We start from the raw sequence: 57,671 nt of genomic DNA, 5'->3' as shown, positions 1-57,671 counted from the left end.
CCTCACCCAATAACGGGAAATGAAGGTTGCAGGTGCGATCGCTCTTTCTCCTGACTAATGCTAATGACTGCTTTCGGAGTCCACTATCAACTGTCAATTGTCAACTGACTTTCATTCATGCCGCGTACCATCAGGCATCACCGCACCCTTTAAATTCGCCCCTGCCAAATTAGTATCCAACAGCCAAGCATTTCTCAGATTAGCACCCTTCAAATTAGCACCTTCCAGATTAGCCATCCACAGATTAGCACCCTCCAAATTAGCACCCTCCAAGTCAGCATTTACCAGAAAACTACCTTTCATAAAAGCATCTTTTAACTTAGCCTTTTTTAAATTACTCCCTCCAAAATAAGCATCCTCTAAAAACGCATTTTCTAGATTGCTTCCCTCCAAATTTGCCCCTGCCAAATTGCTGCTTATCAGGTAAACCCCAGCCAAATTTCCCTGTTTCAAGTTAGCGTTTACCAAATGCGCGCTCCACAAATTGGCATCTTTCAGATTGGCTTTTTTTAAATTGACGCCTTCCAGAAAAACTTCGCTCAAATTCGCCCCGGAAAGATTGCAACCTTGACATTCCCTCGCTGTCAGCAATTGCCGGACTTGATCCTTGACTGACGAACGGTTCGCTGCGAAAATTATTAAACCTGTAGTTGCTAAGGCAATAATACTAAAAGTTGCCAGCCCGATCGCACTTACAATCTTCCTTTGTCCCGCGCCTCGAAACATCCGCTTGCAGTCCCCTAAAAATATTTCGATAATTGTTCGTATTTATAACCTCGTTCCTTCCTTCGCCTGCCTTTATGAAAAAAAAGTTAAAATTTAAATTCCTGACGATCGCCCTGATCTCCATCCTAGCAACAATCGGTGTCGGGTGCGATCGCCTTTTCAAAAAACCCTTTCAACTTCCCGCCTCAGCAAAACAAGAACCCTGGCCAATTCAAACAGGCCTCCGAACAGCCATCCTTCGCGACAACATACCAACAGTCAACCGCGTAGTTTTAGTACCAGACGAAGCCACATTTTTAGCAGCAATCCAAAAATGGAATCTCAAAGGAAACTGGCCTATTCTCATCGAAGACAAAAAATATGCGCCCATGTTTTTGCAGCGCTTTAAACCCGAAGAAATAGTCCGTTTGCCAAGCATCAAACAGCAACTGCCACAAAATCAAAAACTCCAGCAATTAATGCTCAACAGCGCAGCAGCAGCCTGGAATGCTACCGATACTCAAACCTTAAAAGCAAAATGGAAGCAACTCGGCTGGGAACCCCCAGGAGTAGTAATCACAGCAGAAAATGATCCCGCACGCTCAGCAGCAGTTGCCTTAGCAGCCGCTCACGGCCAACCTTTAGTATTTCTAGAAGGCAACTTCGGCAAACCCAACGATACCCTCAATAACACACCGTGGAAAAATCTGCAACTAGCAGTTACAAAAGCCGTCGAATCAACCGGATATTTTTACTCTCAACTCGCAGACCCGATCGACACAATAACCATTGTACGCCAACTAGCAGTCAAATATCAATCTCCTGAAAAACCAGACGAACAACTAGCCGTTACCGACGGTTTGGGAAGACACCCCAACGGCGAACGCTGGGCCGCTGTCGGCTGGATTTATGGCTCCGAGGTACGATCGATCTATCAAGCCATGTGTGCCATATTTCTCGATACCGAAACAGCCATGCTTTATGACAGTTACCCCAAGGAAGGAAATTGGGCAAAATATGAAATGGAGGAAGCAGCTAGCGGACTAAAAAGCATAGGTTTAAATGTCGAAGTAGTGCAGAAACCCGAATCTAGCCTGGAAAAGTGGCGGAGTTTAGCCTCAAAACCGTGGACATTTGACTTAATATTAATGAATTCTAAAGGCTATCCAAAATCATTCCAAGTCGGCAACGGCGACGCTTCAGTTGAAGACATACCAAAACTCCAATTTCCCGCAGCAATCCAAATGATCCACAGTTGGTCAGCAGCCGCCCCAGATGACAACAACACCGTTGCCGGAAGGTGGCTAGAAAATGGTGCTTACGCATATATTGGCAGCGTCAACGAACCTTTTTTATCTGCATTTATTCCACCTAAATTAATGGTCGATCGCCTAAAGCGAGGAGCACCCTTTTTAATCGCAGCACGCCAGCTAGAATCCCCACCCTGGAAAGTCGCCACCATCGGCGATCCGCTAATGTCGATCGCCAAACCCAGACCAAGAATCCCGCCCACTCAACAACCGAGGTGATATTATCCGCGATGGAGGGATTTAAAATTGGAACTTTGAGATTGGTGGTTGTAAGGTAAAATCTCCAATCGCCAATTCTTTAATTTGAAAGTTGTTTTTCACTGAGTTATATGATATGACCCGTTCACTGATGCGATCAACCTAACCACCAAAACTATAAATATAGTTAATTAGCATTATCGCCAGAGTATATCTAAGTTTGAATGTAACTTAGCATACAATCACGCCAAATCCGCCGCTCCTCAGAATCAGTCATTCCACCCCAGCGGCCCGCCCAAAAAATTTACCCTAAAATACGCCTTAATTAAGTTGTCAATTCCCCTAAAATCACTCAAAATGAAAATAAGAAATAAATTGTAATATTATATAACTTCTCACCGAAGAATTAACCGCTAAATGAGAGCCATCCCTCCTGTGGATCTGCCGCCACCCGGGCCAACCGCAGCAACTCCCCAAGCCTCCCGACTAAGCCCGCTATTCAACCGCCTGCACCCCAGCCCAGAAACCCTCCTGCTCATCCTCTCCCTAGTCATCGGGGGAGTTACGGGCGCAGGCGTCGTCACATTTCACTACCTCATCCACTTCATCCACAGCCTGATGCTGGAAGACTTCATGGGTGCGATCGCGTCGAAAGGCTCTTGGACGCTAGCCTGCATTCCCACCCTCGGCGGAGTCATCATCGGGCTGATGCGGTGGCGGTTTCGGGACTTTGGCCCGAATATGTCTTCCTTAATTGCAGCCACCCGCGGCCTGCAAGAACTCTCCCCCCTCAAACCCATCACCAAAATGGTGGCCGCCTCAGTTTCCCTCGGCACCGGCGCCTCCCTCGGCCCGGAAGCCCCCAGCGTCGAAATCGGCGCCAACTTTGGAATGCTGCTGGCTCAAGTCTTACAGCTCTCCCCAGAAAGGCAGCGCTTGCTCCTGGGCGCCGGAGCTGCTGCAGGTTTATCCGCTGGGTTTAACTCTCCCATCGCCGGAGTCTTCTTTGCCTTAGAAGTCGTGCTCGGCAGCACCTTCGCTACTTCGTCAGTCAGCGTTGTCTTGCTCTCCGCCGTAGTTTCCGCGCTCATCGCTCAAATCTGCTTGGGATCTCAGCCAGCCTTTTCTTTGCCAGTCTACGATGTCCGCAGCCCCCTAGAACTGCCTCTGTACATGGGATTGGGACTTTTGGCGAGCGGAGTGTCTCTAGCCTACACAGAAGCAATTCAATTAGCCGAGGGCTGTTTTCAAGGAAAAGTCCGAGGATTTGCTTGGCTCGGACGACTGCCCCGGCCGCTTCACCCGATCATCGGCGGGGCCTGTGTCGGCTTAGTCGCCCTACAATTGCCTCAAATTTTGGGTGTCGGCTACGAAACAGTCCAAGCAATGCTCCAAGATGTTAAATTTTCCTTGCCTTTGCTGCTGCTGCTGTTGTTTGTCAAACTGGCGATGACCGCAATCAGCCTCGGCAGCGGTTTAGTGGGCGGAATCTTCGCTCCGGCGATGTTTTTGGGAGCTTCCCTGGGTTCGGCTTACGGCCTCTTTTTGGAAATGCTGCCGGCAATGAGCGATCGAGTTGCCGGTCCTGCCGCCTACGCAATGGTGGGCATGGCCGCCGTGCTCGCCGGCAGCGCCCGAGCACCGCTGACTGCCATCCTGTTGATGTTTGAATTAACCCGCGATTATCGGATTGTCTTGCCTTTGATGGCAGCAGTCGGATTGAGCGTTTGGCTGGTGGAGTGGGTAAACCGCCGATCGACAGCCCACAGCCTCAACCTTCAGCAAATGGGCGTAGACGTGGCTCTCAATACACCGATCAAAGCCAGAGAACAGTTGCAGGATTGGGAAGATGTTCTGGGCGATCGTATCGTCACAGAGTTGATTTCTTGCCAGCTTCCCACCGACGGCGAACACAGTATCGAGGAGCCAGTGCTGGCTATGGCTCACTCACATTTACCAGAAGATGTCAAGCCTTTGCCTGAAACAAAATCAGCAGTCTGATAAAGTTCGATTCCGGTTGCTTCCTCACCAAACTAATAGTCGAAAAGCACCCATCTCACAACCATGATATTTATCAACCCAAAAACGGATTATGCCTTCAAAAAAATCTTCGGTTCCTCAGAAAGCAAAGAGATTCTAATTAGCTTTCTCAACGCCTTAATTTATGAAGGCAATTCCACCATCCAAGACTTAGAAATTATCAATCCAAATCTCCCCCCAAAACTAGAAGGCTTAAAAGATAGTTATCTGGATGTGAAAGCCAAACTGAGCGACGGCACTTTAGTAATTATTGAAATGCAAGTGCTCAACGTCCAGTCTTTTGGCAAGCGAGTTTTGTACAATGCAGCAAAAACTTATGCTTTTCAATTGGAAGCAGCACAAGGATATCGATTGCTGAAGCCAGTGATTGCTTTGACAATTACGGATTTTGAAATGTTTGCTAACAGCGAAGAATGGATTTCGAGATTTGTGTACAAAGAAGTAAATAAAAACTTTACGTATCCCGAGAACGATCTGGATTTAGTGTTTGTAGAGTTGCCGAAGTTTACCAAAGGAGAGGAGCAACTGGAAACTTTAGCAGATAAATGGATTTATTTCATGAAAAATGCCAGAAGTTTGACAGCGGTTCCAGAAACAATGGATAGGATACCAGAAATCCATCAAGCTTTTGATATTGCAAATCAAGCCAAGTTAAGCCGGGAGGAAGTGGAAGATTTGGACAGAAGAGAACAGTTTATTTATGACCAACAGGGGGCGATTATTAAGGCTGTTCAGGAAGGCATAGAACAAGGCATAGAACAAGGCATAGAACAAGGAAAGCGAGAAGAGAAGTTGGCGATCGCCCGACAATTACTTTCACAGCTAGATAATGCCACGATCGCCCAAGTTACGGGGCTTAGCGTTGAGGATGTGCAGAATTTGCGCTCGACCAATTCATAGTTGAAAGTGGGCGATCGTACCTTGAGCCGATCGCCCACCCTCAACCCCTCGACATCGCAGACAGTGGCGCTACCCTCAAATCTGCTCTAAAATAATCAAAAATTATAAACAACAAGCCCAGAGGCGCTGAGGTGACTCCTAACGAGGGAACGGCAAACAGCAAAAGTCAGAAAATACCCGGCAAAACCCCCTTGGGTTCTAGTTACTACAGCTTGTTAGGGCTGCATCCTTCTGCATCGCCGATCGAAATTCGGCGATCGTACCGGGAACTGAGCAAACTCTACCATCCCGATACCACCGAGCTGCCACCCTCCGTCGCCACCGCCAAATTTCAGCAGCTCAATAACGCCTACGCCACCCTCAGCAACCCAGAACGTCGCCTCGCCTACGACCTCAAAATAGGCTATTCTCGTCTGAACGTGATTCAGTCGCCCCCAGGCTTCAATACTCCGGTTTCGGGATCTGGCAAAAAAACTTCCAACTCCGCTTACCTAGATCCCACGGATCGACCCCTTTCCCCCGGAGAAATGTTCGCTCTGTTTATCATGGGAGCTAGCTTAATCGGATGTTTGGTACTGGCGATCGCGATCGGCTTAATTCGTGGCAATTAAAGCCTCAAATCCCAAATCTCTAATCTCAAATCGGAAATCCTCAATCTAAAATCTAAAATCTAAAATCCCATGACTCTTCCTTCCGCTGACACTCCTTTGTACAACCATCCACTCCCGGAAATCGAGCAGTGGCTAAAAAGCCGAGGCTGCCAGCAAGATCGGCGAGAACTCCACTGCTGGCAGATCGAGCAACTTACATGGAAAGCAGAACTCTCCCTCGATATCGACCAACTCACCGTCCGCTACATCGATGCTGGAGCCGACGGCCAAGATATTCAGCGAGCATTCAAATACTCGCTCTCACGTCAGGACATTGAAGCGGCCGTTTTCTCCGGCCCCTAATTTGATTTTAGATTTTAGATTTTAGATTTTAGATTTTAGATTTGTCCTCCCATCTCACATCTAAAATCGTTATGTGGAGCAGGAGATGAGTGAAATTGGTATGAGATTTTAGATGGGAAATCCAGGTAAAAAGCATCAACCCTGCAAACATTTACATGGGATTGCGATCGTCCGGGTCGCTCTATTGTGCTGTGCAGGACGCTCGCAGGTGGGGTAAAAACATTTTTTACTTTTATGGAGATGCTCCCTCAGAATCCACACCTACTGGGAAACTGAAAAATCAACCAAAAAATCTAAAATCTAAAATCCAAAATCCAAAATCGTTACACTTTGCCAAATCGGCGGCTGCGCTTCTGATAATCAGACAAAGCGCGGTGAAACTCCGATCGATCAAAATCCGGCCACAGCGTCTCAGTAATGTAAATTTCCGAATAAGCCATTTGCCATAGTAAAAAGTTGCTCAACCGCATTTCCCCACTCGTCCGGATTAGTAAATCCGGGTCACAAACATCAGCAGTATACAAATAGCGTTTAAATAAAACCTCATCAATCTCCTCCGGCTGCAACTTGCCCTCTTTCACCTGAGTGGCGATCGCCCGACAAGCTTGTACAATCTCCTGACGCCCCCCGTAATTCGTCGCCACAGTAAACAAAATCCCCTGATTGTGCTGAGTTGCCGTCACAGAACGCTCGATTTGCGCCTGCAAAGACTTCGGCAAAGCCTGCAAATTCCCCATAAATTGAATTTGCACGTCCTCGTCCACCATCTCCCGCAATTCTTGCCGCAGCTTACCCTCAAACAAACTCATTAAAAAATCCACTTCCCCGGCAGGCCGCCCCCAATTCTCCGTCGAAAAAGCATAGGCCGTTAAAGCTGGAATCCCCCAATCTTTGCAGCAGCGCAGCAGTTCCTTCAGAGTGCTAGCTCCTCGGCGGTGCCCCGCAATCCGCGGCAACCCCTTCTTCTGAGCCCAGCGCCCGTTCCCGTCCATAATCACTGCTATGTGCTTAGGCAGTAGTTCCTGTTGCAGATCCTCCGGCAACTTTTCCAAGCAAATTCCTTGACTCATGGTTTCTCCCGATTACCCGACTAACGGCGCAGTATCCGTTTTAATAGCGTCACTCCCTTCAATCCTATCTGGCGTCCGAGATTGCCGATCGGAATTGGAGCCACAGCTCTTTCTCCCTCGGACGGAAACAGCTTTGCTTCCAGCAATTCCTTAAGTTTGTTGCTAGTCAAAGGTCGATTTAAAAGTCCCATCTGGGCTAAAGAAATAGAACCCGTTTCCTCGGACACCACCACGCACAGGCAAGCTTGCACCCGTTCCGTAATCCCCATTGCCGCCCGGTGGCGGGTTCCCAACTGCCGCGACGCAGTGCGATCGGACAAAGGCAAAATTACCCCCGCCGACACGATCCGCGAACCTCGAATCAAAACAGCTCCGTCATGCAGCAAAGTTTGCGGCTGAAAGATAGTCTGCAACAATTCTTTAGAAACTTCAGCATTTAGCTTTAATCCCGGCACAGAAAAATCTCGATCATCGATCGGAGAATCTGTTTCTATAATTAGTAAAGCGCCCGTGCGGTTTTGCGAAAGTTCTTTTACTGCGTCCACAATTTCATCTATTACGCTGTCCGGTTCGGGATTGGGTCGGCGATCGCGTCCAAACAGTTGCCGAAATTCCCCCCGACCCAATTGTTCCAGAAATCGGCGAAACTCCGACTGCAATATTACCGCCATTGCCACAGCAGAACCCGTCACCAAGCTGTTGAGGGCAACGTGCAACAGCCTCAAGCCAGCCCAGTTGCTCACCGCCGCCGCCAGCATCAAAATAATAAATCCCCGTACCATCCACAGCGTTCTGCGCTCGCCAACAATGACGAGCACCAAATACGCAAGGGCAAAAACCAGTCCAATATCGATCCCTTGAATCAATAAGGACTGAACCAGGGCCAAGTCAAAGCCAAATTGTTGATTGTTCATGGTTCATCGAACGCTACCGCCTGTGAACCGCGAACCGTGATGCACTCGAACCCGTGAACCATGAACAGTTGTTATAAGGAATACGCTGAAAATCCCCGTGTTTTTAGACCGGGGAGTGTCAATCCAATCGTGTGACTGAACAAGGCAAAAGTTAAAAGTGAAAAGGTAATCATCACTAAGTAAACATGGATTATCTTTCTTTTAACTTTTAACTTTTAACTTCTAAGTTTTTACTTTTGAGCTCCGAGTCGTTCAGGAAGGCGGTCAAGCCTTAGCAAATCCTGGTAAGTTTCCCGCTGTATAATCGTGTTAACTTCCCCATTTCTCACTAAAACCGCTGCCGGTCTGGGTACTCGGTTATAGTTAGAAGCCATGCTGTAATTGTATGCTCCCGTAGCCGTCACCACGAGGACATCTCCAGGCTTACACTCTGGCAACTTAGCATCTTTAATCAGAATATCGCCTGATTCGCAGTGTTTGCCAGCAACTGTCACTGTTTCCGTTAAGGGAGCAGACATTTGGTTGGCTGCGAGAACTCGATAAACTGATTGGTAGGTAATGGGACGCGGATTGTCCGACATACCTCCATCCACAGCTAGATACGTCCGCATTTCCGGAATGACTTTTTGAGAGCCAACAGTATAAGCAGTGACACAGGCTGTACCGACGAGCGATCGACCCGGTTCGCAAAGCAATTTTGGTAATGGCAATTGCTGCCGCTCGCAAGCTGCTACCACTGCGGAGCAAATTGTACGAGCCCAATCTTCTATGCTGGGAGGATCGTCCGCTTCAGTATAGCGAATGCCCAACCCGCCACCAATATTAATTTCTGTCGCTGGTAAACCATAACTCTGTGCTTTTGTCAAGGCCTGAATTATGACTTCAGCTAAATCGTCATGGGGTTGCAGTTCAAAAATCTGAGAGCCGATGTGAGCGTGTACTCCCACGCAAAATAACGACGATTGTTGGCTGATGAATTCAAAAACTCGATCGAGGGAATTGGGATCGAAGCCAAATTTACTGTCGATTTGACCCGTTTGAATGTACTCGTGGGTGTGACACTCAATTCCAGGAGTAAACCGCACCATAACTCGTGTCGGCCCGCCTGTCTTGCTGCTGACACCCAATTTTCCCAACTCTGCTAGAGTCTCCAAATCAAGCCAATTGTCGGCTACGGTAACGCAGCCGCTTTCGACAGCGAGCTGGATTTCCTCGCGGGATTTGTTGTTCCCGTGAAAGTAGATTTTGTCGGGATTCACACCAGCTTGTAGTGCTGTGTGGATTTCTCCTGCAGATACCACATCTATCCCTAAACCTTCCGAAGCGGCGATCGCGCAAACCGCCAAACAACTCCAAGCTTTAGAAGCATAGAGCACTTGAGATTCGCCCGGATAGTACCTTTTAAAAGCATCTCGGTACTGGCTGCTTGTGGCCCGCAGCGTTTCTTCATCTAAAATGTACAGTGGCGAGCCAAATTGCTCCACCAAAGCTGTCACCTCGCAGCCTCCGATTTCCAACCGATCGCGACTGTTAACACTGGCTGTCAGCGGTAAAAGTTCTTGATTGGGCGATCGATTTTGCAGGGCCGGCTTCGACTCAGACAGATACTTAAGTCCCGATTCGACCCCGAAAGATTGAGTTGATACCATCGCGCAATAACTATCCTAGGTTATTAGTCAGCAGTCATTAATCAGCAGTCAGCAGTCGGCAGTCATTAATCAGCAGTCATTGGTCGTTGGCACTAGACTAATGTCTGGAGACTTGTGAGTCATGACTCAAAACTAGCAACAAACAGCTAATCGCTACTGTGTTTTCCAGTGTACAATTTACAGCCGTGCGTTTTCTACAAATTAAACATCTCGCCGCCGAAGACCTCAACAGTGCAGTCGAACTCGATCGCCTCTGTTTTGGCGGACTGTGGACTTTAGAAGGTTATGGGCGTGAGTTAGGCAGTCCTAACAGCGATTTACTGGGTTTGTGGGCATCGGAAACAGATGTCTGCAAATCAGAAAGATTCGACAGCGAACTGAAGTCGATCGAGCCGAACACCATTCTCAACTCAAAACCGATCAGTGTTGAGAGATGCTCGCCAGCAACTCCGAACTCAAAACTTACCCCAACCCTGATCGGCTTGGGGTGCCTGTGGGCAATTTTAGAAGAAGCTCATATTACAATTTTGGCAATTCATCCTAGCTTTCAAGGTCAGGGTTTAGGACAAGCTCTACTTTGGGATTTACTAAAAAAGGCTCACTATAGACAATTAGAACGGGCAACCTTAGAAGTACGGGAATCTAATTTAGCCGCATTTTCTCTTTACCAAAAATTTGGGTTTAAAGAGGCAGGACGGCGGAAACGGTACTACGAAGACACCGGAGAAGATGCTCTGGTAATGTGGCGCAGCGGCATAGAGAAAACAGAATTTCTGCAATATTTAGCGGTTGAGAAAGTGCAAATTTGCGATCGGCTGCGTCAGAAAAACTGGCATTTGGCGATCGATATTTTTGAGTTTTGAATGTAATTTATTGCGCGTTTAATTTATATTAACAAATAATTTTACTCCATATCAATTTAGTTCAAAATCCTCAGAGGGAATCAACCTCAGCATGGGAAGAAACATCTACCTGCCCGGCCATACTTACCGCTTTGCTTCGCGCTTCGATAATTTGACCTATCTCGCGCCCCAAGCTTGGTTGACGTTCAATCATCGTATTTACAGCATCTGAGTAGATGACAAGAACTTGCAAATCGTCAACGGCGACGATTGATACCGGACTCGGTTCCCCACTAAACAGCGCCATCTCGCCAAAAAACTCACCGCGCAAGATAGTCATTACCTCCAACTCCATGCCCAACTTGTTCGTGACTGTGACCTTAGCCTGACCCGCAATGATAATGTACAAAGCATTACCAGGCTCGCCCTGCCGGATGACTTTCTCACCCGCACCAAACTTCTGTAAAATAGTTCCCTTAGTTAAGTCATCTAAATTTTTCCCTTCTCTAGCTAAAGGCATAAATCCGGGAATTGAGTGCAGGCTTTGGGCTAACTTACTTGAAGCGCTATCTGCCTTATCAGCAGCTTCCACAGCATACTCGTATCGGTAGCGATATAGCGTTAGGTTGTTTCGCTGCGCTGCGTACCAAACTCGCGTCATAAATCGATCGAGTATCTGCTCCATATCCTCAAAGTTTTCGATAAAAAACTCCACCTCATAGATAATTGCCGTCTCATCATAGGATGTAGTTTTGCTCTCGGGTTCGGGTTCAGCTAATATTCCCTGTGTAGCCAAAGCTGTACTTAGTAGTACCTGCTTCACGAGGTTAGGGGGGCTATCGTAGGAAAAGCCAATATTGATGCGTTGGTTGTAAATGCGTTCTGGTTGGCTGTAATTATGAATTATTTCTTTTCCAACGAATTGATGGGGAACGATAATCACCTGTCGCTGGAGAGTTAGGAGGCGAACAGAGCGCCAATTGATATCAACTACCTGGCCTTCGATATCTCCAATTCGCAACCAATCACCCACGCTGAAGGGGCGTTCCAGAAGCAGCGCAATGCCAGACATGATGCTGCCCAATGTGTCCTGAAGCGCCAAACCGATCACGATCGAGCTAACGCCCAATCCCGTAGCAAGACCCGCCAAATCTGCACCCCACACCACCGCCAGTACGATCGCGCTTCCCACAAGCACCAAAAACAACCTAGAAAGGTCGATCAGCAGTTTGGGCATCCGTCCCCGCCATGTATTTGCCTCAGCTTCTTCAAACAAAATCACATTAAACAGCGAGAGAGAGGCGTAGATAACAGATATCCAAAACAGCGTTGCGACGAGCTTTGCAAAATTCCCGTCAACGTCAAGCCTCACGACATTCCTAATTAAAACCATCAGCATTAAGACGGGCAGGACGAGGTTTTTTACAACCCGCAGCGTCGCCGCCAGCGGTCTACCGCGCCTTTGTAGATGATAAATAACCTCTCCTAGTAAAACGACCAGGAATGGAAACCCTAATCCGACAATTACCGCCCAGGCTTGCCAGTCGTTTGAAAAGCTTAAATTACTCATAAACATCTTCCTCTCGAACACTTACGGTCAGCTTAGAATTTTTGATTTGCCAAGCCACTAGCTTTTCTTTTCCAGGTTCTTGAATTTCACCAACCAGCTCAAAATCGTAGAGATCGTGCAGGCGCGAGCAGATGTCTTGAGAAACTAAGATCGATCCGGGCGGACAAGCCGACTTCAACCTATTGGCAATATTTACAGTATTGCCCCAAACGTCGTAAAGCAATTTATTTTTACCAATCACGCCCGCAACCACATCTCCTGAATTGATGCCGAGCCGCAGGTCTAGATGCAAGTCTTTTTCATAACTAAATCGGCGGACAAACGACAGCATTTCCAAAGCAAAATCTACTGTGCGTTTGTCATGATCCAGACGCGGCACACCAATCCCGCATACAGCCATGTAACCGTCACCAATAGTTTTAATCTTCTCTAAACCGTATTTTTCTGTCATTTCATCGAAGGCTGTTACCAGTTCATTAAGCAAGCCAACAACCTCTTGAGGGGACATTGATTGAGTGAGCTTGGTGAATTGGTGGAGGTCGGAAAACAAGACCGAGACATTAGAAACCTGCTCGGCAATTTCTCGCTCGCCCTGTTTGAGGCGTTTGGCGATCGCCGGACTAAATATATTTAAGACTAATGCTTCATTTTCGCGATTTTTCTGTTCGATTAGTTGAGTTTCGGCACGAAGGCTGCCTATCGTTTGGTTAAATGACTTAGCTAAGTCTCCAAATTCATCTTGCGAACCAGATTTGACAACCGCGTCAAATTCTCCAGATCCCACCTGACGAGCGCTTTTGATTAAAGTATTGATGGGTTTGACAAAAATTGAGGTCAGCCAGATGGCAACCAGCGTGATTAGCGCGATGATTATAGTAGCTCCAATCACAACTTTTTTTTCAAACGAGTGAATTGAGGCATAGGCTTCAGAAACATCAATCTCCGCCAAGATAACCCACCTCAATCCATCAATTTCTACTGGAGCATAAGAACTCAAAACAGGAATATTACGATAATCGTCGATCGCCTGCGTGCCCTGTTTCCCAAACAAAGCTTCCTTCACTCCTTTTGTTTGCACTTCTTGTAGGAGGATTGTAGTATTAAATTCTTTGATTTTCTTGACAGTCTTTTCATCAGTGCCGATCGAGCGTAGAGTTTTTGCATGACCTTCTGGGTCTTCAATCTGGAAACGAGACGCAGAGCGCATTAAATAATCCGACCCCACCAGATAAGTTTCTCCTGAATCGCCCAGACCATTTTGTTTCCAGTTTTTGTTGCCAGTCATCACATTGTTAATTTTGTCAACCGGAAGCTGGAACGCCAAAATACCAATGAATTGGGAGTCGTTAAAGATTGGGGCAGCGATAAAAGCCGCAGGCGCACCGTAGGAAGGGGTGTAGGGCTTAAAATCTACTAATTTCACATAGCTCGTTCCATTTGCTTGTCGGGCGGCGGCGACTGCGGATGCTAAGTTAGTCTCGTTGTAGGGGCCGTTGGTGAAGTTTGTGGTAAAATCTGCTTCTTTAAAAACCGTGTAGATAACAGTTCCTTCGGGATCTATCAAAAACATATCGTAGTAACCGTATTTTTCAACTATATTGCGAAAAATTGGGTGGTAGCGGGCGTGAGCGCGGCTGTAAGCGCTGGCGTCCCCTGGATTGTCAAGGAGAAGTTTTTTGCCAACGGGGTTGGGGTTAGCAGCGATGTAGTGGTACTGCAAGTAACGGGCCGCAGTTGTTTTTGGTGTGTAGGATGCGGGAACCGGCGAACCCTGGTTAGTTCGCGTTAGTTTAGTTAGAAATTGTGTGCGGTAGTAGGTATCAATTTTTTTGTCAAAATCCGCTGGTATTGTTGATTCTTCAAGTTGGCGGTAGGCTGTCTTGAAATCTTGCATGGCACCGACGACTGTCAGGTCTTCGCTTAAGGTTTGGCTATGGTGGTAAAGGTTTTCAAAATAATCTTGGATTTGATAAGTCTTGGCAGCCCGAAGGCTGGTTAAGTGGCTGAAGACTTTTTCGGTCAGAATAGATTTCCCGCTGCTAGAGCATATATACGTGCTCGCAAGCATAGCGCAAAGGCTGACTACCAGCAACATGACTATGAGTTTTGTTTTTATACTTAAATGCTTAAGTAATTGCATAGGTAATTCCTAATATTATTTGCTTGATTTCTATCATTGCCCTATTTTTTTCCTTTGTTTAAGAATTAGCATTCAAGGGTAATTTCTCACTATTGTGGCGAGCACATTTCAGTAAGCTAAAGCTTTTCTCCTCAAGGAATCGTCACCCTTTTTGTAGAAAAGCATAGCTCAAAGTTATAAAAAAGTTGGCATCAATTTATTTATTTGTGGACCCATCTTCCAGAGACTTATACTTTGATCCATCAGGCATAACAGCGCCTTCGAGCAAAGCACCACTCAGGTCAGAAATGCTAACTTTAGCACCTTTGAGATTTGCACCACTTAGGTAGGCCCTCTTCAGGTTAGCACCACTCAAACTAGCATTCGTCAAATTGACGCCGCTCATATTTGCGTTACTCAAGTCCGCACAAATTAAATTAGCGCCACTGAGGTTGGCACTACTGAAATTAACCTGACTTAATCGAGCAAAACTCAGGTTGGCATGACTGAGAGTAGCGCCACTCAATTTAGCATTATTGAGGTTAGCATTATTGAGGTTAGCGTGGCTCAGATTAGCATTACTGAGGTCGGATTCAATCAATTTGGTGTCACTGAGATTTGCCCGGGAGAGATTAATATCTATTAACTCTGCACCAATAGCATCCAAACCTCTAAGAGAAACACCATCCTCATTCAAATCTTGGAGTGCCAGAACTCTTGCATAGCTAACTTTTACGCCGTGTGCTGCATCAACTATACTCCAAGCTTGGTAATGAAATTGCTTCCGGCGATCGGGCGCTTCCTTAATGAATAAAATTAAAGCAACGACCATACTAAGAGCATCAACACTCTGCAAAACCTCTCCAATCAGAGAATTATCATCCGCCGCCACATAAATTATGATGAACAGAACTGCTGAAACACTAGCCACTAACCACGCCGGTTGTGTCCAAAAAGTATCAATGAATTTTTCTAAAATTCCTTTGAGAGCTTCACCCAATTGCTGAACGAATGATAGACCCTGAAATTGCTGATAACTATCAGTTATTTTCGAGAGCGTTTTTTGAATAATTCCACCATCCCACTGAATTGATACTAAAGGCTTTTTCTCTTCCTCGGTTGGTGGCGCGATCGGCTTAGATTCCTTCAGTAATTGTGTCTGTGATTCTTTTGGCTGATGGTGGGTGACATCTTTTTTATCTGCGACAACATTTGGTGAAGAATCTGCACCTGCGCCTTTTAACATCAAACCTGTAATTGCTCTGTAGGCATCTGTCCAGGCCAGCTTGACTTCGGGAGTCCAATCTTCTTGGAGAGACTGCTCAAAAGCCATCAGCAGTGCGTCTCCAACTGGCCCATAATATTTGGGAATTACCCCATAGCCGATGTGTCTGCCTCCCAAGGCATTGAGAACAGGCCCTAAAGCTTCTGGAGAGCGGAGATTTTCTACTACCAATACCAAAGCATTTATGAGTTTTTTTTGTTGCTTTTCTAAATCGATATTAGCAAACAGGGGTTTAAATTCAGGGTGAGCTGTGAAGAGGTTTTCGTAGAAGCTAGCGGCAAATTCATCAGCACGAGGTTTAATCTTATCGAAACTGCTTTCGAGTACATCAACGGCTAATTTTGGCGGTGTTTCTGGAACGGGTTCAAGTTCGTGATTAGCTGCTATACTTACCTGTTTATCGGGAATAATCTCTGTTTCTAATTGAACTTCTTCAGGTGTAGTTTCTACACCTGCGCCTTTTAACATCAAAGCAGTAATCGCTCCGTAGGCATCGATCCATGCTTGTTTGACTTCAATAGTCCAATCTTCCTGAAGATACTCCTCAAAGGTGATTAGTAGTGCTTCTCCAACTGCCGGGTAAGAATTGGCGATCGCTCCATAACTGACGTGTCTGCCTCCCAGTGTGTTGAGAACTGGCCCTAAAGCCTCTGGAGAACGAAGATTTTCTACTACCAAAACCAGAGAATTAAGTAGCTTTTTCTGTTGCTTTGCCATCTCGGTATTGGCAAATAGCGGTTTGACTTCTGGATAAAGTTTAAATAGGTTTTCGTAGAAGCTAGCAGCAAATTCATCAGCACGAGGTTTGATTTTTTCAAAACTTTGCTCTAAAATTTCAACATTTAAAGACATATTATTGTTTCTCTCTTGAAAGTTGACTATGCCTTGTCTTTAGACAGGGTTTTTTCACTATCCCGATCTGATGAGTGCTGTTGGTTAAGTGTGTGAAACCTGAGAGTTTATTTCCTGACGCCAAGGCCAGATATTACAAACTTAAATTTTCCAACTCTTGCCGCAGGGTAGCCATAAACTCATCTGCATCGTTGATTCCCATTTCTCCTAAAGCTTTCCACTCTTCACTGGTGTAATCTAAATCTAGCCCCATCACGTCTTGAGTCCAATAGGGCAAATTAGATGGGTTTTCCATTAGGTCACAGGTTATTTTTAAGATTTCTGTTCCGGTCATCTTTTTTCTAGCCTTTGTCGCTAAGCAAAAGGAGAGCAATTTCGCTAAATTACTTTCTGGTGGAATGGCTATTAGAAAAGCCATATTTTGTGCTAGTACAAACTTGTCTAAATTCATTGGATATTTTCCTCTTCCTAGTTTTAAGGTACTCACGCAAGTATTTTTTTGATCTCACTGAAAACCACAGGACTTACATCGTCGAATTTTATTATTCTCAAAGTCTTTGTAGTTAATACAGATAGCCGAAATTCCGTAAGTATTGCACCATCCGCTGCTGCCGAACAGAGAATTTCTATGGAATCAGGCAGTTTTATCAGCCATAAGAGAGCGCTTCCAGCGATCGCGTACCGATAAGGAATAATGGCGTCATGAATACTGCGGTAAGCCCAGTTGGCAAACAGTATAGCTTCTTCATTGACTTCATCCAAGTGAAACATCGAACTTGATACTCTTGCCTCATATTGAATTGTGGTGTCAATCACGCCTTCATGGCAGTCGGCTGTGACATCATGGGCATGAATGAGTTCCCAAGGAATACCCAAGGCATCGCGATCGGGAGACCGATCGGGCAACAACACACGAGGATCGCCAACTTCCTTTGATTCATTGGGTGTAACTGCCAAATGCCCATTATTCCAACCAGTAGCAATGAGGTTTCCATCACGCTTTTTAACTTGGAATGTCTTGCCCACTGCTTCGATGCGCTGACAGACTTCTGGCAACGACTTGAGAGCGATTTTTGCCAGAGACCCTTTCCTCGGTAAATGTAAATAAAAGGGTAGAGTTGGTTTTCGGTTGTGAAATTTCCTAGGTTTTATGCCTTGACTACCCCTAGCCTAAGCAAAGATGTTATGGCTTATTGAGCCAAAGTTTAGATTTGAGCAACATTAAGGTTAGCAACCAACCCATACGTTGATATGTACTCTTCTAATTCCGCTAAATCCACACTGCCATTTTTATCGCTGTCAAGAATGTTGAAAAGATAATCAGTGACGTATTTTCTGACTTCTTCAGAGCTGCGTTCGCCTGTTGTCATGTCTTCGATTAGGCCTAACAACTCCATAATCTCAGTTCGATCGAGCGACTTACTTCCATCCGTATCCAATTGCAGGAAAAGCTTTTTGATATCTTCTGTTACCACTCTCGAAGAACGCAGTGTTTCTCTCAGTATGTCATTGCCAAATGAATTCATGAACAATATCTGTTCGATGAGTGGTATGCAGAAGAACCCCAGCGCTGCCCAAAAAATTGCATATTTTACGGCTTCGGGATTTGCTGTTGCACTAACTCCGATGAAAAGAGCCGCCCAAAGGAAAAAGTTTGGATTCACAAGCAGGATATAAGCATCACGAGCTTCTGCCTTGCTAAGCTTGCCCTTCGTAAATGCTGAGGTTAATACAGCCAAAACGCGCATTAAGACAAACACTAAAGTTGCCAATGCTAGCTGTTGCAGACAGGCGAGGGAGCGGTTCGGATCGGTTGAAGAAAATAGATCCGAAATGAAGGTGGATGGAGTAAACTGAAACCCTGTTGCCAAGGCCATGAATGCGACAGCAAGCACTCCGATGAATTTCCAGTTTTTACTGTGGTGGTTTGATTCCACCGGGGATTTGTCGCGCCAAAACTGGGCGATCGCACCCGGTATTGCCAGACCTAAAATTAGAATGACGCCGAAAAAGATCAGGCTGTCAACGTTAATGGGTAAATTGGCAACCTTCAATGTAGCCAGAAGCGCCAGTGGAGCAACGATTGATAGCGTTCTTGACAATAAAGCCGAGGGATAAAGATTACCGCCCCAAAGCACGGATAAAACTGGGGAAGTAAGGGCTGGGGGAACCATCCAAAACAGCACCCACAAAACTTTGTACAGATCCGCTTCAGTCTGATACAAGAGTCCAGAAAATATTAAAAATAGCCCAACTGCCCATCGCACTGCCATCCACCCGTAAACTAGATACTTCACAGTAGAGGTTACTTTGCGTTTACTCGCTGCAAAGTCAATGTCTAGGTAGGTATAAAACGTTGAGGCGGCTAGACACGCAACTATTATTGCTCGAAATAGGACTGACGGAATCCCTGCTTCTGAGGTGCTGATTGCCCTTGCTAAGCTTCCCACTAAGAAGGCGACGGCATAGATCAAAATCGCCCACATAATTGAAAGATCGTTAATCTCTTTCCGCACAGAAGCGGCACCACCAGATTCCTTGTCGCGAAACTTGACGAGATCCACACCGCTGAGAGCTTTGCCATTGGGGAGTTTCAGGTGTTTATAAGCTGTTGGCGGTAGACCGCTTAAATAAAGTGCTAGAGGCTCCAATACATATTGGTGGCACACTACTAGAACTGTTTCTCCGCGTTCCAAGTGCGGTACTATTTTGTCTTCGTAGAAACGGGCAGCGCGAGAGTAAACTTGGGCAATCTTTTCGCCAGCCGGGGGTGCTTCGTTGTGCGAGTGCAACATTTCCTCGAACCCTTCGTAGCCCAGGGCTAGACGCAGCAGATTTAGGTTGCGACCCGCAAAAATGCCAAAGGATTTCTCGCTAATTCGATGATCTATCTCAACGGGGGTATTTGGCGACTTTAGTGCTTGACTTTCAGCAAGGGCGATTTCACAGGTTTGCCTAGCGCGTCTCATGTGGGAGACATATACTGCGTCAAACTTTGTACCTTTTTTCTTCAGGTCAACACCTGCACGGCGCGCCTGCAATCGGCCAAATGATGTGAGGTCAACATCCAGGACTCCTGCAAAAATGTTGCGTTCGTTACTGGTACTTTCACCGTGCCGAATAAAGTAGACACGTCCTAGCTGTTCTGCATTGAATTCTTTTGGTGAAGCTGCAGAAGTTGTTGTGGCTGCATCGTGGAATTTACTTGTAACTTTGATCGATCCATTGTCGGTACTTTCTACCTGGTCATCTAAGTTTCTAGTGTTCATTATTTACTTTCACTACGCCTTAAACAGGATTTAGATTCTTTTCCACGATTGAAGTTAGAGACTTTTAAGTCAGACGAGTTAACGACCCAAGCACTCTGCTACGAAAGCAAAGTCTTGAATCATACTGAGTATCATCTGAGCCAAACCCCTGGGAATGTAGTAACACTCACTAATTGATCGGGAGCGATCGCACAACTGACAACATGAAGACTACCAAAATTCCCAACGAATCGGGGGGAAAATTTTAGATGAAGAAAGCCCTGCTCGCTCTCGCCCTCCCAAAGCAACAAATTCTTGAGATGGGCTGTCGCTTAAGGATGAGTTTAGGGGATCGATCGAGAATCTAACTAATAAGTTTTGTACAAAACCCGACCTGTGACTTGGAGAATTATCACTTTTGCACCTGCATGACAGCCAAAAAGATTATGCTAGAATCCATCAATACGCAGTCGTAGGTTGGGCACGGGCCGAGAAGAGCAATCTTCTTGCAGTCTAGGGGAGGTTGTAGGTCAGCCACCATTTGGGTCTTCCCAGTTGAAAGCCACCCTGCAACATGAGCCTGGAATCTGCAACCGCAGCCGAGTGCGGCAGATAGGTTGGGAGTGTCGCGCTAGAATAAGCAGTACGAGTTAACACTCGAACACAAACGCTCGTTGTGCGAGCGTGACCTCGAAACGGGCACATAGCAGCAGGTGATGGGAATAAATCATGTTTGAACGCTTCACAGAAAAAGCAATAAAAGTAATCATGTTGGCCCAGGAAGAAGCTCGCCGCCTGGGTCACAACTTCGTAGGGACAGAACAGATCCTCCTGGGTCTAATCGGTGAAGGAACCGGGGTTGCAGCGAAAGTCCTCAAATCAATGGGCGTCAACCTGAAAGATGCTCGGATTGAAGTGGAAAAAATCATCGGGCGCGGTTCCGGCTTCGTAGCAGTTGAAATACCGTTCACCCCCCGCGCCAAGCGGGTTCTAGAACTATCCCTAGAAGAAGCTCGCCAACTCGGACACAACTATATAGGTACTGAACACCTGCTGCTGGGCCTGATCCGCGAAGGTGAAGGAGTAGCGGCCAGAGTCTTAGAAAACCTGGGAGTAGACTTGTCGAAAGTCCGCACCCAAGTGATTCGGATGCTGGGAGAAACCGCAGAAGTCGCAGCCACTGGCGGCGGCGCTCGCACCAAAACCCCAACCCTGGATGAATTCGGTGCCAACCTGACTCAAATGGCGGTGGATGGAAAACTAGACCCAGTAGTCGGACGCCAAAAAGAAATCGAACGGGTAATCCAAATCCTCGGTCGCCGCACCAAAAATAACCCGGTGCTCATCGGCGAACCCGGAGTCGGTAAAACAGCGATCGCCGAAGGTCTGGCCCAACGCATCGCTAACAACGACATCCCAGATATCCTCGAAGACAAGCGCGTCGTCACCCTCGACATCGGCTTGCTGGTTGCCGGTACGAAATACCGGGGCGAATTTGAAGAACGCCTCAAAAAAATCATGGACGAAATCCGCACTGCGGGTAACGTGATTTTGGTGATTGACGAAGTGCATACTTTGATTGGTGCAGGTGCGGCGGAAGGGGCGATCGACGCAGCCAACATTCTCAAGCCAGCCTTGGCAAGAGGCGAGCTCCAGTGTATCGGTGCTACCACCCTAGACGAGTACCGCAAGCACATCGAGCGCGACGCAGCCCTAGAACGGCGCTTCCAGCCCGTGATGGTGGGCGAACCCACCGTTGACGAGACGATCGAAATTCTCTTCGGTCTGCGAGAACGCTACGAACAGCACCACAAGCTGAAAATCTTGGATACAGCCCTCGAAGCTGCAGCAAAACTCTCTCACAGATACATCTCCGATCGCTTCCTCCCAGACAAAGCAATTGACTTGGTAGACGAAGCTGGTTCTAGAGTTCGCTTGATCAACTCCCAACTGCCCCCCGCAGCCAAAGAACTTGACAAAGAACTCCGCCAAGTCCTCAAAGATAAAGACGAAGCGGTGCGTTCTCAAGACTTTGACAAAGCAGGGGAATTGCGCGATCGAGAAATGACGATCAAAGCCGAAATTCGCGCTATTTCCCAAGCCAAAAAAACCGACTCGGCCCGCACCGGCGAAACCGACCCATCGCCAGTAGTCACCGAAGAAGACATTGCTCAAATAGTGGCAAGCTGGACGGGAGTCCCGGTAAACAAACTGACCGAATCCGAATCCGAAAAGCTGCTGCACATGGAAGATACCTTGCACCAGCGCTTGATCGGTCAGGAAGAAGCAGTGAAAGCCGTTTCCCGCGCCATCCGTCGCGCTCGCGTTGGCTTGAAAAATCCCAATCGCCCGATCGCCAGTTTCATCTTCTCTGGCCCTACCGGGGTCGGCAAAACCGAACTCACCAAAGCCCTTGCCGGCTACTTCTTCGGTTCCGAAGATGCGATGATTCGGCTGGATATGTCCGAGTACATGGAACGGCACACCGTCTCCAAACTCATCGGTTCCCCTCCAGGCTACGTCGGCTACAACGAAGGCGGCCAACTTACAGAAGCAGTCCGCCGCCGTCCTTACACCGTCGTGCTGTTCGACGAAATCGAAAAAGCCCACCCCGATGTCTTCAATATGCTCCTGCAAATATTGGAAGACGGCCGCTTAACAGATGCCAAAGGTCGCACCGTAGACTTCAAAAATACGCTGCTGATTATGACCTCAAACATCGGTTCTAAGGTGATTGAAAAAGGCGGCGGCGGTCTCGGTTTCGAGTTCAGCGACAACCAAGCCGATGCTAATTACAACCGCATTCGTTCTTTGGTTAACGAAGAACTCAAAAACTACTTCCGCCCCGAATTCCTCAACCGACTCGACGAAATTATCGTCTTCCGCCAGTTGAACAAGGAAGAAGTCAAGGAAATTGCGGTCATCATGCTCAAAGAAGTGTTCGGTCGTTTGACAGAACAGGGAATCACCTTGGAAGTGACCGAAAAATTCAAAGAACGGCTGGTAGAAGAAGGCTACAACCCCAGCTACGGAGCCCGACCCCTGCGCCGCGCTATCATGCGCTTGCTGGAAGACAGCTTGGCTGAGGAAATCCTTTCTGGCCGCATCAAAGACGGTGACACCGCTGTTGTGGATGTGGGCGAGGACGGAATTGTTAAGGTGCTGCAAGGTCAAAAGCGGGAATTGCTGCCCCAAGGCGCTGAGTAAGTTTGAGTTGTGCGCGATCGCAAGTAAAGTTGGGAAATAACCAATCTCGTAATCGCAAACAACTCAAAATCCTCACATAAAAAAGGTAGAGAATTTAAATTCTCTGCCTTTTTTATGAGTTAATATCAAGAGGAGAGTTATTGCATAAATCTTTGATTGATAGGGAAACCGCAGGTGCAACGCAGATGCCTTTCAAGATAGTTTAGAAAGGCCTGCACTTCACGTCTAGTAATTAACAGCGACATACTTCAATGGTAAGCTGTACTGCATTTAAATTGTATATTAGGGGCTGGCTCGGGTGTCCACCCAGCTCATTGTTTGATTATTTTTTGAGATGCAATTTAAATGCTGAGCGAGCTTAATCAGATAATTAGTGGCAACTATTTAGCGAGGACTTTCATGACATCTGAAAAAAATAAATTGGGTACACAAGTAGCAGAAAATCCGCCTGAAAGCTGGTGGCAGAAAGTGTGGAAGTCGCAGCGAGAAAATCTTCAGATAGTGATTATTGCTTTGAGTTTAGCAATAGTGATTCGAGCCTTGGTCGCCGAACCGCGCTACATACCCTCAGATTCTATGGTACCCACTTTGCACGTGGGCGATCGCGTCGTAGTCGAAAAAATCTCCTACTACCTCGAACCGCCCAAAACTGGGGACATCGTAGTATTTGCCCCGCCCGAAAAGTTGCAAGAACAAGGCTTTACCCAAGACCAAGCATTCATCAAGCGTGTAATTGGCTTACCGGGTCAAACCGTCGCCGTTAAAAAAGGTTTAGTTTATCTCAACGACAAACCCCTCGTCGAAAAATATATTGCCGAACCTCCTAAATACCAGTGGGGACCTTATCGCGTCCCAGAAAATGAATACTTTGTGATGGGAGACAACCGCAACAACAGCAACGACTCCAGCAGGTGGGGATTTTTACCTAAGCAGAATATCATCGGCCGCGCTGTAGTGCGGTTTTGGCCTCTAGAACGAATCGGGGAAGTTTAAAGTCAGTTGACAGTTGACTGTTGACAGTTGACTGTTGACTGTTGTCATCGCAAGCCCAATGCCCAATGCCCCATTCCCATGCCTTATGCTGTACGGAAATTTCTACTTATTCTTGCGCCTTAAGGGGTAGGGACTTCCTCCGGAAACTGATAAAATAGTAGAAAAAGCAGCGGGATTTCTCGCCTAGATCAAAATTACTAGAATATTAAAAAATTAGGAAAGCTATGGGATTTTTTGATTCAGAAATTGTTCAGCAAGAAGCCAAACTGTTGTTTGAAGACTATCAATCTCTCATCAAACTAGGTGGCAATTACGGCAAATTCGATCGCGAAGGCAAGAAAATGTTCATCGCTCAGATGGAATCGATGATGGAGCGCTACCGTATTTTTATGAAGCGCTTTGAGCTGTCTGAGGACTTCATGGCTCAGATGACTGTAGAGCAGTTGAAAACACAGCTCAATCAATTTGGCATCACGCCCCAGCAGATGTTTGAGCAAATGAACTCAACGCTGGAGCGGATGAAATCTGAGCTGGAAAAACAATCCTAGTGTCAGAAGGAAGAAGGAAGTTCGGCAACGGATTGTGTAACGGATGTAACGGATGTCAGGAAGAAGGAAGAAGGAAGATGAAACAAGTAAGGGTAATTTTCAACTACTGCCTACTGCCTACTACCTACTGCCTAATAACTGATAATTAAGGCCGCTCAAAAGATGAAGCAGGTTTGAAACTTTCTGCGGGAACTCCCTGCAAAGCTTGGCTCATAAAATCGCGCCAAACAGGGGCGACAATAGTACCGCCAGTAGCACCGTAGCTCATCGGTCTATAATTGTCGTTGCCCATCCAAACAGCCACCGACAACTGCGGCACGTAACCCACAAACCAGATATCCCGTTCTGAGGAAGTTGTACCAGTTTTCCCAGCAGCCGGCCGCCCAAGTTGGGCCGCCCTTGCCGTTCCGTTGCTAATTACCCCTTGCAGGGCGCTGTTGACAGATGCGGCCGCCCATGAATTGAGAACTAATTTGGGTTTGGGGGTATTGTCGAGCAAGACGTTGCCGCTGCTGTCAGTAACTTGCACGATAAACGTGGTGTCAGAATGCCAGCCGTTGTTCGCGAAGGTAGCAAAAGCTCCGGCCATTTCTAAAGGAGTGAGGTCAACGGCACCCAAGGGCAAAGAAATCACCGGTTCCATCGGACTTCTGATGCCTAGCACGCGGCAAATCTCAATCACTTTATTCAATCCGACTTCTTGGCCAAGCTTGACGGCGGGAATGTTGAGAGATACTTCCAAAGCTCTGCGGATGCTGACGGCACCGGAGAAGCCGCCACCGTAGTTTTGAGGGTAGTAGTAGCCGTCGCCGTCGCGGTAGCCGACAGGGGAGTCGTATACAACTGAATCGGGGCTGTATTTGCCGCTAGCAAAGGCAGCGTAGTAGATAAAAGGCTTAAAAGAAGACCCGGGCTGGCGACGTGCTTGAATGGCGCGGTTGAACTGACTCTTTTCGTAATCGACGCCGCCCACCATTGCTTTGACGAAGTGGGTGCGGGGATCGACGGCGGCTAGGGCAATTTGACCTTCCTCGCGATCGTAAAACAGGCCTTGGTAGTAAAGGCGATTGTGCCACGCTTTGACGGTTTCTTCGGCTATGCGCTGCATTTTGAGGTCGATCGTGGTTTGAACGCGCATTCCTCCCTTAACCACGGCATCTCGCCCGAAACGCCTTGTCAGTTCCTGGACTACGGCTTGTGTTACGTAAGGAACTTGAGAGCCACCAAAAGAGGTAATTTTGCCTAGCTTAATTTTTTCCTGGCGGGCTGCAGTTTCTTGGGCGGGCGTAATCCATTTGAGATCCTTCATTCGGCCTAAAACGATTGTTTGCCGCTCTTTTGCCAACTTGTAATTGACGAAAGGACTGTATTCTTCAGGGGCCGAAATTAAGCCGGCTAGCATCGCTGCTTCTGCAAGAGTCAAATTACTTGCTGATTTGTTGAAATAGCTTCGAGAGGCTGTCTCTACGCCGTACAAGTTGTGACCTAAGTAGATTTGATTCAGGTATAGTTGCAGAATTTGGTCTTTGTTGAGAATTTGCTCCAAGCGGATAGACATTACCGCTTCAGCTACCTTGCGACTAAATTTTGACTGGGGAGAAAGAAACAAGTTTTTGACTAGCTGCATAGTCATAGTCGAGCCGCCTTCAACGGTTCTACCTTTTTCTAGGTTGACTATGAGAGCTCGGGCTATCCCGCCGGGGTTGATGCCTTTGTGGGTGAAGAAGTTGCTATCTTCGATCGCCAGAACAGCTCGTTTCAGGTTCGGCGAGATTTGGTCAAGGGGTACGACATCCCGGTTGGCTTCGTCGTGGATGCTGGCTAGCGGCTTGCCGTTGATGTCGTAAATGTGGGTAGTTTCTGTGGGAGAGTAGGTTTGTAAGATCCGAACATCTGGCAAGTTGCGGAAGCTGATCGCTAAGCCAACCAGTCCACCAGCGACTACGGAACTGGCAAGCATTGTCATGCTGAGTATGGTTCCGGCGGTCACTTTACTGACTGACTGAACAAACTCGAATACGGGGGCTGAGTTTTCCGTGTTATTGCGGACTGCGTTGGTTGACACGTGGATTTCACTTCCTCACTCGATTTGGGGTTTAAGACTTTTAATTTTAGATGCGAACCCTAGAGACTGTCAGTCGATTCTAGATTTTAGATTTTAGATTTTAGATTGATTCCACAGATGAATCTGAGAGTTTGAACAAGAGTCTAAAATTTCGGGATCTCCACGACTGTTGTCGGGGGCTGGTATCCGTTTTTGGGCGGGGTCAGCTAATGAAAGCCGGTCAGCTTTGGGATTATAGTAGCTTGATAGTTATGTTTTTATGCGTCAACCAGTGAGTGTAACTAATTCTGCTGCACTTTGGCAAAATAATATGATGGACGATCGCTCCCCGATGATAACTCCTAACCTTTCAGCGCTTTACCGCGGCGTCAGCGAGATTTTTCCTGATCGACCTGATTCTAGCAACCCTGACGAAAATCTGGCCCAATTTCTGGCAAAAGTCGATCGACCGTTGCGAGTCAAACTGGGAATCGACGCCACAGGGGCGGACATTCACTTGGGACACAGCATTTGCTTCCGCAAGTTGCGAGCTTTTCAGGATACAGGCCACACGGCGGTACTGGTCATCGGAGATTTTACCGCAAGAATTGGCGATCCGACAGGGAAATCGGAGACGCGCAGCCAGTTGACAGCCGAACAAGTGGCGGAAAATGCCAAGACTTATTTAGACCAAGTGCGTCCGATTCTAGATTTTGAGACGCCCGGACGTTTGGAAATTCGCTATAACTCTGAGTGGTTGTCAAAATTGGACATGGCGAAGATTTTGGAACTGCTAGGCACGATGACGGTGCAGCAGATGCTTGCTAAAGAGGGATTTGATAACAGGATGCAGCAGGAAAATGCGATTTTCCTCCACGAGTTTCTGTATCCAGTCATGCAGGGTTACGATTCAGTAGTCTTGGAAGCGGATGTGGAGTTGGGCGGAACCGACCAAAAGTTTAATATTGCGGTGGGAAGAGATTTGCAGCGGCATTTTGGGATGAAACCGCAGTTTGGTTTGCTGATGCCGATTTTAATCGGGACTGACGGCGTGCAGAAGATGTCGAAGTCTTTGAATAATTATGTCGGTTTGTCGGAAGATCCGCTGACGATGTATTCTAAGTTGGAGAAAATTGCTGATAGTTCGATCGCCCAATATTTTGAACTATTGACAGATTTGCCGCTTGATGAATTGCCCGAAAATCCGCGAGAAAAACAGAAACTTTTGGCTGTGGATGTGGTGCGCCAGTATCGGGGGAAGGAAGCGGCAGAACGCGCACAACAAGATGCAATTGCGCTGGTTAAAGGTGCTGCAGGACAAGCTGATGCTGTGGCGGAGTTTTCTTTGGCAAGTGTGCAGTTTCCGGCTAAGTTGTTTTATATTCTGAGTGCTAGCGGGCTTTGTAAAAGCAGCGGTGATGCGCGGAAGTTGATGCAGGGCGGTGGGGTGAAGTTGGATGGCGATCGGGTTTCGGATGTTAATCTTACTTTTGAATCACCGGCTGATTTATGCGGTAAGGTTTTGCAGGTTGGGAAGAATAAGTTTGTGCGATTGGTGTCTTGAATCTCTTTTTTAACCGCAGATGAATACTGAAGATGAACGCTGATGAACGCTGATAACCGAATTATTGTTGCTTTGGATGTTTCGAGTCAAGAAGAGGCGATCGCACTTCTGGACAAACTCCCGCAAGTATCTTTCTGGAAAGTGGGTTTGGAACTATTTGTGAGTTCCGGATCGGGGATTTTGGAAATTTTAAAACAGCGGGAAAAACAGATTTTTCTCGATTTAAAGTTTCACGATATCCCGAATACTGTCGCTGGTGCTTGTCGGGCTGCTGCTAAGTACAATGTGGATTTATTGACGATCCATTCTACTTGTGGTAAAGATGCTTTGAAAGCGGCACAGTTGGCTTTGACTGAAGGGGCGGCGGCTGTTGATCAACCGACTCCTAAGTTGATTGCAATTACTCTATTGACGAGTTTGAATTCGCGACAGTTGGCTTTTGAGTTGAAAATACCTTTGGAGTTGCCGGAATATGCTTTGCACATGGCATTGTTGGCTAAGGAAACGGGTTTAGCTGGTGCTGTTTGTTCTCCGCAAGAAGTGGAACAGTTAAGAATGAGTTGCGGGGATGATTTTCTGTTAGTTTGTCCCGGTGTGCGTCCGAAATGGGCCGATGGAGGCGATCAAAAGCGATCAATGACTCCGAAGGCTGCTTTGAAAGCTGGTGCGGATTATCTGGTGATTGGGCGGCCAATTACTGCTGCGCCCGATCCAGTGGCGGCTTTTACCCGTATTTGTGAAGAGTTGGGGTAAAAATAGGAATGTGTTTTTTAACCGCAGATGAACGCCGATGAACGCCGATGGAATTTTATCTGCGTTCATCTGTGTTTATCTGCTAACATCTGCGGTTGCAAGTCCGACTGTGGCTGTTAATGTTGTGACAAATCCCGATCGCAGTATAAACGCAAGTCGGTACGGTTTGTTAGCGCGATCGCCCTGTCCGGCTGATTTAGAAACTTTGGTCGATCGTCTGTTGCAAGATTTGCCGAGTTATGCTAATCGCGTAATTGTGCGATCGCACTTTTCTTCTAACAAAAACACACCGTCCGGTTACGCCCTGCCTCAAATAATTTTAGCCGGCCGGCCGGAGTTTGAACCGCTACCTTTAAATTTTGGGGATGCACTTCCTGAAAATGCCAGTCAAGTTTTCATTACTACTTTGGAACGGCAGTATCGCGGGGGACAACGAGTTGAAGTTCAGCAATATCATTGGTTATTTTTCGCTAAAACGGAGAACGGCTGGGAGTTGGCAAAAATCGTTTCTCGGTTTGGTACTGCGGCGAATATTCGTCCTTTATTAAGTCAAGATAGTGCCAGCGAAATTGCTGAGGCTATTCGTTTGTGGTTGCGCGATTGTCATGCAAAAAATAAGTTGTCCGGCAACTAAATTGTATTTTTGTGTGGGCGAGACGCCCACCCCACATGAAATAATTTTTATTGTGGAACAGGCATTTTGCCCGTTCCGGACAGAAAATAATTTTATTGTGGAACAGGCATCTTGCGGTTGGTTGTGGGTTGGGGTCTAATTAACAGTCTTGATTCGAGCGGCTTCATGTCTTTTGTTAGTTCTAGCCCTTGGGTTGGAGTGCCGATGGTTGTAGGACTTATACCTGTGTCATTACTTTTACGTCTTTTTTTAATAACACCTTTTTTTATAATATCTAGTATTATAACTTCCGCTGTTAATAAATCACGAGGTGGAAATAGATAAGTTGGAAATTCCGAAGATGTTTGACCTTCTAAATTAGGAAATACTCAATTCTAAATCAAAGGGTAAACCCTCAAAAGTACATTGTGACCTAAGAATTTATCTTCATGGTGTTCAGTATTTCAGCGTTTCCTTGACTCCGAGTTTGCTTGGCTCAAAGATAGAGACCATTCGACAGAATTTATGGAATACTGTGTAATACTCTTCCCCCCTATCAAGATCGTGCCAAAATCTTTGGCTGTGCATTGCTTCTCTTGCATAATAGCCAAATGTGTACAGTGCAATTTCCTTTTTCATTATACCAGACATAATCATAAAGTAAATCTCTTCTAAAAAGCAGATAAATACCTCTTTTTCCTGTTTTGTGACTGATATGCTACTAGAGCTATCATGCAACAGCTCACAGACTTTCTGGATTGACTCGTTCTCATCGAATCTTTTGCTCATCTCATGAAACTTCTCATATCTACTTATCCTATTGAGTTCTACGAACTCAAGAATGCCTTTCACAAAAGCTAGGATTCCTATTAGTCCACCAATAGCTTCAATAAAGTTGTTCATGATTATATATCAAGTGGGAAGAGATGATAATTATTCCCTATTATACTGCAATACTCCGGACAGTTTTTGGAACGATACTACAAGCTTACGCGGGGCAAGGATCATAAAAAAGTCGAATTCAATGTAAGTCAGGCATGGATCTGACATTGATTTAATTATCCATAGTGGCTCAAAATTAAGCGAGCATAAGCCATTGGGCTATATAAAAACTGTCCCTACTATTGATAGTGATGATCGGCAAAAAAGTCATGGTGGGGTTAACCAGTATTTATACTCATCACAAAAATGACACGCTCCCCATCTTGCGGGCGGGCGAGACGCCCAACCCCTACTCCCCACATGAAATAATTTTTATTGTGGAACAGGCATCTTGCCTGTTCCTGACAGAAAATAATTTTATTGTGGAACAGGCAAAATGCCTGTTCATGAAAGAGGTATCAGAAAATCCACGAATTTTCGGTTGAGGGATTTACCGTGGGGGGGCGGGTTTACGAGAAAGATTATCTGTTTTAGGCAATTATTGTTCGTGAAACCCGCCCATACAAAGCACAAACAAAAAATATTAGAATTGCTCTTTGAATTCATCCAATTTAGCCTTGATAGCCTGCATATCTTGCCACATATACCATTTCGGAGTCTCCGGTTCACGGGATGGATTTCGCAGCAGGTACGACGGGTGAAAAATTGGCATACACAAACGATTTTCCCATTCAATCCATTGACCTCGGATTTTACTAATGGGCCGCTTGTCGCTCAACAAACCTTTGAGGGCTGTTGCACCGGTTAATAAAATAATTTTGGGGTCTAAGATGCGGATTTGTTCGAGCAAGTAAGGTTTGCAAGCTTCGATTTCTTTTGCTGTCGGAGGGCGGTTGTTGGGAGGGCGACATTTGATGACGTTGGCAATGAATACGTCGGTTTCTGCACTCAATCCCACGGATTCTAAAATCTTATCTAACAGTTTGCCCGATCGCCCGACGAAGGGTAATCCGGTTTCGTCTTCGTTTTGTCCGGGCGCTTCTCCCACAATCAAAATTGAGGCTTGAGGATTGCCGCGCCCGATGACGGCGTGAGTGCGGCTGTTGCCCAATTCGCAGCGGTAGCAGCGGTTGCAGTGCTCGCCGATTTGTTCCATATTTTGATAAGTGCCGGGAGGAATGGGAATTTTGGCATTTGCTGGTATTGAGTCTGTTTGGAAAGTGGCACTTTGATTGTTGTCAAAAAGGCTCAGTTGCAAGTCGCTGGACATACATTTTACAATTAGGGAGATTTTTTCGAGTCTAGAGTTTATAGTTTAGATCGGGTTTGGTGATTTGAGATTGGCTAGATGCTTGTGTGCGATGCTGTCGATTCCCTACGGGATAGCTACGCTCGCGCGTACAATCTCCAATTAAGACTGGCACAATCTCCAATTGTTTGGTTGAGCTCGTACAGGCAAAAATATGTTCTCTAACCCGTTTTTTGACGATCGCGCCGATGCAGGCGAAAAACTGGCCGAGGCAGTTGTGGACGAGTTCGGCAAGTTGAGTTTAATGACACAGAAGGCGGTGAAACCGATTGTTTACGCCTTGCCGCGCGGGGGTTTGCCCGTTGCTGTGCCGATTGCGCGTCGCTTGGGCTGTCCTTTGGATGTGGTTGTCGCCAAGAAAATTACTCGCCCAGATAATTTAGAATTGGCGATCGGGGCTGCAACTGCTGACGGTCACGTCCTCTGGGAAAAGCAAAAGCAGCACAATTTACGCTTGCAAAAATCAGCCCTGCCCGTGGCTCAAAATAATGCTCAATCTCTGCTGGCGGATTTGTCTCCTGGACGCCCCAATGTGAGCGCGGCCGGGGCTTTGGCGATTTTGGTAGATGATGGCATTGCTACGGGGATGACGATGGCTGTGGCGGCTAAGGCTTTGGAGTCGCAGCAACCGCTGGCTTTGTGGATTTGCGCGCCTGTCGCCCCGGCAGATTTGATGGGATTTTTGGCCCAGATGGGCGATAAGTTGATCGTTCTGGAGACTCCTCACCCTTTTTACAGTGTTAGTCGCTTTTATGGGCAATTTCCGCAGGTGGAGACGGCGGAGGCTTTAAGGTGTTTGCAGCAACAAACTGAATGGCGATCGTAGGTTAAGCTAGAAGGCTAAATCCAAAAGCTCGATCGCTAAAACATGAGACCTTGGCAATATTGGTTGGACACTTTGATTCTGTCTACTCAGCACAATCCGCCTCGCTTTGTTGAGTTGGTGATGTTGACTTTGGCGATGATGTTGCTGGGGCTGTGGAGTGTAACATTGCAGTGGCAGTATTTAACGCTGTCTTTGAGTTATATAATTGGTTCGTCTTTTTCAATTTTGGTGCGGGAATCCATGGGTCCACGGCCACAATTTCAACTAACTCATCTGACAGCATTGTTGTTATTAATTATCAGTTTTTATAGTTTTGCTGAACTGATTAGATAGTTGATGTTGTTTTTGACGAACCGCGAAGACGGGAAGAACCACAGGCGGGACGCCTGTTCCCCAAAGGAAGAGAAGAGGATAGAAGAGGAGATCGAGAGTTCACCAATAATTAGCCCTCATCCTACATTCTCATTAGATTGATGTAAAATTATGCGGTTGCCGACAGGATCGAAGGCATAGATTTCTAGACCGTGAGAAGCTTTGATAATTTCTCCGCTGGGCGGATAACCTAAAGCCCAAATTCGGGCGATCGCAGTTTCGATATCGCTGACTTCCAAACACAGACTTATGCCTGTTTTTGCTCGATTTGCAAATTCCGATTTGTGGGAATCTTTGGGTTTGAATATGCCGAGTCTTAAGCCTGGGAGTTGAAATTCAGCATAAGTATTGGGAATGTAAGGGTTTGGTTCTATGTCGAGAAATTTTGTGTAAAATTTAACGAGAACTTCCTTATCAAGGTCTGCTAAAGTTACTAGGGCTGCGCTGTATTGGAAACTCATATAAATTGGTAATTGGGAATTAGTAAGGGGCAATTAGTAATATTATAACTTTCTCTCTATTTAAAATCCTCCAATTCGTCCGACTATTTTGATTTTACCTTGTCGAGATCCTTTGAGAATCACAGCTTCGCCGCTTTGCGGTACAATATCAATGATAGCGGTAATATTTACTTGATGAGTTACCAGAATAATCACGCCTTTTGTGTTGCGATTATCAACAATTAATTTGCGAATGGTCGCTGTTTGTCTGGCTTCTTTGCTGCTGTCGCTAAAGAACGAGTTCAATGCTGGGAACGGTTCGACTTTGCCTATATTTATCAGTTTTGCTGTTTCCCAACACCTACACCACTGACTGGATAAAACTCTGGCAACTTTGATGTTGCGGCTGCGAAATTCTGCTCCAATTTGCTTGGCTTGGGTTTGTCCCTGTACTGATAAATTGCGCTGGGTGGAACAGTCACCCAACTTAAAGTTAGCAGGATCTCCCGTACCTGGGGCGATCGCGTGTCGCATTGCTACCACCAACCCTGTCTCATCCCGCTGCAACAATTGCCACCCTGCTTGAGTTTGCGCGTTGGTTGCTGCGTCAGAACTTGCAGTTGCAGTAATTAAGCCGATCGACAATACTAAAGCTAGCGACCGGAAAAACCATTTCCAGTTAAGGTAAATCCGTGCAGCCATTGTTGCAGAAGTTAGGAATTAACTTATCATATTATAATACAACAAATATTGCTCTATGGAACTCACCAATTTTATTGCTCTGTCTGTCATTATTGCCCTCGTGCTGGGGATTGGGTTTGGAACAATGACTTGGGCTTACTTCGGCAAGGGCAGCATTTCTGTACTCTTTAAAGAACCAATTTTAACTTACCCAGAATTTCCCGATACCGACAGCGGCAGTAAAGCTTCCGTTTATTTTCAACAAGGAATTGAGGCTTATCAGTCAGGAAAGTACCGCAAAGCAAAAGATAAATTTACCAGCGCTGTAGAACAAGTTTCAACTTTGGCAGAAGCTTACCACAATCGCGCCTTGGCTTGTGCGAATTTGCGATCGGATGAGGAGGCTGTTGCAGATTTGATCCGTGCCAGCGAATTATACCAACAGCAGGGGGCAGGATTTGCGATCGACACAATTAAACAAAATCTGGCCGCCTTGAAGCAGCGCAAATTAGAAAGAGAAAAACAAAAAGCAGTAGCGACCTAAATTATTATGTTCTGCCGTGAAACTCAACTAACTCACACCTAGAGTTTAGGTCTGAAAAACCCGGTTTCTTGAGTGTAGTTGGGATAAACCGGGTTTGTTTACAGAATTTTTATTAAAGTTGAAAATCAAGATTTAACATTCTCCCATTCAACTAAATTGTTCTGGAATCTTCTATTTGGTCAATTTTAGCAATCATCATTTCTCGGCTAGGTGCCACAACTCGATAATTAGTAATGGGATCGTAAGCTTCCCACTCTTGAGTCACTTCGCTGTCTTGCCACAAAAACCATTCCCGGTAAATTTCGCCGTCATCAATGTCGCCACACAATGGCAGCCAATCATCTCCTCCCAAATTATCAAAATCTCCTCCTACTAAGTCAATCCAAGCTGTAAGGATACAAGAGTCAATAGCATTATTGTTAACAGCAACGGTGTTATATTCAAGAGAAGTTTCGGGAAAACAAAGTGTGGATTTCATAAGCTGTACCTGAATGTTATGTTATTAATTTATAAAAAAATCCTCTAGGTCAGTGACAGCAGAATGCCACTATCCTAACCTCCACAGTTCCCAGCTCGAAAAACCTTGACACCCAAAGCGCTCAAATGCCTCTGCTGTATGACTTGAGACCGCTTTGAGTCGAGTCGCTACAGAGGCTAAATTGAGCCACTTTGCCAACTGGCATAGAAGAAAGCCCGATCGACCAAATATTGCTGGCGAAGGCTCTCGCGCATTGAGGAGCAAAGACAGCGCGACTGCCAATTGTATACTGGCTAAGTTGGCGAGTTTCCGTACAGTTTTTGTGATAAAATTAGCAGCACGCGAACTTTCATATCCACAGCCTCGTTTGGTCAAAAGCTTTGCAACGAGCTTTCCAACGGTGGTGCGATCGCCAGTTTTGATTTATTGTTAATTTTGCCAAGTCTAGATCGACTTTTAGGGAAAAAAATTATGCAAGCAACCAACCAAGAAGGAATTATCAATCTGACAATCCACTATACCAACGGCAAACAGCAACACTTCCAGTTCATTGCGCCAGAGGGAACAGTAGGAGAGCAAGCAACTTTAGGCACTCGCCTGCACAAAATGTTGACAGCAGACCCGATAATTCTCGAATTGGCAGATAAACTGGTAGTTATCCCAGTTCACAACATACAAAGTATTGAAATATCGCCGGTTCCTCCCAAATTGCCAGAGGGTGTCCTTTACCCAATGCGAGAAATCAAGAAATAGCTAAGGTGTTCTGCATCTAAATTAAACTGAAAGGCGGGCAATATGCCCACCCCACGCAAGCTTTTAATAAACAGAAATTTCCCCATTAAATGCGCGAAAACTTATTACAGCTCACAGATGGAAATTACCTAAAAACTTGTCGAGCGCAGGGGACGATATATGTCACATGAGTGAGGGGAATAATTGCAGGTTTCACAGACTTTAACTTACCGAAAAAAATGCTAGAACTCCACTGCCACACTACTTATTCCGACGGCACTCTCACCCCTGCCGAACTCGTAGCCGCCGCCGCGTCTTCGGGGGTTCGCGCCTTGGCTGTCACCGATCACGATACGATGTCGGGTTGGGATGAAGCCTTCGCTGCTGCTGCTTTGTACGGTATCGAAATAGTCCCCGGACTCGAACTCAGCACCGTTCACAACGGCCGTTCGCTGCACATTTTAGGTTTTTATCCCGATGCAAATAAGTTGCGAGTTCCTTTGAACGATCGCCTGGAAGGAAGGTTTCGCCGATCGCAGGAAATGGTCGAAAAATTAGCAGCAATGGGATACGCGATCGAACTGCCAAAAACATCCCCAGGAATGGCACCGGGAAGGCCTCACATTGCCTCTGCACTTGTAAAAGCCGGTCACGCGAAATCATCGCGGGAAGCATTCGATCGCTGGCTGGGAGATGACGGCCCGGCTTATGTGCATTACGAGAAATTCTCGATCGTCGAAGGCATTGATTTACTGAAAAGTTGTGGCGCAGTACCAGTTTGGGCTCACCCTTATTTATTTCGCGGCGGCGGTGTTGAGGAAGTCTTAAAAGAATTAGTAGATGCTGGTTTAATGGGAGTTGAAGTATACCATCCCAGTCACAGTTCTAGCCAAATCCAAAAGTTGAAAGATTGGTGTCTTCATTACGGTTTGCTGGCAACTGGTGGCAGCGATTATCACGGCCCCGATCCGGAAAGGAAAGCAGCAGATAGCACCCAATTAAATATGCTGCATTTGCCGTTAGAATTGCTGGAACCGATTAAGGTTGCTGCGGCGAGTTTGAAATAGTTTTTTAGGACGAATTTTGCCGACTTATACAGTTGTCAAAAAAAATCCTTGGCTTTTTTAGTGACGAGTTTGCCGCAAGTAAATCATCAGCAGAAGACCGAGGTCAAGCAGAATATAAATTAATATGAAGTTAAAGGTAATTGCAGGCGAGTTGATTTTACAATTTTAGTATAGCAACTTGCCAAACGGAGCTTATCATGAGTACAGAAGACAGAGCGAAGGCGATCGGCAAAAATTTAGAAGGCAAAGCTCAGGAAATTTTCGGTAATATTACGGGCAACAGAAAAGACCAGGTTGAAGGCAAAGCCAAACAAGCCGAAGCTGCCGCCCGCCACGCAGCAGAAGATGCTAAAAATGCCGTGAAAAATCTGGCAGATAAAGCCAAAAGGTCGATCGACAAATTGTAGAAACCGCGCTATACCAAATCCTGGCTAATAGAATTCGCTTCATATCAAATCCTTGGCTATCAATAGGGTTTGATATGATTTATTTTTGGAATGTGCATAAACTGGGTGACTCCTGCGATATCTCTTCAAAAGCGCAACGGAGAAGTCCCTATGATTGTTAATTTTACACCGGATTAATTTCGTAGTAAGGACTTCAGTCCTTATCGCATTGCCTTTACGAAAAATTTTTGCTCAATTCTGCATAAAGCCGCCAAAACCTGCGATATCAGAGTATCAACACGCAAAAACTGGACTATGACGAGACATGATACCCCCGTCGAAGCCTTAGCAGGTTTAGTTCCTGTAGCGGCAAGTTTCAACTTGTTGCTTCCACCCACGGGTTGGGAACTCAAACCGATTGCCTTGAGTTTGTTATTGCTGGCACGTTACAGCGCTATTTTCCCTGGGATAATCGAATTATCTCGATGTCATCCAAACGTGCCTGTGAACACCGACGAACAGTTACGCCAACTTCTACAACTCTTGAAAGACTCGCAAGAGGGTAGTAAGGAAAAAGAAAGACTCAAAAATCAATTGTGCCAACTCATTCCCCATTTGCCCGGAATTCGCAAGCATCCTTATCCTAATATTGATTTAGAGGAAATGATGCAGGAAGCTTCTTGCGGTTTTATCAAAACGCTTTCGGCATTTTTGCGGGGAATTGACCTCGACAATCTCGCTGCTGATGTCTTGCGAACCCGAGTGGTTCAGCGGTTCAATAAAACTCTCAAGAACAAAGTCTATGACCAATATCGCCGGATGCAGCAACAGATTTTTACTGTTAGTTTTGATACTCCGATTACGAGCAACCCCGGTGAAGAATTTGAGGCTCAACAACCGATAGACGATACCACAAAAAATGGGATTGAGCAACTCATCGAGAGAGAACAAGCTCACAATAAGCAGCGCATCGGCCGCAAACTATGGCAGTGTATTGAAGACGATCCGACGGGAGAACTGCGAAACAGTTATCCCAATGAAAAAATAGATAAGACTCAGCCAAACACTCCCGAAAATCGTCGCCCTCGACCGGATGCCAATTGTCACATACTGGCAGTGCGATTGCTGCTGAAAGACCCTCCTGATAAATTATCGGTAATTGCCAGAGAGTTAAATATTGACTATCAAACTCTCAACTCTCACTGGAAAAGAACAGGTTTTGAACTCGTTAAAGAGATTGGCAATAGAATTGCTAAAGAATGTGGATATCAACCGGAGGAATAATGGTGAATAGCATGGATACTTATTTGTTACAAATTCCTCTGGAGCAAAGTGCCCGCAATTTTGCTCTGCAATTTGCTTCAGAGCAAGCTAATCCGCAAAAAGGCAAGCGGGTTTATTTCAATACCCTGGCGGTTTGGGCGGTTAACTATTTTTTGGAATGGATGGAAATGGAAACTGATATTGATGGTGGTGATAGTTGGAATCCAGCAATGCGGGCGGTTTTGGATGTCGGCGATTTGGTTTTGCCGGGGATTGGCAAGATAGAATGCTGTCCGGTTCAGCTTGGAGAATCGGCGATTTCTCTGCCGGAAGTGCGAGGAAACCGCATTGCATATATCGTCGTTCAGTTTGCCGAACCTTTCGATAAGGTGAAACTTTTGGGCTTTATTCCGGCTGTAGAAATTCAGGATGAAACTGAAGAAATTTTTCTAACTAATCTCAAACCAGTTGAGGAATTGTGGGATTATTTGGATCGGATTGAGTTGGCAATTCCGCTGTTGCAAGGTGAAATTGAAGAGTTGCTATCTGATTTGGAAGAAGATGACCCCGTACAAGCACAAGTGCGGGAGAAATTGCAAAACAAATCTATTTCTGAAATTGTGGCAATTTTGAATAAAGTTTTGCACAGTAGTGAGAAATCTGACTGGGGATATGAAGGGGGGAAGGCTTTAGCGGGAAGTGGTTATAGTAGTCGAGGTTTGGAAAATAGAGATATATCTTTCTCTCGTGATAAATCTTCACCTGTTGAGAAAGCTTCAGATATTGAGGAGAATGTGAAAGCGGAACTGAATCTGATTGCTGAAGATTTGTTGGAGAAGTTAGCTGAGATTTGGGGAGATGGTGATGATTTTGCCTTGTCATAAATCGGCAATCTCCCAGAAATATGGATAAATTTCCATGACTTGTAGGGGCGGGTTCACTAACTATATCTGATAGAAATCAAAAATTAAAAAAAACCGCCCCTACAAGTCATCAATACGAAAAAACAATTAAAATATTGCGTTTTTGGGTTTTTTGCATGGGGTGGGGGCGGGTTTTCGAGTTTGTTTGTTTTTGGCGCTGATGGTTGGTGAAATCGATATATATACAGAATACAGGTAAACTCTAATTGACGAACAACGCCTCACGGCCTATCTCGAACTGATTCAAGCCCTCGTTGAGTGCCCTAGCGGTGAAGAGGGTGATATTCTCAACGCCAATCGAGAGTTGGTGGATGCCGATTTTGTGCAAGTCGTGGAAGTGGTAGCCGCCGATATGGCAGCAAAGGGTGACACAAATGCAGGTTGGTTGCAAAATCTAGCGGCACCTTTGGCGAATTATATTGGTAATACTGCAACTCCTGAAGAATATTTTAATTTCTTGATGGAGGTGTTGCAGGCAACGTTAGACAGCCGGGGAAATCCTCAATTTGTCGCTCCTATTTTACAACAAAATCTCGACAAATTGAATTTAAAGTTTGCGGAAATATTGCCAACTTGGGCAACATCCACATTCATAGAAGCCACATTAGAACAAGCTAACTCAATCGCAACAGTTATTGGCGAATTAGGCAACTTAATTCAGCAGTTTCCGCTAGGCAGGCAGGCATGGAATTTAGAAATTGCCATCGCTTGTTACAGGTCTGCTTTAATAGTCTATACCCGCGAGAATTATCCCGAAAATTGGGCAGCGACTCAAAACAATTTGGGGGCTGCCTACAGAAACAGAATAGAAGGAGTCAGGGCGGTGAATATTGAATTGGCGATTTCCTATTATCGGTCAGCTTTAGAAGTCTACACCCGCGAGAATTATCCCGAAAATTGGGCAGCGACTCAAAACAATTTGGGTACTGCCTATAGTCACAGAATAGAAGGAGTCAGGGCGGCGAATATTGAATCGGCAATTTCCTGTTATCGGTCAGCTTTAGAAGTCCGTACCCGCGAGAATTATCCCGAAAATTGGGCAACGACTCAAAACAATTTGGGGAATTCTTATAGTAACAGAAGAGAAGGAGTCAGGGCGACGAATATTGAATCGGCGATTTCCTGTTATCGGTCAGCTTTAGAAGTGTACACCCGCGAGAATTATCCCGAAAAATGGGCAATGACTCAAAACAATTTGGGTGAAGCCTACAGAAATAGAAGAGAAGGAGTCAGGGCGGCGAATATTGAATCGGCGATTTCCTGTTATCGGTCAGCTTTAGAAGTCCGTACCCGCGAGAATTATCCCGAAGATTGGGCAGGGACTCAAAACAATTTGGGGAATGCCTACAGTGACAGAATAGAAGGAGTCAGGGCGGCGAATATTGAAGAGGCGATCGCCTGTTATCGGTCAGCTTTAGAAGTCTACACCCCTACCGCTTTTCCTTTAGATTGCTTGCAATCAGGCAGAAACCTCGGCAATACCGCTTTCACTGCTGGTTTCTGGGAAATAGCGATCGAAGGATACGAACAAGCGATGACAGCGGTGGAAAAAAGCAGAAGTTGGGCAACTTCCGACGATATCCGCCAGCAGATTTTAGCTGAATCTATAGGTGTTTACGAAAAGGCTATTCAAGCTTGCGTCAACAGCAACCAACTGGAAAAAGCCATAGAATATTGTGACAGAACCCGTGCTCAGCGGTTAGTCGATTTAATGCACAGCAATGACTTGTATGCTAGCGGCGAAATTCCGCCAGACGTGCAAAAATATTTGCAGGAATTTGAGGCGAAGCAGCGGGAAATTGACGCAGAAGTTGAACAACTCCGCAAACCTTCTGAAGGCAATAAAGAATTAGCCAGTGTGGGGAGTCAGTCGCGCAGTCGGGCAGAGTTATCTGCTTACACGGAGAAGATTCAAGAATTGGAAGCCCAGAAACAGCGAATCTGGGAAAATATTCGCAGTTTAGATCCAGTTTTAGCGGGACAAGTTCAAGTCGATCCGATGCAGTTTGCGAAGATGCAGAAACTCATTGACAATTCGCAGACGGCGATTCTCTGTTTTTATACCACGACTGATGACACTCATGTTTTTGTGATTTACAAGGATAAAGCGCCGCAGATTCACACTTGTCAGGGAGAGGGTTTGGCAACTTTTCAGAAGTGGATTCGCGAGAGTTGGTTGTGGCCTTATTTGCAGGATTGGAAAATTTGGCAACAGGGGATGGGTGAGTTTTTGTCTCACTTGTCGCGGCGGTTAAAAGTTGATGAGTTAATTGGTAATTGTTTGGATGGAATTGAGGAATTGATTGTGATTCCGCATCTGTTTTTGCATCAGATTCCGCTGGCGGCATTGCCGATAGAACCCCCCCAACCGAGGGCGGGCACGGGGGCACCGCCCCTACGAAGGGTGTTCCTTGGTGACAAATTCCTAATTCGTTACGTGCCCAGTTGCCAAATCTTGGAGTATTGCCATCAACGCCCAACCATCGAATCGCCCAAATACGGGATTGTGGAAAATGCCACTGATGATTTGTACTTCACTCCTTTTGAGTGCGAACAAATTGCCGAAATTGTGACCAAACCTGAGCGCTTAAAAGGAAGTCAAGAAGCAACAGTCGCAGCCTATCGAAACCTCGCCCAAAATGTGAATGTAATCCACTCCAGTCACCACGCTGTTTCGCGTTTGGACAATCCTTTAGAATCGCGATTGTTTTTAGGAGACGGGAGTATCACGTTAGGGGAATTGATGACACCTGGTTGGCGCTTGCCGCAGTTATCCGATGTGTTTATGTCCTGCTGCGAAACTAATTTAGGAGGGACGGAAATTACCGATAATCTTCTTAGTTTGGGAACGGGGTTTTTGTGTGCGGGGGCTCGGAGTGTGGTCAGCACTTTGTGGGCGGTGGATGATTTTGCTACTTCGTTGTTTGCGATTTTTTACTATCAGTATCGCAGTCCCAAGGAAGGTTTGAGTCGTCCAGAGGCTTTGCGACGGGCACAGATGAGGTTGCGGACAATTTCGGGTGCGGAGTTGAAAGAGCTTTATCAACCGCAAATCGATCCGTTGCTTCAGAGAATTATTGGGGATTTAAAGTCAAAATTGGCTGTGGTTCAAAAGGAAAAACAAAAGTTAAAATTGCGGCATAAATCCTACAATACGGGGACGGATGAGTTTAAGAAGTTGGGGGCGGAGTTGAAGAAAATAACGAAGCGGGAGAATCAGATTCAGAAACAAAAGAAAGGATATGAAAGTTTGAAAGAAAATATTTACACTCTGTCAAATCCTTTTGATGATTTGAGTTATTGGTGGGGATTTATTTGTCAGGGTTTGCATTGAGAAATCAGCGCTCAATTGCTACCGTAATTTATATAAAGCCGTAAATTGTAGGGGCTGGTTCACCAACCATCTATCGGGAAAATGAAGAATCTTGTCAACCCGCCCCCACCCAACCAAAAATAAAGATGTAGGATGAATTTATTGGTAAGATGTTGATGTAAATTTAGGGCGGGGATGGGGCGGGTTTATGATATTGTTTGTGGGTTTCATCGATGGTTGGTGAACCCGCCCCTACAGGATTTGGAAGGGTTAAAAATCTGGTTCCGCGGCCAAAAGCTCGATCGACAAATCCATCTGTTCCTTCCCCCGCGCCAAAAAGCTTTCGCACTCCTGCCAACACTCCACAGCCACCCCAAACTGCTCGAAAACCTCTTCTAGAGGCAACTCTCCCGATTCCACCCGATCGATAATCGCTTCAATTCGATCGACCGTTTCCTCATAATTCCAGTCAGACTGGCGCAACTGCGAATCAATCATAACTTTTCTTCTGCATCCAATACTTCTACAATCTTAACTTTCAGCAGGCCCCGACTCAACCTCACAGTCAATTCCTCTCCCAATTCCAAACCGTCAGTTGTGCGGACGATCGTACCGTCACTTTGGATTACCGCCGCATAACCCCTTTGCAAAACCGCTGCCGGATTCAGTGCGGATAACTTTTCTTGCAATACCTCCAGTTTACCAGTTGCTTGCCGCAAAGTTCGGGATGTCGCAGGCAAACGTTTTAATCGATTTTGTAACAGTTGCAAATGCTCTTCTTCTGTCTGAAATCTTGCCCGCACAGCGTTTGCTAAATTGACCATTCGCTGCTTGTGTTCAAAGTAAAGATCTGCTAAAATTGGTACCGCTTGAGCGGCCGCCGCAGTCGGAGTATGGGCTCGTTTATCTGCTACTAAATCGGCGAGAGATTCGTCTCTTTCGTGTCCGATGCCTGTAATAATTGGAATCGCACAATTGGCGATCGCCCTGACAACTCTCTCATCATTAAAACAAGCCAAATCTTCCGCAGAACCGCCGCCCCGCCCTAAAATGATCACATCCGCCCTACCGTCCAATTCTACACGGGCGATCGCGCGGGCGATCGCAGCAGCAGCCAATTCTCCTTGCACTCCTGTCGGCGACAGCAACACCCGCAAACCCGGATATCTTTGGGCTAGAGTCCGCTGAATGTCTCCCCAAGCAGCGCCGGTATCCGATGTCACCACGGCCACAATTTGTGGGTGTGCGGGAATCGGGCGCTTTCTGGCGGGATCGAAGAAACCCTCAGCATCCAAGCGCGATCGCAATTGCTGCAACCGCAAAGCCTGCAATCCTTCCCCAGCCGGTAGCGATTGCACAACTGTCAACTGGTACTCGCCGCGATTTTTGTAAACCCGGATGCTTCCCAAAACCAGCAACTGTTCCCCTTTTTCGGGGATTTGCACCAATTTTTGCCGCTGAGAATTCCACACCACGCAGCGAATAGCAGCGCTTTTGTCGGTGTCGCACAGAGTGAAAAAGCAGCCGCTGGGGTGGTGCGAAACGTTCGACACCTCGCCTGTCAGCCAAACTGATTGCAGGTTGCGATCGCCCTCCAACAACTCTTGCAGGTATGATGTTAGTCCAGCAACAGATAAAGCTGTATCGGGAAGAATTGAAGTCATCCAATTTTAGATTTTAGATTTTAGATTTTAGATTTAGGCTACTATCAATGCTTCGGACAGTGTGTGATTGCCAAGCGTAAAATAAGGGTGTCAGGGCGATTGTACAATCTCTTTCATAACGGAAAATCAAGGGTTTCCCACTAGGATCTCAAAATAGTCCGGACTATTGTAGTATATCTAAGGTAATTTATTTGTAGGCTGAGCGGGCGATCGTAATTTTAACTGCAAACAAACTAATGATATCAGATACAATGACTTCGATGAATGTGCTGCGCCAAGAGGCTGCGGCGATCGGCATTACTGAGGAAGAAGCCAGAAAATATGGCGACCTCCGACATAAAAGAACTTGGTCTTTGGCGATCGAACATCACCTCTCAATGCAAGATTTTGCCGATCAAATAGAAACCTCCTTCACAACTTCCGAACCCGATTCCTCCAGCGCACTCAACCACTCTCAGATTGCGGAGTCGAAAGACTATGGTATTCCGCTAACTGCGAACCTAGGCGAATCTAGAGTAACCAGGGACAACCAAACAGCCTCTCTTGCTTCGCCACAACAGCAAGCAGTAGCAATCGGGCGATCGCACGGTAATTCCGACCACCGCAGCAACCAAAACCGAGGTTTTAAACAAGTAGTTCAAAATCATATTAAAGCATTAACAATTGCATCCGCCTCCCGCACAAATCAGCTCAATTCACACCTGGGCAATTGGGTTTGTCCTGAGTGTGGGCCGGAGGGCGACTTGGGTTGTTACCTTTGCGCCGGAGAAGGCAATGTAAGGGATATTGCAGCTATTGGGTGGACGCTAGCTTATATGGAAATGTTGGGCTGTTCTCCTCGCGAAATCGAACCTATACGGAAATTTCCGCCTTCCTTAAATATTCTGGAATTGAATTTAAAAGTTTGTGTTGCTATCAAACAAAGTAGCGAAGTTTTAGCCAGGACGGAGAAATGGGTAATTAGTCATTAGTTACCTGAAAGCTCACCCAAATTAAGTTTTGATTCTAGCTTTTTCAAAGCAACTTCCAAATCATCATTAACAACTTGGAAATCAAATTCCCCCGCCGCTTCAATTTCCTCTTTAGCACGCAGCAACCGACGGGCGATCGCAATTTCGGAATCTTGACCCCGACTCCGCAGGCGCCGCTCCAATTCTTCCCAAGAAGGAGGTAAAATAAAAATTCGCAGTGCCTGTGGAAAATTATTCCTAATTTGCCTAGCCCCTTCCAACTCAATTTCGAGGATTACCCATTTTCCCTCACCAATTCCTTGCTTGAGACCAAAATAAGGAGTACCGTAAAAATTACCGGCAAACTCGGCCCATTCCGCCAACTCTCCAGCCTCAACCATTTGTTCAAAGCGGCTGCGGCTGACAAAATAGTAGTGCTGTCCCTCAATTTCTCCCTCACGGGGCGATCGAGTTGTCACCGATACCGAAAGATATAATTCGGAATGGCGATTGAGGAGCGATCGTACTAAGGTGCCTTTCCCCACACCGCTAGGCCCCGTCAGAACAATTAATTTACCAGATTTCATCTTTAGAATAGAAACGTGTAACAATTTAAGTTTCTGCTTACTTTAGACTGTAAACGCTCAAATTGCAACTGACAAACCTCAATCATCCCGACCTTGACCGTCTTTGCTCACCACAAAACGATTAGCAACCGTTTCCGGCTGAATCGCCGAGAGGATGACGTGACTCGAATCTGTAATAATTACCGCTCTCGTGCGGCGACCGTAAGTTGCGTCAACCAGTTGTCCCCGCTCCCGCGCATCAGTAATAATCCGCTTAATTGGCGCTGACTCTGGACTGACAATGGCAATCACTCGATTAGCAGACACAATGTTACCAAAACCGATATTAATTAATTGAATATCCATGAAAATCTTAATCTATGGGTGAACGACTAACTATCAATCCTTACTTTTGATCATATAATATACAAAGATTTTTTATGACAATCCTCAAATTAATCCAACTAAGTTTTTTAGTTTCTGCCTAAAATTTTTACCCTTTTGACGCCGAGTACCCCGTTCTTTATCAAAAATTTAAAAAAGACTCGCTATTGCCACTCTATCTTAAAGATTCGGTAAACTCCTCAATTTTTATTTGCTAATAAAAGCATTACCTGTATCGAGACCAAACCCGATAAATGTTGCAAAATATAAACTTGATTTCCGGGAGAGGGAAACTTAAGTATAATCAGTGATCAATAACAGTAAATATTCGCAAATGCTGGTTTTATGAGCTTTCCAAGCTCAACTAAAAGCCGCTGGCGATCCTCTTCGAGGGCTTCGCTAACGCACTTTTTGCCCGATTTTTTACCAAAAGATTGGGGATGATGTGCCAAACTACAGATTTTTATTGCATGAGGTTCTACAATACAATGGGTTTGTAGTGAAAATTTTAGTTTTATTAATACCAATAAAAAAGTGTGGCTACAATTATCAATTTTATAACAAATATGAAAACTTGCAGAGTCTCGCGCCGGACACGGCAGTGCCGTTTCCCTACAGATGGTCGCAGGATTATATGTTGCAATAATTGGGGGAATTAGTAGAAAAATCTGAGGACTTTAGTTTTTACTACAAACATTTTGAATTCAGCAAAAGTTAGGCAGAAAGGGGTTTTACGCATGAGATGAATTCCGGTTGAATTGGAATGATTAAACCGCAGAGGACACAGAGAACACAGAGTCAGAGAACGGAGAGATGAATAATTCCGATGCTACCTGATTTGATATAAACTCTAGCGGTAAGACTTCATTCACACCGCACGCTAAACATACAGGATATGCGTAAATTTTGGTTAACAAAAAACTGGGGATTAATTCAGATAAATTTACCCGCATTAATCCCCAGTTATTCCACACTTAAATTAAGCTGCAACTAAACCGCTGTGTCTCAACAAAGCTTTAGTGCTCGGTTCGCGTCCCCGGAAAGTTTTAAACACTTCCATCGGGTGCAAACTGCCTCCCAATCCTAATACTGTATCTCGGAAGCGCTTGCCTGTAGAGGCGATCGCACTTTCATCTTCCAAACCCGCTTCCTCAAACGCCGCAAAAGCATCAGCGCTGAGCACTTCTGCCCATTTATAACTGTAATACCCCGCCGCATAGCCACCCGCAAAAATGTGTCCGAAAGCGCACAAAAATGCGTCTTCTTCCAAAGGAGGCAAAACAGTGGTAGTTTTAGCGATGCGGTTGCGGACATCGGCCACAGTTTCGCTGCCGCCCGATCGATAGCGGTGGTGCAATTCGATGTCAACGCTGCTAAAATGTACTTGCCTGAGCATGACGGTGCCGCTCATGTAGTGGCGCGCTGCTAGCAGTTTTTGGTAGTAGTGTTCCGGCAAAATTTCCCCGGTTTCGTAATGCTTTGCCATCCCGAACAAAGTCGCGCGATCGTAACACCAATTTTCCATAAATTGACTGGGCAATTCCACTGCATCCCACTCAACATTATTGATGCCCGAAGCCCCCGGATAGTCTACCGTTGTCAGCATATGCTGCAAACCGTGACCGAATTCGTGAAACAAAGTTTCGACTTCCAAGAAAGTCATTAAACTCGGTTTGCCGTCAACCGGAGGACTTTGGTTGCACACCAAATAAGCCACCGGCAACCGCGTGGTTGTCTTTCCGGCTTCCATAAATTTAGCGCGCACTACGCACTCGTCCATCCAAGCACCGCCGCGCTTTTCCTCGGGGCGGCTGTAGGGGTCTAAATAGAAATTGGCGATCGTATTTCCTGCTTCGTCATTTATTTGGAAATAGCGCACATCTTTGTGCCACACAGGAGTTTGACCGTCCGCCGCAGTTACTGTCACGCCGAACAGCCGCTTGACTAATCCAAATAACCCCTCTAATACCTGTGGTAAAGCAAAATAAGGTCGCAATTCTTCGGCACTAAAAGCAAACTTTTCTTCCCTGCGCCGTTCCGACCAAAAACCCACATCCCAGTGCTTCAAATCCCCAGCTTCCGCCGCGCCTTTTTCGGCAGCAAAAGCTTTCAATTCTTCTAAATCTTTGACAGCAGCATCATAACTAGCCTGACGCAATTCTTCTAACAAAGCTTCCACTGCTGTCACGTCGGGAGCCATTTTGCTCGCCAAGCTCAATTCGGCATAACTGCTAAACCCGAGCAAAGCAGCTTTTTCCTGGCGCAAAGCTAAAATGCGATCGGTCAACGGCCAGTTATTCAATTCTCCGCTACTTGCTCTGCCGATAAAAGCTTTGTACAACTTTTCGCGCAAGTCGCCGCGGGTGCTGTGCTGCATGAAAGGGCCGTAACTCGGAAAGTCTAAAGTAATCCGCCAAGGGCCGTTTTCAGCATCCGCATTTTCTTCGCCAGCGCTGCGAGCGGCTTGAGCTGCTAAACTCAACAAACTCGGCGGCAAACCGTCAATTTCGTCTTTGTTTGTGAGGGTGATGCTGAATGCTTTGGTAGCGTCGAGGACGTGATTAGAAAATTGGGTAGTAATTTCTGCCAATTCTAATTGAATGGCATTAAAACGCTCTTTTTGCTCGCCTTCTAAACCGACGCCGGAGAGTTGGGCGTCTCGGAGAGCGGCTTCGACAATTCGCTTTTGAGCTGACTCTAAGCTGTCCCAATTTTCACTAGCCCGCAGTGCTTTAAAAGCTTCATAAAGCGGTTTGCTTTGACTGAGCTTGCTCCAAAATTTTACTACTTCCGGCTGCACTGTTTCGTGAGCCGATCGCAATTCCGGGCTATTTTTCACGCCCATCAAATGTCCGACAATGCTCCAGCTCCAATTTAAACGCTCTCCGAGTCGCTGCAATGGTTCTACTAAGCCGCTCCAAGTCGGCTCTACAGACGATTCTAAGTCAGCTAGCGAAGCTTCTAGTTCGGTCAGCAGTTGGGTAACAGCGGGGACTACGTGTTCTGGTTTGATCGCGTCAAATGGAGGCAATCCTTGACCGATTAGTAACGGGTTATCAGCAATAGTTACGGTTGCAGTCATTGATTTTTCTTGTAACAGGTTGAAAACAGGTGAACTAGACAGATTAGCTTTTAATCTTTTAACACAGTTGTCGAAAAAGTAGGACTCGATCGGGCGTGAGTCGGAGAGTCGGAGACTGTCTCAGTGTCCGAAGGGAAAAGTATTCCTTCTGACTGATGACTAATGACTGCTGACTAATAACTACTGACGATTCTCTGGTGTGTGCTGCAACTCCTTGACCACTGAGATTAAGCGCTTAAGGTGAGGTTTGACAACTTCTTGCTGCTCATGTTCCAAACGGTGGATTTGAGCTTGGACGATAGACAAATCTGCAGTTGATTGGTGTGCGGGAGCTTGCAGTTGGCTTTGCAAATTGGCCATCACTTTCTGGATTTCCAAAAATCGAGTATTTACTACTTCCCAGTCGTCTCTGGTGATAGAAGTTTCTGCCAAGCCTTGCGTCGCACTTTGCAGTTGCTCTATAGCCTGTTCCACAGCTTCGAGATTCGCCCGTTGGTCAACCGATAAATCTTGCAGTTGTTCGCTCACCTGCTGGCGGACATCGAGCACAGCAGACGCCACGATTTCTTGCAAAGAAGCTACCGACTCTCCTAAACTCAGCAACTGCCGCTGAATATCGATAGAATCCTCAAAGCCTTCAGCCCTAGGCATGGCAGCCATTTGCTGACGCAGCGCTGCAATATCTGCAGACAACTGCTTGCGTAATTTAACAATTACCGTCACGGCCGTTTTTTCGACTTTATTGACAGACTTTTGGACTTGGGCCATTTCCGAATTGTGATGCACCCGCACTTGCTGCTCGAACCGATACCGGTTAGCAACATTCAGCGACAAAGCCAAAGTTAGGGGAGCCACCCCGTAAAAAGCTTGACCCGACACTGCCACCGCCAGGGAACCCACACCAGAGGCCGCCAGAGAGGCGTACTCTGCCATCTCCAGCCAGTGCCTTTGAGGAAAACTTGGTCTCAAGTGGTTTGCAACAGAGGGTTTTGGCTTCCGCACGGCTCTTTGGGTCATAGTATTTACTCGTTGTTGGTAAGGTTGCGAGATTGGGTGGAGCATCGATTTCTATCCTTTTTTCAGTTATATGTTTTAGATTATTTCTTGGCACTCTTCTATTTTTACCTTTGTGAGTAAGTTAAGGATGACTGCCATATTATTATGTATTTGGGAGCCTGTGGCGATCGCGCCCAATTCCGGCTGTTAAAAGGTTCGCCCCAACGCGCCCTCTATTTTACAGGAGTTAGGGTCATCGGGTTCGGGCGAGCGACAATAGCTGCCCAGGCTAACCGAACAATGCCTAAGACGATTTGAGATTTGAGATTAAAAGTTAAAAAAATGCGACCTACTGATGGATATCGGGATTTGGAGCTTGTCTGGAGTTGCCTTTTTGTTCGCGCATTGGTACAATTTACTCTTTCTCAATTGCCCGGATCAAGTTTACTGCCAAAATTGACCAATGAACTCAGAAAAACCCGGAATGGGCGATCGGCTAAAGTCTATTTTCAGTATCGCCATCTTTATCATTCTTGTACTTGGAGTAGGCTTTTTAAGCGTTAATTTTATTTCAGCTCTCTATGCAAAATTTTCTTAAAATTAGGACTTACGCATGGGTTACATAAACCGTTTTTTTACGATAATAGTTCGTCGCCGCCTGCTGACTCGGTAAAAAACCCGGTTTCTTTGGTATTTATGCGTCCCGGAAAAATTTGGTTATAACCCTTTGATATATTGCTTCAGTACAGGTGGCAAAGTGTAAAGAGTTTGCTGTTTTTCGATCAAGCAGCGCCGCGATAGAGATTGCAATGCGTTTAGCAAATCTGATGATGATATTTGTCCGTTTTGTAGCAATTTGGCGACGTGGACTGGCTGGTTTTCAGTCGCCAACAATGACATGACTTGTTTTTCTAGTTCGGAAGTGGGTAGTCCTAGATAGTCATGAAAAAATAAGGCTTTCACTCTCTAGATAAACAGGCGTTATACTAATGAATAAAATACCCGATTGCTCCAATATGATTGGAGAGCTTTTAGAAAAGGAAAGAGTTTTTCTGACTCAACGAGATATTCTTTGTCTCATCGTATTGTTAAATCTTTCTATATAGGAAGTTTAGCCACTTTTCTTGACTACTGATTGGGTTTTTTTTTTGGAAAAACTCTCTGATAAGCACTCCAAAAGTCGGTGAAAAAACAAGCACCTTGACTCTGGAACTGTCGGTAGAGAACCCCACAATCCTTGAGTTCCTAAATGCTGACTAATGACTACTAACTAATGACTGATGACTAATGCAAAAACTTGCGAACTTGATATTCGCGACTTTCGGCGATCGCAATTTGCAAATCGCCCATTTTGGCATCCAACTCATCTATTGTGCTTTGTGGGATCGACTTCCACTTCTCCCTAGTTTCCCAGCGAATCAACATCACCACCTCATTTTCCACCGGATCTACCCAAATTTCTTTGCCTAAAAAACCGTCCCAACTTTTTAGTCCCTCCGTCCAAACTTCCTGATCTCGCTGAATAAACTGCTCCCACTTTTCTTGAGGTACTTTAAATTTCAGCCACTCAATTACCATGTTAGTTCCTATTTGTAAATAGCTAATTAATCGTTGCAGATCGCAATTTTAATTATCAACTCCGTTCCCTCTCCCGGACGCGAAACACAGCGCAACTCACCGCCGTGCTTTTCTACTACTAAGTGCTGGGATATTGCTAGACCCAAACCTGTGCTCGTGTCTGGACATTTAGTGGTAAACAAAGGGTCAAAGATGCAGTCGAGGACTTCTTCAGTCATGCCAGGGCCATTGTCACTAATGGCGATCGCAACTTCGTTTTCCCCTACCACAAAAGTCCGAATCCGAATTTCGGGATTGAATACTTCAGCTCTCGCTCGGCCTGCAGACAACAAAGACTGACTTTGCATTTTACTATACTTTTCCGCATTTCTCCCCCCTTCTTCCAAAGCGTCGATCGCATTTGTCAACAAGTGCATGAACACTTGGTTTAAATGCCCCGCATAGCAGTGAACTCGCGGCAAATCCCCGTACTCTTTAACTAGAGAAATCCCCGGCCGTCCCCCTTTAGCTTGCAGGCGATTTTGCAAGATCAGCAAAGTGCTGTCCAAACCTTCGTGGATATCAGCAGGCTTCATTTGGGCTTCGTCGGTACGCGAGAACAAGCGGAGCGATCGCACGACATCGCGAATCCTTTCCGAACCGACTTTCATTGAATTTAGCAGTTTTGGCAAGTCTTTTTTGATGAAGTCTAAGTCTAATTCTTCCATCAAATCTTGAATTTCCGGCACGGGATGCGGATAATACTTTTGGTAAAAGTCTATCGTTCGCAGCAGTTCTTGAATGTAGCCCGTGGCGTGGCTGACATTGCCCGAAATAAAACTAACTGGATTGTTGATTTCGTGCGCTATTCCTGCTACCAACTGCCCCAGAGAGGACATCTTTTCTGTTTGAATCAGTTGAGTTTGAGTTCGCTGCAAAATTAACAGCGTCTGCTCTAATTTAGTCGCTTGTTGTCGCAGGCGTTCTTCGGATTCTTGCAAAGCTAAAAGAGACTGTTTACTTTCTGTAATATCCAATCCCACAAATACCGCCGCCGTATTGTTATGGTATTTTTGAGCGACAATTAGATAAGTTTTATTTTCTCCTCTGATGCTCGCTGTTACTTCTTGAGATGTTTTCTTTTTATGGTTAGCAAAGAAATCGTATACTAAATCGTTAAATTTGGGACTTGTATCTAAAAAACCTACTTTTTGACCGAAAAATAGTTCGGCTGGCATTTTGTAAGCGCTAGCTAAATGTCGGTTTACTCCCAAGTAGCGCAAATCGGAACTTACCCAAGAAACTAATCCCGGCACGGCGTCCAAAACGGCTTGAAGTTGCTCTTTTGCCTCTACAAGCGCTGATTCTGCTGCGAGGCGAGCGGAAATGTCGCGGGCGATCGCGCAGCGGTATTCGCAGCCGCCGTATTCTAAATAATTGACTTTAACTTCGACGGAAAAACGGGCGCCGTCTTTGGTTTTGTAACTGGTTTCAAAAGTGAGGTTGGTTTGCTGCTTGAGTTGATCCCAGTGTTCTCGCCAATCCGATGCTGGCAACTGCGAATCGATGTCGCTAACCCTCATGTTTAGCAGTTCCGATTCCGAGTAGCCAAAAAGATGGCAAGCGGCTTTGTTCGCGTAGCAAATTTGACCGTCTGAGGTACTAAAAAAGATTGTATCAGCAGCATTTTCGAGGGCAATTTGAGTTAGTTGTGGTATTGTTTCTAACTGCTTGCATTTGACCTCGGACGGAAATTTATTAGAGCAATTGGTTTGAGCGGGAGCCTCACCTATCTTAGATGCAAACAAAATCAAACCGCCGATCGCACCTTCGTTATTTTTCCAAGGCTGAAATACCCATCTTACCGACTCGCTGACAGAGCCGCTTGCGTTTTTTCCTGATACAGATGCGATCGATCGCCCTGCCACAAACTCGCTGTATTCCAAAACTCCCGCCAAACAAGCCTGGGCATTTTGCTCCCAATATTCCGGGAGATTCGGGAACAGTTCCCAATGAGATCGGCCGATCGCCTCACCGTCGCCCAACCCGCAATCTGTTTCCCAGCGACGGGAAACCGACAGATAGCGCATTTCACAATCTACCATTGCCACGGCTTCGGCGGAGCGCTCCACAAACCGCCGAAATCGCTCTTTACTCTCCGACACTGCTGCCTCTGCGGGTTGTTGGGCGATAGGGACATTCCCGTCAACGTACCTTCCCAGTCCCTGACTTTTTTGCTGAACTGGCTTAGTTTGCACGGTTTGGGATTTCCTCCATAGCTGTCAAGTTTGAAAAACTCTGTTTGAGACCAAAAATGCTGTTTTCCCCTGATTTGCTCTCTCGGACGATACCCTTAGAGGGTATCACCCATCATTGATATCATTTTTGATGGGGATATGTCTATAGGCGTTGCTATCAACTTAAGGCTAAAGGTAGTGCCCGCCTGCTGTGTAACGATGAGGCACAGAGCACGCCGGCGTCCCCGAAATAGTCGGAGGCGACTGGAGTGAACTCTTGTCTCCCCCGACTATTCCGGGGCCCGAGAGGGCAGCGAGACTAGGAAAAAAATGAGAGAGACAAGGGTTTTAAGCGATTGTTTACAGCAATGATCTGTAGGTCTTCAAGAAATTTTCCCCACACTTTGAGAGTCAGAAAATTTCTTGGTGATTGTTCGGTATTTTAGACAAGTTCCCAAAAGAATGCAAATGTAGGTCTGGGATCCAAACCTTGAGCTTCATCAGTCATTCCTAATTCTTTAATTGAAAATCCCACATTGAACATGGTATGAGATCGTGTAGCTAGTGCGATCGCCAGATAGCTTGAGAATGCAAGAGAGCGCTCAAACAAATTTGTGCGTAAATTCACTGGTAAAATCCACTCTTCCTTTCCGTAACATTGCAGGATCTAATCTTTCAGTCGTGTTGCAAGTCATCAAAACTACGAGTTTTTGCTGAAATTGAATGCCGTGCTCGTCGATGACGCTTTGATACAAAGTTCCATCCAGCAAACTCAAAATATGTTCAGTTTTATTAGTGCGTTGGGCCTCTGCAGTCGATCGATCTTGAGCCAAATTATCAGCCTCATTGATAATAATACAAATCCGCTCTAAATAACTTGGTGGCACAAAATTTTCCACAGCATCGTGGTCTAAGATAAAAATCACATAACCCAGCGGCACTAAAATTTGCTTTGCTACCGCTTGCGTCCAAGCAGTTTTGCCCGTTCCCGGTTCGCCACTAACCAAAACAGCCAACTGATTTTGATCCAAAATTGCCTGCTGAACAGTATCGGTAAAACTTTGAACTTCCGCAGAAAACGTGCGAATTGGGAACTGGCTGTGAACCTGTCCGACGCGACTTTTGTACCCGCCCAGAATCACCGCTAAATTATAAGTTGCTTTGCTAACGAGTGGCGCAATATCTTGGCAAATTAGAGTGTAGCAGCGTCTTCCCCTGTCGTAGCTGTCAATTTGTAGCCAGCAGCCGAATCGAGCCCAAGAAGCATAAACAGTACCCAAAACTTCCAAGCGTTCCCAGCTAACAAACCGCTCTGGGGGATAAGAAAAATGTCGCTCCATAAAAGACTGGGTAATTTCATCCGGTTTCCCTAGCAAATCCAGAACTTTGAAAACAGTAATCTCTTGGAGCTTGTTGAGAACGTAGTCGATGGGAATACTAGCGCGGCTGACCAATTGCACCACAGGCGTTTCGGTAACTAAAACATCTTTGTAGCGGTAATCCGGGTAAACTGGCTGCGGAGTAATGTAATCCCAAAATTCATCAATTTCGTAGCGAGTATTTTCCGAAAATACATTTAACATATTTGCCCACCAAGTATATTGGTGTCGTCCCATTGCGTCGGCAAGGTCGCTAGCTACCCCTAAAGTTTTTTGAGCCAGTTCTAAGGGATCCCTAGACGCTAAATGTACCAGGTGTTCCCAATCAAATTGACGGTAAAAAGGTCGCCAACCAGAGCCTAGCAGACCTCTATTTGGAGAATTGTTTTGATTAAAATAATTTTCGCGATCACCCATATCTTCCGCACTCATTTTGCCCAACTCCTACTTACTCTTATTTTACATTTTTTGTGGTACACATTCAACAAAAAAAGTGAAAATTATCAACTTATTTTGAGATAAGGTGGCGGCACAAAATCTACTAGCCAAACTTTGTTTGCCGAGCAGTAAAATGTATGACCGTCGCGTTGCATTGCTGCGGCATCTACAGTAAAGACTGCCGGGATGCCATGTCTTGCACCTACTTGGCGCGCCGTCTGGATATTCACGGACAAATGAACATGATGCCGCGACATTTTCCTAATTCCTTGACTGAGAATAGACTCGACGGCTGTGCTACCTGTTCCGTGATATAAAATATCCGGGGGAACACGGGGTTCTAACTGCAAGTCAACCTCTACGCTGTGTCCTTGATTAGCACGAATTAGAGTGCCTGTGGAGTCAAATGAAAAGCGCTGCTTGTGGTTTTCTGCGACTACTTTTTTGAGTTCTGCAAGCTGAACAGGAAATTTATTTTTTTTGCAGGCATCGAGGAGTTCGCTAACAGGAAGCCAGCCACCTGGATCGAGTTCAACGCCGATGCGCCCTGGCGCGTGGCGCAGATGTCTGCTCAGGTATTTGCTAATTTTGACTAAGCGAGAATCGCTCATGATTTTACTTTATTTATTGAGCTTTTAAATCACATTTTGCCAAATGTCACTAGCGGGTTATATTGTGGGCTGGGGGCGGGTTTATTGAATCTGTTGGCACTGCCAGAGAGCGCTTGAATGAACCCGCCTCTACAGGTTTGTTGAAACTTATTCATATCGCAAAAAATGAATGGTTTTACGCGCAAATTATAGTGGTAAACTGGCCCTTAAGAACCTACAAAATTAGGTTCTGCGTCCGGGAGTGAAAAAGTTTTCAGTGTGCGACTTTTCACGAGCTTTTGATAATTATCAAAAAACTCTGCATTCTTTCGAATGCCTTCTACCTTGGGATAAATCCGCCAAAAATAGCAAAATTTAGATGGCGCCAGTGACATCCTACGTCGGCAAAACCAGCTTCTGCAAGCCACTTTGTCTGCTCTTCAACAGAGGAGGGAATATCTTCTTCTCGATATTTTTGAAACCATTCTGCATCGTCTTCTCCGTTAGCTTTCATGTACTGCCGCCACAACTGTTCGTATTGCTCAGTCAGCCGGGGAGTAGCACCTGTCACAATATCTCGAATTAGCAAGATTCCCCCTGGATTCATCGAGTGAAAAAGTTTGTGAAATAGCTGTTGTTTACCTGCGCTGTCGAGGTGGTGGATTGCCAAGCCTGAAACTACCAAATCGTAACCGCTGCCGAAATCATCTTCGGCAAAGTTTCCTTGCTGCAAGGTCAGCCGTTCTCGGAAAGCGGACAAGTTTGTTTGGCAAGTTTTCAGCATATTTTGGGCCATATCAAAGGCTAGGACTTTTGCTTGAGGAAATGCTTGCAGAATCATAGCCGAAAGTATGCCAGTTCCCGCACCTAAATCCAGAACTTTTATGTTACCATTAGTTTCAGAAGGGATTAACTGCAATATTACATCGTGTTGCTCGCCATAGCGCGGAATGATGCGGGGAATTAAGCCGTCATAATCAAAGGCTCTTTGTTCAAATTGCTCGCGTACAGCGTCTAAATTCACAGACGATTTTCCTCAAATTGTTAATAGTTGAGTGCGTCAAGGCAGTTAGCCGGTTCTCTTCTCTGAAGGCATATTACATTTTATAATACAAAAAATATACAGACCTGTCAAGATGTTGAAGAAAATAATTTAAAAGAAGTTAGGGACGATCGCCAGATAGGGACTTTGTGCGCCCAAACCCGCCCCTGATTTGGGAACTGTCTAGTCATGC

The 57,671-nt window shown here is 45.9% G+C and carries 51 protein-coding genes and 1 pseudogene; 24 read left to right on the top strand and 28 right to left on the bottom strand.

What is annotated here, in order from left to right:
* Positions 1-111: 111 nt before the first annotated feature.
* Entirely contained in the window at positions 112-726 is a 615-nt protein-coding gene (locus QUA10_RS05060) for a pentapeptide repeat-containing protein (RefSeq protein ID WP_333084995.1), read from the bottom strand.
* A 74-nt stretch (positions 727-800) separates the two neighbouring features.
* Here QUA10_RS05060 and QUA10_RS05055 point away from each other — a divergent pair, with 74 nt between their 5' ends.
* From QUA10_RS05055 to QUA10_RS05035, 5 genes are all read left to right on the top strand, one after another.
* A complete protein-coding gene (locus tag QUA10_RS05055) occupies positions 801-2,234 on the top strand; it encodes a hypothetical protein (protein ID WP_333084994.1) in 1,434 nt (477 codons plus the stop codon).
* Positions 2,235-2,630: 396 nt separating this feature from the next.
* Positions 2,631-4,214, top strand: a complete 1,584-nt coding sequence (locus QUA10_RS05050) for a chloride channel protein (protein ID WP_333084993.1) — start codon at positions 2,631-2,633, stop codon at positions 4,212-4,214.
* A 63-nt stretch (positions 4,215-4,277) separates the two neighbouring features.
* Complete coding sequence (locus QUA10_RS05045; RefSeq protein ID WP_333084992.1) at positions 4,278-5,153, top strand: Rpn family recombination-promoting nuclease/putative transposase; 876 nt, start codon at positions 4,278-4,280, stop codon at positions 5,151-5,153.
* A 131-nt stretch (positions 5,154-5,284) separates the two neighbouring features.
* On the top strand, positions 5,285-5,764 hold the full coding sequence (locus QUA10_RS05040; RefSeq protein WP_333084991.1) for a J domain-containing protein: 480 nt from the start codon (positions 5,285-5,287) through the stop codon (positions 5,762-5,764).
* Between the two features lie 69 nt (positions 5,765-5,833).
* Positions 5,834-6,106, top strand: coding sequence for a DUF3143 domain-containing protein (locus QUA10_RS05035; RefSeq protein WP_333039717.1), 273 nt, complete (start codon positions 5,834-5,836; stop codon positions 6,104-6,106).
* Positions 6,107-6,429: 323 nt separating this feature from the next.
* On the opposite strand, the gene QUA10_RS05030 is transcribed toward QUA10_RS05035, so the two are convergent.
* From QUA10_RS05030 to lysA, 3 genes are all read right to left on the bottom strand, one after another.
* Positions 6,430-7,176 (bottom strand): isoprenyl transferase, encoded by a 747-nt coding sequence (locus tag QUA10_RS05030; RefSeq protein ID WP_333039718.1) that lies wholly within the window; start codon positions 7,174-7,176, stop codon positions 6,430-6,432.
* A gap of 20 nt (positions 7,177-7,196) precedes the next feature.
* Positions 7,197-8,090, bottom strand: a complete 894-nt coding sequence (gene cdaA, locus QUA10_RS05025) for a diadenylate cyclase CdaA (protein WP_333084990.1) — start codon at positions 8,088-8,090, stop codon at positions 7,197-7,199.
* A 230-nt stretch (positions 8,091-8,320) separates the two neighbouring features.
* The gene (lysA, locus tag QUA10_RS05020; protein ID WP_333084989.1) at positions 8,321-9,739 is read right to left on the bottom strand and encodes a diaminopimelate decarboxylase; all 1,419 of its coding nucleotides are present in this window, start codon (positions 9,737-9,739) and stop codon (positions 8,321-8,323) included.
* A gap of 185 nt (positions 9,740-9,924) precedes the next feature.
* Here lysA and rimI point away from each other — a divergent pair, with 185 nt between their 5' ends.
* On the top strand, positions 9,925-10,602 hold the full coding sequence (gene rimI / locus QUA10_RS05015) for a ribosomal protein S18-alanine N-acetyltransferase (RefSeq protein ID WP_333086184.1): 678 nt from the start codon (positions 9,925-9,927) through the stop codon (positions 10,600-10,602).
* Between the two features lie 70 nt (positions 10,603-10,672).
* Here the strand turns inward: rimI and QUA10_RS05010 are convergent, their stop codons facing one another.
* From QUA10_RS05010 to QUA10_RS04985, 6 genes are all read right to left on the bottom strand, one after another.
* Positions 10,673-12,151 carry a mechanosensitive ion channel family protein gene (locus tag QUA10_RS05010; RefSeq protein WP_333082137.1) on the bottom strand — a complete coding sequence of 493 codons (1,479 nt, stop codon included), beginning with the start codon at positions 12,149-12,151 and terminating at the stop codon, positions 10,673-10,675.
* A complete protein-coding gene (locus tag QUA10_RS05005) occupies positions 12,144-14,291 on the bottom strand; it encodes an adenylate/guanylate cyclase domain-containing protein (RefSeq protein WP_333082138.1) in 2,148 nt (715 codons plus the stop codon). The genes QUA10_RS05010 and QUA10_RS05005 overlap by 8 nt, the downstream gene beginning before the upstream one ends.
* Before the next feature lie 196 nt (positions 14,292-14,487).
* Positions 14,488-16,407, bottom strand: coding sequence for a pentapeptide repeat-containing protein (locus tag QUA10_RS05000; protein ID WP_333082139.1), 1,920 nt, complete (start codon positions 16,405-16,407; stop codon positions 14,488-14,490).
* 133 nt (positions 16,408-16,540) lie between these two features.
* Positions 16,541-16,858 (bottom strand): hypothetical protein, encoded by a 318-nt coding sequence (locus QUA10_RS04995; protein ID WP_333082140.1) that lies wholly within the window; start codon positions 16,856-16,858, stop codon positions 16,541-16,543.
* Between the two features lie 32 nt (positions 16,859-16,890).
* Entirely contained in the window at positions 16,891-17,463 is a 573-nt protein-coding gene (locus tag QUA10_RS04990; RefSeq protein WP_333082141.1) for a hypothetical protein, read from the bottom strand.
* 149 nt (positions 17,464-17,612) lie between these two features.
* A complete protein-coding gene (locus QUA10_RS04985; protein ID WP_333082142.1) occupies positions 17,613-19,676 on the bottom strand; it encodes a histidine phosphatase family protein in 2,064 nt (687 codons plus the stop codon).
* Positions 19,677-20,384: 708 nt separating this feature from the next.
* On the opposite strand from QUA10_RS04985, the gene QUA10_RS04980 reads away from it, so the two are divergent.
* From QUA10_RS04980 to QUA10_RS04970, 3 genes are all read left to right on the top strand, one after another.
* Positions 20,385-22,862, top strand: coding sequence for an ATP-dependent Clp protease ATP-binding subunit (locus QUA10_RS04980; RefSeq protein ID WP_190733781.1), 2,478 nt, complete (start codon positions 20,385-20,387; stop codon positions 22,860-22,862).
* 399 nt (positions 22,863-23,261) lie between these two features.
* Positions 23,262-23,855: a signal peptidase I gene (lepB, locus tag QUA10_RS04975; protein ID WP_333082143.1), complete on the top strand. Its 594-nt coding sequence runs from the start codon at positions 23,262-23,264 to the stop codon at positions 23,853-23,855.
* Positions 23,856-24,079: 224 nt separating this feature from the next.
* Positions 24,080-24,403, top strand: a complete 324-nt coding sequence (locus tag QUA10_RS04970; protein WP_006632589.1) for a DUF1825 family protein — start codon at positions 24,080-24,082, stop codon at positions 24,401-24,403.
* 145 nt (positions 24,404-24,548) lie between these two features.
* Here QUA10_RS04970 and QUA10_RS04965 read toward each other — a convergent pair whose 3' ends face one another.
* Entirely contained in the window at positions 24,549-26,468 is a 1,920-nt protein-coding gene (locus tag QUA10_RS04965) for a transglycosylase domain-containing protein (protein ID WP_333082144.1), read from the bottom strand.
* A gap of 310 nt (positions 26,469-26,778) precedes the next feature.
* On the opposite strand from QUA10_RS04965, the gene tyrS reads away from it, so the two are divergent.
* Genes tyrS through QUA10_RS04950 form a run of 3 tightly spaced genes read left to right on the top strand, consistent with a single transcriptional unit; the run spans position 26,779 to position 29,398 of the window.
* Positions 26,779-28,011 carry a tyrosine--tRNA ligase gene (gene tyrS / locus QUA10_RS04960; RefSeq protein WP_333082229.1) on the top strand — a complete coding sequence of 411 codons (1,233 nt, stop codon included), beginning with the start codon at positions 26,779-26,781 and terminating at the stop codon, positions 28,009-28,011.
* A 42-nt stretch (positions 28,012-28,053) separates the two neighbouring features.
* Positions 28,054-28,764 carry an orotidine-5'-phosphate decarboxylase gene (pyrF, locus tag QUA10_RS04955; protein WP_333082145.1) on the top strand — a complete coding sequence of 237 codons (711 nt, stop codon included), beginning with the start codon at positions 28,054-28,056 and terminating at the stop codon, positions 28,762-28,764.
* 37 nt (positions 28,765-28,801) lie between these two features.
* Positions 28,802-29,398, top strand: coding sequence for a hypothetical protein (locus QUA10_RS04950; protein WP_333082146.1), 597 nt, complete (start codon positions 28,802-28,804; stop codon positions 29,396-29,398).
* A gap of 435 nt (positions 29,399-29,833) precedes the next feature.
* On the opposite strand, the gene QUA10_RS04945 is transcribed toward QUA10_RS04950, so the two are convergent.
* Positions 29,834-30,280: a hypothetical protein gene (locus QUA10_RS04945; RefSeq protein WP_333082147.1), complete on the bottom strand. Its 447-nt coding sequence runs from the start codon at positions 30,278-30,280 to the stop codon at positions 29,834-29,836.
* 230 nt (positions 30,281-30,510) lie between these two features.
* Between QUA10_RS04945 and QUA10_RS04940 the strand changes: the two genes are divergently transcribed.
* Positions 30,511-30,744: a hypothetical protein gene (locus QUA10_RS04940; protein WP_333086183.1), complete on the top strand. Its 234-nt coding sequence runs from the start codon at positions 30,511-30,513 to the stop codon at positions 30,742-30,744.
* A 98-nt stretch (positions 30,745-30,842) separates the two neighbouring features.
* On the opposite strand, the gene QUA10_RS04935 is transcribed toward QUA10_RS04940, so the two are convergent.
* Positions 30,843-31,529 carry a uracil-DNA glycosylase gene (locus QUA10_RS04935; protein ID WP_333082149.1) on the bottom strand — a complete coding sequence of 229 codons (687 nt, stop codon included), beginning with the start codon at positions 31,527-31,529 and terminating at the stop codon, positions 30,843-30,845.
* Between the two features lie 193 nt (positions 31,530-31,722).
* On the opposite strand from QUA10_RS04935, the gene QUA10_RS04930 reads away from it, so the two are divergent.
* Together QUA10_RS04930 and QUA10_RS04925 are read left to right on the top strand one after the other, a co-directional pair.
* Positions 31,723-32,394, top strand: a complete 672-nt coding sequence (locus QUA10_RS04930) for a phosphoribosyltransferase family protein (RefSeq protein WP_333082150.1) — start codon at positions 31,723-31,725, stop codon at positions 32,392-32,394.
* A gap of 42 nt (positions 32,395-32,436) precedes the next feature.
* Positions 32,437-32,727: a hypothetical protein gene (locus QUA10_RS04925; RefSeq protein WP_333086182.1), complete on the top strand. Its 291-nt coding sequence runs from the start codon at positions 32,437-32,439 to the stop codon at positions 32,725-32,727.
* A gap of 116 nt (positions 32,728-32,843) precedes the next feature.
* Here QUA10_RS04925 and QUA10_RS04920 read toward each other — a convergent pair whose 3' ends face one another.
* Together QUA10_RS04920 and QUA10_RS04915 are read right to left on the bottom strand one after the other, a co-directional pair.
* The gene (locus QUA10_RS04920; protein ID WP_333082152.1) at positions 32,844-33,227 is read right to left on the bottom strand and encodes a VOC family protein; all 384 of its coding nucleotides are present in this window, start codon (positions 33,225-33,227) and stop codon (positions 32,844-32,846) included.
* A gap of 60 nt (positions 33,228-33,287) precedes the next feature.
* Entirely contained in the window at positions 33,288-33,908 is a 621-nt protein-coding gene (locus QUA10_RS04915) for a histidine phosphatase family protein (RefSeq protein WP_333082153.1), read from the bottom strand.
* A 55-nt stretch (positions 33,909-33,963) separates the two neighbouring features.
* Between QUA10_RS04915 and QUA10_RS04910 the strand changes: the two genes are divergently transcribed.
* A complete protein-coding gene (locus QUA10_RS04910) occupies positions 33,964-34,431 on the top strand; it encodes a hypothetical protein (RefSeq protein ID WP_333082154.1) in 468 nt (155 codons plus the stop codon).
* A 151-nt stretch (positions 34,432-34,582) separates the two neighbouring features.
* Here QUA10_RS04910 and QUA10_RS04905 read toward each other — a convergent pair whose 3' ends face one another.
* A complete protein-coding gene (locus tag QUA10_RS04905; protein WP_333082155.1) occupies positions 34,583-34,909 on the bottom strand; it encodes a hypothetical protein in 327 nt (108 codons plus the stop codon).
* A gap of 154 nt (positions 34,910-35,063) precedes the next feature.
* Between QUA10_RS04905 and QUA10_RS04900 the strand changes: the two genes are divergently transcribed.
* From QUA10_RS04900 to QUA10_RS04870, 7 genes are all read left to right on the top strand, one after another.
* Complete coding sequence (locus QUA10_RS04900; RefSeq protein ID WP_333086181.1) at positions 35,064-35,342, top strand: hypothetical protein; 279 nt, start codon at positions 35,064-35,066, stop codon at positions 35,340-35,342.
* A gap of 38 nt (positions 35,343-35,380) precedes the next feature.
* Complete coding sequence (locus tag QUA10_RS04895; RefSeq protein WP_333082156.1) at positions 35,381-35,662, top strand: hypothetical protein; 282 nt, start codon at positions 35,381-35,383, stop codon at positions 35,660-35,662.
* A 218-nt stretch (positions 35,663-35,880) separates the two neighbouring features.
* The gene (locus tag QUA10_RS04890) at positions 35,881-36,708 is read left to right on the top strand and encodes a PHP domain-containing protein (protein WP_333082157.1); all 828 of its coding nucleotides are present in this window, start codon (positions 35,881-35,883) and stop codon (positions 36,706-36,708) included.
* A 197-nt stretch (positions 36,709-36,905) separates the two neighbouring features.
* Positions 36,906-37,115 (top strand): CsbD family protein, encoded by a 210-nt coding sequence (locus QUA10_RS04885; RefSeq protein ID WP_006632574.1) that lies wholly within the window; start codon positions 36,906-36,908, stop codon positions 37,113-37,115.
* 294 nt (positions 37,116-37,409) lie between these two features.
* Complete coding sequence (locus QUA10_RS04880; protein ID WP_333082158.1) at positions 37,410-38,378, top strand: hypothetical protein; 969 nt, start codon at positions 37,410-37,412, stop codon at positions 38,376-38,378.
* Complete coding sequence (locus tag QUA10_RS04875) at positions 38,354-39,241, top strand: DUF1822 family protein (protein WP_333086180.1); 888 nt, start codon at positions 38,354-38,356, stop codon at positions 39,239-39,241. The genes QUA10_RS04880 and QUA10_RS04875 overlap by 25 nt, the downstream gene beginning before the upstream one ends.
* A 346-nt stretch (positions 39,242-39,587) precedes the next feature.
* Positions 39,588-42,614, top strand: a complete 3,027-nt coding sequence (locus QUA10_RS04870) for a CHAT domain-containing tetratricopeptide repeat protein (RefSeq protein WP_333082160.1) — start codon at positions 39,588-39,590, stop codon at positions 42,612-42,614.
* A gap of 249 nt (positions 42,615-42,863) precedes the next feature.
* Here QUA10_RS04870 and xseB read toward each other — a convergent pair whose 3' ends face one another.
* Positions 42,864-43,091, bottom strand: a complete 228-nt coding sequence (xseB, locus tag QUA10_RS04865) for an exodeoxyribonuclease VII small subunit (protein ID WP_333082161.1) — start codon at positions 43,089-43,091, stop codon at positions 42,864-42,866.
* Positions 43,088-44,257: an exodeoxyribonuclease VII large subunit gene (gene xseA, locus QUA10_RS04860; RefSeq protein WP_333082162.1), complete on the bottom strand. Its 1,170-nt coding sequence runs from the start codon at positions 44,255-44,257 to the stop codon at positions 43,088-43,090. The genes xseB and xseA overlap by 4 nt, the downstream gene beginning before the upstream one ends.
* A gap of 236 nt (positions 44,258-44,493) precedes the next feature.
* Here xseA and QUA10_RS04855 point away from each other — a divergent pair, with 236 nt between their 5' ends.
* Positions 44,494-45,228 carry a hypothetical protein gene (locus tag QUA10_RS04855; protein WP_333082163.1) on the top strand — a complete coding sequence of 245 codons (735 nt, stop codon included), beginning with the start codon at positions 44,494-44,496 and terminating at the stop codon, positions 45,226-45,228.
* Here the strand turns inward: QUA10_RS04855 and gmk are convergent.
* The 10 genes and pseudogenes from gmk to QUA10_RS04805 all read right to left on the bottom strand — a co-directional run bounded on the left by gmk (position 45,225) and on the right by QUA10_RS04805 (position 57,460).
* Complete coding sequence (gene gmk / locus QUA10_RS04850; protein WP_333082165.1) at positions 45,225-45,794, bottom strand: guanylate kinase; 570 nt, start codon at positions 45,792-45,794, stop codon at positions 45,225-45,227. The two genes, QUA10_RS04855 and gmk, sit on opposite strands and share 4 nt — an antisense overlap.
* Positions 45,795-45,872: 78 nt before the next feature.
* Positions 45,873-46,139 carry an extracellular matrix/biofilm regulator RemA gene (gene remA / locus QUA10_RS04845; RefSeq protein ID WP_333046047.1) on the bottom strand — a complete coding sequence of 89 codons (267 nt, stop codon included), beginning with the start codon at positions 46,137-46,139 and terminating at the stop codon, positions 45,873-45,875.
* 997 nt (positions 46,140-47,136) lie between these two features.
* Positions 47,137-49,239, bottom strand: coding sequence for a M3 family metallopeptidase (locus tag QUA10_RS04840; protein WP_333082166.1), 2,103 nt, complete (start codon positions 49,237-49,239; stop codon positions 47,137-47,139).
* A gap of 180 nt (positions 49,240-49,419) precedes the next feature.
* Positions 49,420-50,256 carry a hypothetical protein gene (locus tag QUA10_RS04835; protein ID WP_333082168.1) on the bottom strand — a complete coding sequence of 279 codons (837 nt, stop codon included), beginning with the start codon at positions 50,254-50,256 and terminating at the stop codon, positions 49,420-49,422.
* A gap of 696 nt (positions 50,257-50,952) precedes the next feature.
* Positions 50,953-51,156 (bottom strand): annotated as a pseudogene (locus tag QUA10_RS04830) (ATPase); the annotation flags it as partial.
* A 363-nt stretch (positions 51,157-51,519) separates the two neighbouring features.
* The gene (locus tag QUA10_RS04825; protein ID WP_333082169.1) at positions 51,520-51,813 is read right to left on the bottom strand and encodes a TIGR03792 family protein; all 294 of its coding nucleotides are present in this window, start codon (positions 51,811-51,813) and stop codon (positions 51,520-51,522) included.
* A 26-nt stretch (positions 51,814-51,839) separates the two neighbouring features.
* A complete protein-coding gene (locus tag QUA10_RS04820; RefSeq protein WP_333082171.1) occupies positions 51,840-54,050 on the bottom strand; it encodes a PAS domain S-box protein in 2,211 nt (736 codons plus the stop codon).
* A gap of 581 nt (positions 54,051-54,631) precedes the next feature.
* Positions 54,632-55,840, bottom strand: coding sequence for an AAA family ATPase (locus QUA10_RS04815; protein ID WP_333082172.1), 1,209 nt, complete (start codon positions 55,838-55,840; stop codon positions 54,632-54,634).
* 71 nt (positions 55,841-55,911) lie between these two features.
* Positions 55,912-56,457, bottom strand: a complete 546-nt coding sequence (locus QUA10_RS04810) for an RNA 2'-phosphotransferase (protein WP_333082173.1) — start codon at positions 56,455-56,457, stop codon at positions 55,912-55,914.
* Between the two features lie 319 nt (positions 56,458-56,776).
* On the bottom strand, positions 56,777-57,460 hold the full coding sequence (locus QUA10_RS04805) for a class I SAM-dependent methyltransferase (RefSeq protein ID WP_333082174.1): 684 nt from the start codon (positions 57,458-57,460) through the stop codon (positions 56,777-56,779).
* Positions 57,461-57,671 lie beyond the last annotated feature (211 nt).

The organism is Microcoleus sp. Pol8_D6 (assembly GCF_036700965.1).
Classification (GTDB): Bacteria; Cyanobacteriota; Cyanobacteriia; order Cyanobacteriales; family Microcoleaceae; genus Microcoleus.
The sequence above is the reverse complement of the archived record's forward strand: the minus strand, read 5'-3'. Positions and strand labels throughout refer to the sequence as shown.

What these genes read in the sequence shown, in the direction of transcription:
- QUA10_RS05060 (WP_333084995.1), bottom strand. Translation starts at nt 726, where the DNA reads ATGTTTCGAGGCGCGGGACAAAGGAAGATTGTAAGTGCGATCGGGCTG.
- QUA10_RS05055 (WP_333084994.1), top strand. Translation starts at nt 801, where the DNA reads ATGAAAAAAAAGTTAAAATTTAAATTCCTGACGATCGCCCTGATCTCC.
- QUA10_RS05050 (WP_333084993.1), top strand. Translation starts at nt 2,631, where the DNA reads ATGAGAGCCATCCCTCCTGTGGATCTGCCGCCACCCGGGCCAACCGCA.
- QUA10_RS05045 (WP_333084992.1), top strand. Translation starts at nt 4,278, where the DNA reads ATGATATTTATCAACCCAAAAACGGATTATGCCTTCAAAAAAATCTTC.
- QUA10_RS05035 (WP_333039717.1), top strand. Translation starts at nt 5,834, where the DNA reads ATGACTCTTCCTTCCGCTGACACTCCTTTGTACAACCATCCACTCCCG.
- QUA10_RS05030 (WP_333039718.1), bottom strand. Translation starts at nt 7,176, where the DNA reads ATGAGTCAAGGAATTTGCTTGGAAAAGTTGCCGGAGGATCTGCAACAG.
- cdaA (WP_333084990.1), bottom strand. Translation starts at nt 8,090, where the DNA reads ATGAACAATCAACAATTTGGCTTTGACTTGGCCCTGGTTCAGTCCTTA.
- lysA (WP_333084989.1), bottom strand. Translation starts at nt 9,739, where the DNA reads ATGGTATCAACTCAATCTTTCGGGGTCGAATCGGGACTTAAGTATCTG.
- QUA10_RS05010 (WP_333082137.1), bottom strand. Translation starts at nt 12,151, where the DNA reads ATGAGTAATTTAAGCTTTTCAAACGACTGGCAAGCCTGGGCGGTAATT.
- QUA10_RS05005 (WP_333082138.1), bottom strand. Translation starts at nt 14,291, where the DNA reads ATGCAATTACTTAAGCATTTAAGTATAAAAACAAAACTCATAGTCATG.
- QUA10_RS05000 (WP_333082139.1), bottom strand. Translation starts at nt 16,407, where the DNA reads ATGTCTTTAAATGTTGAAATTTTAGAGCAAAGTTTTGAAAAAATCAAA.
- QUA10_RS04995 (WP_333082140.1), bottom strand. Translation starts at nt 16,858, where the DNA reads ATGAATTTAGACAAGTTTGTACTAGCACAAAATATGGCTTTTCTAATA.
- QUA10_RS04985 (WP_333082142.1), bottom strand. Translation starts at nt 19,676, where the DNA reads ATGAACACTAGAAACTTAGATGACCAGGTAGAAAGTACCGACAATGGA.
- QUA10_RS04980 (WP_190733781.1), top strand. Translation starts at nt 20,385, where the DNA reads ATGTTTGAACGCTTCACAGAAAAAGCAATAAAAGTAATCATGTTGGCC.
- lepB (WP_333082143.1), top strand. Translation starts at nt 23,262, where the DNA reads ATGACATCTGAAAAAAATAAATTGGGTACACAAGTAGCAGAAAATCCG.
- QUA10_RS04970 (WP_006632589.1), top strand. Translation starts at nt 24,080, where the DNA reads ATGGGATTTTTTGATTCAGAAATTGTTCAGCAAGAAGCCAAACTGTTG.
- tyrS (WP_333082229.1), top strand. Translation starts at nt 26,779, where the DNA reads ATGATGGACGATCGCTCCCCGATGATAACTCCTAACCTTTCAGCGCTT.
- pyrF (WP_333082145.1), top strand. Translation starts at nt 28,054, where the DNA reads ATGAACGCTGATAACCGAATTATTGTTGCTTTGGATGTTTCGAGTCAA.
- QUA10_RS04950 (WP_333082146.1), top strand. Translation starts at nt 28,802, where the DNA reads ATGAACGCCGATGGAATTTTATCTGCGTTCATCTGTGTTTATCTGCTA.
- QUA10_RS04945 (WP_333082147.1), bottom strand. Translation starts at nt 30,280, where the DNA reads ATGAACAACTTTATTGAAGCTATTGGTGGACTAATAGGAATCCTAGCT.
- QUA10_RS04940 (WP_333086183.1), top strand. Translation starts at nt 30,511, where the DNA reads ATGATCGGCAAAAAAGTCATGGTGGGGTTAACCAGTATTTATACTCAT.
- QUA10_RS04935 (WP_333082149.1), bottom strand. Translation starts at nt 31,529, where the DNA reads ATGTCCAGCGACTTGCAACTGAGCCTTTTTGACAACAATCAAAGTGCC.
- QUA10_RS04930 (WP_333082150.1), top strand. Translation starts at nt 31,723, where the DNA reads ATGTTCTCTAACCCGTTTTTTGACGATCGCGCCGATGCAGGCGAAAAA.
- QUA10_RS04925 (WP_333086182.1), top strand. Translation starts at nt 32,437, where the DNA reads ATGAGACCTTGGCAATATTGGTTGGACACTTTGATTCTGTCTACTCAG.
- QUA10_RS04920 (WP_333082152.1), bottom strand. Translation starts at nt 33,227, where the DNA reads ATGAGTTTCCAATACAGCGCAGCCCTAGTAACTTTAGCAGACCTTGAT.
- QUA10_RS04915 (WP_333082153.1), bottom strand. Translation starts at nt 33,908, where the DNA reads ATGGCTGCACGGATTTACCTTAACTGGAAATGGTTTTTCCGGTCGCTA.
- QUA10_RS04910 (WP_333082154.1), top strand. Translation starts at nt 33,964, where the DNA reads ATGGAACTCACCAATTTTATTGCTCTGTCTGTCATTATTGCCCTCGTG.
- QUA10_RS04905 (WP_333082155.1), bottom strand. Translation starts at nt 34,909, where the DNA reads ATGAAATCCACACTTTGTTTTCCCGAAACTTCTCTTGAATATAACACC.
- QUA10_RS04895 (WP_333082156.1), top strand. Translation starts at nt 35,381, where the DNA reads ATGCAAGCAACCAACCAAGAAGGAATTATCAATCTGACAATCCACTAT.
- QUA10_RS04890 (WP_333082157.1), top strand. Translation starts at nt 35,881, where the DNA reads ATGCTAGAACTCCACTGCCACACTACTTATTCCGACGGCACTCTCACC.
- QUA10_RS04885 (WP_006632574.1), top strand. Translation starts at nt 36,906, where the DNA reads ATGAGTACAGAAGACAGAGCGAAGGCGATCGGCAAAAATTTAGAAGGC.
- QUA10_RS04880 (WP_333082158.1), top strand. Translation starts at nt 37,410, where the DNA reads ATGACGAGACATGATACCCCCGTCGAAGCCTTAGCAGGTTTAGTTCCT.
- QUA10_RS04875 (WP_333086180.1), top strand. Translation starts at nt 38,354, where the DNA reads ATGTGGATATCAACCGGAGGAATAATGGTGAATAGCATGGATACTTAT.
- xseB (WP_333082161.1), bottom strand. Translation starts at nt 43,091, where the DNA reads ATGATTGATTCGCAGTTGCGCCAGTCTGACTGGAATTATGAGGAAACG.
- xseA (WP_333082162.1), bottom strand. Translation starts at nt 44,257, where the DNA reads ATGACTTCAATTCTTCCCGATACAGCTTTATCTGTTGCTGGACTAACA.
- QUA10_RS04855 (WP_333082163.1), top strand. Translation starts at nt 44,494, where the DNA reads ATGATATCAGATACAATGACTTCGATGAATGTGCTGCGCCAAGAGGCT.
- gmk (WP_333082165.1), bottom strand. Translation starts at nt 45,794, where the DNA reads ATGAAATCTGGTAAATTAATTGTTCTGACGGGGCCTAGCGGTGTGGGG.
- remA (WP_333046047.1), bottom strand. Translation starts at nt 46,139, where the DNA reads ATGGATATTCAATTAATTAATATCGGTTTTGGTAACATTGTGTCTGCT.
- QUA10_RS04840 (WP_333082166.1), bottom strand. Translation starts at nt 49,239, where the DNA reads ATGACTGCAACCGTAACTATTGCTGATAACCCGTTACTAATCGGTCAA.
- QUA10_RS04835 (WP_333082168.1), bottom strand. Translation starts at nt 50,256, where the DNA reads ATGACCCAAAGAGCCGTGCGGAAGCCAAAACCCTCTGTTGCAAACCAC.
- QUA10_RS04825 (WP_333082169.1), bottom strand. Translation starts at nt 51,813, where the DNA reads ATGGTAATTGAGTGGCTGAAATTTAAAGTACCTCAAGAAAAGTGGGAG.
- QUA10_RS04815 (WP_333082172.1), bottom strand. Translation starts at nt 55,840, where the DNA reads ATGAGTGCGGAAGATATGGGTGATCGCGAAAATTATTTTAATCAAAAC.
- QUA10_RS04810 (WP_333082173.1), bottom strand. Translation starts at nt 56,457, where the DNA reads ATGAGCGATTCTCGCTTAGTCAAAATTAGCAAATACCTGAGCAGACAT.